Annotated in this window: 38 protein-coding genes, 1 tRNA gene and 3 pseudogenes; 21 read left to right on the top strand and 21 right to left on the bottom strand. The window is 64.5% G+C overall.

Annotated elements, in window-relative coordinates; all coding sequences use genetic code 11:
* Positions 1-194, bottom strand: a pseudogene (locus AADX97_RS24910) (hypothetical protein); the annotation flags it as partial.
* Here AADX97_RS24910 and AADX97_RS24905 point away from each other — a divergent pair.
* Positions 120-1,168 (top strand): annotated as a pseudogene (locus AADX97_RS24905) (ISNCY family transposase); the annotation flags it as partial. The pseudogenes AADX97_RS24910 and AADX97_RS24905 overlap by 75 nt on opposite strands.
* Positions 1,169-1,439: 271 nt before the next feature.
* Here the strand turns inward: AADX97_RS24905 and AADX97_RS24900 are convergent.
* From AADX97_RS24900 to hrcA, 11 genes are all read right to left on the bottom strand, one after another.
* Positions 1,440-1,516: transfer RNA gene (locus AADX97_RS24900), tRNA-Met, on the bottom strand.
* 126 nt (positions 1,517-1,642) lie between these two features.
* Entirely contained in the window at positions 1,643-2,125 is a 483-nt protein-coding gene (locus AADX97_RS24895; RefSeq protein WP_374236756.1) for a hypothetical protein, read from the bottom strand.
* Positions 2,126-2,360: 235 nt separating this feature from the next.
* The gene (locus AADX97_RS24890; RefSeq protein WP_374236757.1) at positions 2,361-3,773 is read right to left on the bottom strand and encodes a hypothetical protein; all 1,413 of its coding nucleotides are present in this window, start codon (positions 3,771-3,773) and stop codon (positions 2,361-2,363) included.
* A 294-nt stretch (positions 3,774-4,067) separates the two neighbouring features.
* On the bottom strand, positions 4,068-5,234 hold the full coding sequence (locus AADX97_RS24885) for a lipocalin-like domain-containing protein (RefSeq protein WP_374236758.1): 1,167 nt from the start codon (positions 5,232-5,234) through the stop codon (positions 4,068-4,070).
* A 7-nt stretch (positions 5,235-5,241) separates the two neighbouring features.
* Positions 5,242-6,057, bottom strand: coding sequence for a M48 family metallopeptidase (locus AADX97_RS24880; RefSeq protein ID WP_374236759.1), 816 nt, complete (start codon positions 6,055-6,057; stop codon positions 5,242-5,244).
* Between the two features lie 184 nt (positions 6,058-6,241).
* Positions 6,242-8,659: a fatty acid cis/trans isomerase gene (locus AADX97_RS24875; protein WP_374236760.1), complete on the bottom strand. Its 2,418-nt coding sequence runs from the start codon at positions 8,657-8,659 to the stop codon at positions 6,242-6,244.
* Positions 8,660-8,952: 293 nt separating this feature from the next.
* Positions 8,953-9,768, bottom strand: a complete 816-nt coding sequence (dapB, locus tag AADX97_RS24870) for a 4-hydroxy-tetrahydrodipicolinate reductase (RefSeq protein WP_374236761.1) — start codon at positions 9,766-9,768, stop codon at positions 8,953-8,955.
* A 170-nt stretch (positions 9,769-9,938) separates the two neighbouring features.
* A complete protein-coding gene (dnaJ, locus tag AADX97_RS24865) occupies positions 9,939-11,069 on the bottom strand; it encodes a molecular chaperone DnaJ (RefSeq protein ID WP_374236762.1) in 1,131 nt (376 codons plus the stop codon).
* A gap of 359 nt (positions 11,070-11,428) precedes the next feature.
* Positions 11,429-13,363, bottom strand: coding sequence for a molecular chaperone DnaK (dnaK, locus tag AADX97_RS24860; protein ID WP_374236763.1), 1,935 nt, complete (start codon positions 13,361-13,363; stop codon positions 11,429-11,431).
* A 92-nt stretch (positions 13,364-13,455) separates the two neighbouring features.
* On the bottom strand, positions 13,456-14,064 hold the full coding sequence (grpE, locus tag AADX97_RS24855) for a nucleotide exchange factor GrpE (protein ID WP_374236764.1): 609 nt from the start codon (positions 14,062-14,064) through the stop codon (positions 13,456-13,458).
* Positions 14,065-14,148: 84 nt separating this feature from the next.
* Positions 14,149-15,201, bottom strand: a complete 1,053-nt coding sequence (gene hrcA, locus AADX97_RS24850) for a heat-inducible transcriptional repressor HrcA (protein ID WP_374236765.1) — start codon at positions 15,199-15,201, stop codon at positions 14,149-14,151.
* Between the two features lie 243 nt (positions 15,202-15,444).
* On the opposite strand from hrcA, the gene AADX97_RS24845 reads away from it, so the two are divergent.
* The 5 genes and pseudogenes from AADX97_RS24845 (at position 15,445) to AADX97_RS24825 (ending at position 21,002) form a co-directional block, all read left to right on the top strand.
* Positions 15,445-16,338 carry an NAD(+) kinase gene (locus AADX97_RS24845; RefSeq protein ID WP_374236766.1) on the top strand — a complete coding sequence of 298 codons (894 nt, stop codon included), beginning with the start codon at positions 15,445-15,447 and terminating at the stop codon, positions 16,336-16,338.
* Between the two features lie 183 nt (positions 16,339-16,521).
* Positions 16,522-18,189, top strand: coding sequence for a DNA repair protein RecN (recN, locus tag AADX97_RS24840; protein WP_374236767.1), 1,668 nt, complete (start codon positions 16,522-16,524; stop codon positions 18,187-18,189).
* Between the two features lie 39 nt (positions 18,190-18,228).
* Positions 18,229-19,236 carry an NAD-dependent epimerase gene (locus tag AADX97_RS24835; protein ID WP_374236768.1) on the top strand — a complete coding sequence of 336 codons (1,008 nt, stop codon included), beginning with the start codon at positions 18,229-18,231 and terminating at the stop codon, positions 19,234-19,236.
* 93 nt (positions 19,237-19,329) lie between these two features.
* Positions 19,330-19,650: pseudogene (locus AADX97_RS24830) on the top strand (CopG family transcriptional regulator).
* A gap of 71 nt (positions 19,651-19,721) precedes the next feature.
* The gene (locus AADX97_RS24825) at positions 19,722-21,002 is read left to right on the top strand and encodes a PHB depolymerase family esterase (protein ID WP_374236769.1); all 1,281 of its coding nucleotides are present in this window, start codon (positions 19,722-19,724) and stop codon (positions 21,000-21,002) included.
* Between the two features lie 74 nt (positions 21,003-21,076).
* Here the strand turns inward: AADX97_RS24825 and AADX97_RS24820 are convergent, their stop codons facing one another.
* On the bottom strand, positions 21,077-22,075 hold the full coding sequence (locus AADX97_RS24820) for a recombination-associated protein RdgC (RefSeq protein ID WP_374236770.1): 999 nt from the start codon (positions 22,073-22,075) through the stop codon (positions 21,077-21,079).
* Between the two features lie 240 nt (positions 22,076-22,315).
* Here AADX97_RS24820 and AADX97_RS24815 point away from each other — a divergent pair, with 240 nt between their 5' ends.
* Entirely contained in the window at positions 22,316-23,596 is a 1,281-nt protein-coding gene (locus AADX97_RS24815) for an HlyC/CorC family transporter (RefSeq protein ID WP_374236771.1), read from the top strand.
* Between the two features lie 88 nt (positions 23,597-23,684).
* On the opposite strand, the gene radA is transcribed toward AADX97_RS24815, so the two are convergent.
* Complete coding sequence (gene radA, locus AADX97_RS24810) at positions 23,685-25,046, bottom strand: DNA repair protein RadA (protein WP_374236772.1); 1,362 nt, start codon at positions 25,044-25,046, stop codon at positions 23,685-23,687.
* Positions 25,047-25,183: 137 nt separating this feature from the next.
* Here radA and AADX97_RS24805 point away from each other — a divergent pair, with 137 nt between their 5' ends.
* Both AADX97_RS24805 and AADX97_RS24800 read left to right on the top strand, forming a co-directional pair.
* The gene (locus AADX97_RS24805) at positions 25,184-26,131 is read left to right on the top strand and encodes a DUF808 domain-containing protein (RefSeq protein ID WP_374236773.1); all 948 of its coding nucleotides are present in this window, start codon (positions 25,184-25,186) and stop codon (positions 26,129-26,131) included.
* Between the two features lie 177 nt (positions 26,132-26,308).
* The gene (locus tag AADX97_RS24800) at positions 26,309-26,947 is read left to right on the top strand and encodes a histidine phosphatase family protein (protein ID WP_374236774.1); all 639 of its coding nucleotides are present in this window, start codon (positions 26,309-26,311) and stop codon (positions 26,945-26,947) included.
* 217 nt (positions 26,948-27,164) lie between these two features.
* Here the strand turns inward: AADX97_RS24800 and AADX97_RS24795 are convergent, their stop codons facing one another.
* Together AADX97_RS24795 and AADX97_RS24790 are read right to left on the bottom strand one after the other, a co-directional pair.
* On the bottom strand, positions 27,165-27,815 hold the full coding sequence (locus AADX97_RS24795) for a hypothetical protein (protein ID WP_374236775.1): 651 nt from the start codon (positions 27,813-27,815) through the stop codon (positions 27,165-27,167).
* A gap of 139 nt (positions 27,816-27,954) precedes the next feature.
* Positions 27,955-28,419, bottom strand: coding sequence for an NUDIX domain-containing protein (locus tag AADX97_RS24790; RefSeq protein ID WP_374236777.1), 465 nt, complete (start codon positions 28,417-28,419; stop codon positions 27,955-27,957).
* A gap of 339 nt (positions 28,420-28,758) precedes the next feature.
* Between AADX97_RS24790 and AADX97_RS24785 the strand changes: the two genes are divergently transcribed.
* The 5 genes from AADX97_RS24785 to AADX97_RS24765 all read left to right on the top strand — a co-directional run bounded on the left by AADX97_RS24785 (position 28,759) and on the right by AADX97_RS24765 (position 34,245).
* Positions 28,759-29,631: a TauD/TfdA family dioxygenase gene (locus tag AADX97_RS24785; protein ID WP_374236778.1), complete on the top strand. Its 873-nt coding sequence runs from the start codon at positions 28,759-28,761 to the stop codon at positions 29,629-29,631.
* A 115-nt stretch (positions 29,632-29,746) separates the two neighbouring features.
* The gene (locus tag AADX97_RS24780) at positions 29,747-31,945 is read left to right on the top strand and encodes a TRAP transporter permease (protein WP_374236779.1); all 2,199 of its coding nucleotides are present in this window, start codon (positions 29,747-29,749) and stop codon (positions 31,943-31,945) included.
* A 59-nt stretch (positions 31,946-32,004) separates the two neighbouring features.
* Positions 32,005-32,442, top strand: a complete 438-nt coding sequence (locus tag AADX97_RS24775) for a universal stress protein (protein ID WP_374236780.1) — start codon at positions 32,005-32,007, stop codon at positions 32,440-32,442.
* Positions 32,443-32,642: 200 nt separating this feature from the next.
* Positions 32,643-33,647, top strand: a complete 1,005-nt coding sequence (locus tag AADX97_RS24770) for a TAXI family TRAP transporter solute-binding subunit (protein ID WP_374236781.1) — start codon at positions 32,643-32,645, stop codon at positions 33,645-33,647.
* Positions 33,648-34,053: 406 nt separating this feature from the next.
* The gene (locus AADX97_RS24765; RefSeq protein ID WP_374236782.1) at positions 34,054-34,245 is read left to right on the top strand and encodes a DUF2892 domain-containing protein; all 192 of its coding nucleotides are present in this window, start codon (positions 34,054-34,056) and stop codon (positions 34,243-34,245) included.
* A gap of 186 nt (positions 34,246-34,431) precedes the next feature.
* Here the strand turns inward: AADX97_RS24765 and AADX97_RS24760 are convergent, their stop codons facing one another.
* Positions 34,432-35,166 (bottom strand): LrgB family protein, encoded by a 735-nt coding sequence (locus AADX97_RS24760; protein WP_374236783.1) that lies wholly within the window; start codon positions 35,164-35,166, stop codon positions 34,432-34,434.
* Entirely contained in the window at positions 35,159-35,536 is a 378-nt protein-coding gene (locus AADX97_RS24755) for a CidA/LrgA family protein (RefSeq protein ID WP_374236784.1), read from the bottom strand. Before AADX97_RS24755 ends, AADX97_RS24760 begins: the two co-directional genes overlap by 8 nt.
* A gap of 152 nt (positions 35,537-35,688) precedes the next feature.
* On the opposite strand from AADX97_RS24755, the gene folE reads away from it, so the two are divergent.
* A complete protein-coding gene (gene folE / locus AADX97_RS24750; RefSeq protein WP_374236785.1) occupies positions 35,689-36,327 on the top strand; it encodes a GTP cyclohydrolase I FolE in 639 nt (212 codons plus the stop codon).
* Between the two features lie 145 nt (positions 36,328-36,472).
* On the opposite strand, the gene AADX97_RS24745 is transcribed toward folE, so the two are convergent.
* The 3 genes from AADX97_RS24745 to AADX97_RS24735 all read right to left on the bottom strand — a co-directional run bounded on the left by AADX97_RS24745 (position 36,473) and on the right by AADX97_RS24735 (position 39,140).
* Positions 36,473-37,573 (bottom strand): 3-deoxy-7-phosphoheptulonate synthase, encoded by a 1,101-nt coding sequence (locus AADX97_RS24745; protein WP_374236786.1) that lies wholly within the window; start codon positions 37,571-37,573, stop codon positions 36,473-36,475.
* A 195-nt stretch (positions 37,574-37,768) separates the two neighbouring features.
* Positions 37,769-38,200: a DUF29 domain-containing protein gene (locus AADX97_RS24740; protein ID WP_374236792.1), complete on the bottom strand. Its 432-nt coding sequence runs from the start codon at positions 38,198-38,200 to the stop codon at positions 37,769-37,771.
* 241 nt (positions 38,201-38,441) lie between these two features.
* A complete protein-coding gene (locus AADX97_RS24735; protein WP_374236787.1) occupies positions 38,442-39,140 on the bottom strand; it encodes a response regulator transcription factor in 699 nt (232 codons plus the stop codon).
* Between the two features lie 91 nt (positions 39,141-39,231).
* Between AADX97_RS24735 and AADX97_RS24730 the strand changes: the two genes are divergently transcribed.
* From AADX97_RS24730 to AADX97_RS24705, 6 genes are all read left to right on the top strand, one after another.
* On the top strand, positions 39,232-39,999 hold the full coding sequence (locus tag AADX97_RS24730) for a sensor histidine kinase (protein WP_374236788.1): 768 nt from the start codon (positions 39,232-39,234) through the stop codon (positions 39,997-39,999).
* Positions 40,000-40,735: 736 nt separating this feature from the next.
* Positions 40,736-41,098: a hypothetical protein gene (locus AADX97_RS24725; protein WP_374236789.1), complete on the top strand. Its 363-nt coding sequence runs from the start codon at positions 40,736-40,738 to the stop codon at positions 41,096-41,098.
* Positions 41,099-41,101: 3 nt separating this feature from the next.
* On the top strand, positions 41,102-41,290 hold the full coding sequence (locus AADX97_RS24720) for a diguanylate cyclase (RefSeq protein ID WP_374239057.1): 189 nt from the start codon (positions 41,102-41,104) through the stop codon (positions 41,288-41,290).
* Positions 41,291-41,718: 428 nt separating this feature from the next.
* On the top strand, positions 41,719-41,883 hold the full coding sequence (locus AADX97_RS24715; RefSeq protein WP_374236790.1) for a hypothetical protein: 165 nt from the start codon (positions 41,719-41,721) through the stop codon (positions 41,881-41,883).
* Positions 41,884-42,210: 327 nt separating this feature from the next.
* Complete coding sequence (locus tag AADX97_RS24710) at positions 42,211-42,882, top strand: cysteine hydrolase family protein (RefSeq protein WP_374236791.1); 672 nt, start codon at positions 42,211-42,213, stop codon at positions 42,880-42,882.
* An 874-nt stretch (positions 42,883-43,756) separates the two neighbouring features.
* Positions 43,757-43,879 (top strand): type II toxin-antitoxin system RelE/ParE family toxin (locus tag AADX97_RS24705; protein WP_374239332.1); only part of this gene is annotated, 123 nt, incomplete at its 3' end.

The following is a 43,879-nucleotide window of genomic DNA, read 5'->3' as shown; positions in this document are numbered from 1 at the left end:
ACCCGCAATTGGACGCCGCCCGCTTCGGTCTTGCTCAACCCCGGAAAACCCCCTCGTGAACCGGAGAAGGCCGACGCAAACATGACATGATTAATGCGACAACTACCTTGACACTTACCGGCCATGCCCTGGTCAAAACCAATCCCGACGAGCCCCTCGCGATCCGGTGTGACTCCTTCGTGGTCGAGACCCACGTGCATTACCCGACCGACATCAACCTGCTTTACGACGCCGTGCGCAAGGCCATCCAGACCAGCGCCGGGCTGTGCGAGGACGCCGGCCCGAGCGATTGGCGGCAAAGCGCCTACAACGTGCGCTGCTTGAAGAAAGCCTATCGTCGGGCGCAAACCCTCAAGCACTCCACCGCGCAGGATCCGGACCAACGGGCCGCACGGCGTGTCGAGATCGCAGCGGCCTATGCCGCCTATCTAGAGTTGGCCGGTGGCTTTGCTGATGCGGGCGCGCGAGACGCGTATCCGTCTGCGCCTGATCGCCGCGCTGCCGGACGTCCAGCTCGCGCCGCTGGATGCCTTCATCGCCCACGGCGAGCGGCAGATCGACCAGATCCGCCGCCGCGTGCTGTGCGGACAGACCATCCCGCATGCCGAGAAGGTCTTCTCGATCTTCCAGCCCCACTCCGAGTGGATCAGCAAAGGCAAGGCCGGCGTGCCGGTGGAGCTGGGCCTGCGCGTGGCGATCAGCGAAGACCAGCACGGCTTCATCCTGCACCATCGGGTCATGGAACGCATCACCGACGATCAGATCGCCGTGCCCCTGGTGGAGGAGATCGTGGCGCGCTTCCCGACGGTCGCCGGCGCGAGTATGGACAAGGGCTTTCACAGTCCCGCCAACCAACGCGGGTTGGCCGAGGTGTTCGACTTTCCGGTGCTGCCGAAGAAGGGCAAGTGCTCGGCCGCGGAGCGCGAACGCGAAGGCGATCCGCGCTTCATCCAGCTGCGCCGCAAACACTCCGCCGTGGAGTCCGCCATCAACGCAGATCCACAGGCTCGACCGCTGTCGCGATCACGGGATCGACGGCTTCAAGCGCTACGTCGCCTTGGCGGTGGTGGCGCGCAACCTCCAGCGCATCGGCGCGCTGCTGCTCGCGCAGGAGGCCGAGGAGGCGCGGCGCGAGCGGGAACGACAGCGCCGCCGACGCACGGCTTGACCCTTTCGATCGGGTCCGGTGCCGACCCCGACGGGAGTGGTACGCCTGCAGTCCGGCGGTGATGCGAGTCATTCTTATTCAGGCAGCTTGATCGCGCGAATAGGCCTCGAATGAGGCTCAATTGAATACGCCGGCCCCGGCCCGCCATTCAGGACGGGTTGCCGGGGCGGGAAAAAAACGGGGTTCTCGGTCGAGCACTACATAGTGGCTAAATGAATCCGACCCAACGAAAAAGGGCTCACGGCGATCAACCATAAGCCCTTGTTTTATTTGGTAGCGGGGGCAGGATTTGAACCTACGACCTTCGGGTTATGAGCCCGACGAGCTGCCTGACTGCTCCACCCCGCAACTGAGTCGATAAGATTATAGGGGAAAGGCCGAAAGCGCAAGCGCTTTTTGATCGTCGATTCGCTCGACCCGCATCCGGCCTCCCCTTCGTGCGCGGCAGAATCTCAATTCGAAGAAGGCTGCGGCTTACTCGGAAGCGGACGAGACCGCCGCCCTGCTCGGTTTGAAGCGCTGCATGTAGGGATTGTCGTGCCGTCGCTCGACGATCAGATAGGGACGGTTTGATTTCTCGTGACACTGATTGCAGGCACCGAGCAGCCCGTTGTAATCGGCATCGACACGCGACTCGTCGCCTGACTCGAAGGACGCCTCGAGGCTCTCGAAGGTCGGCAGTAGGATCTCTTTGACGAGCTTGCCAATGGGGACGCCGTCGGCTTCGTCGATGTCCTCGATCGCCTCGATGACCTCTTCGACCTCGTGGATGTAGTACGCGATAAGCGGCTTGTTTCCGGCGTCGACGGAGAGGCCGAGCTTGTGCGTGTAGTACTGAAGTTGCCCCATCCAGGTCACCAGCCCGAGATCATGCTTGTCGTCTCCGGCAAGGACCGGCAGCGGGCCGGTCAGGAGGGCGGCAACCAGGATCACGGGGATGCTTGTCGTTCGAATCATCTGCGTTGTCCTCTTTATCTATTATGTTGAAGGTGTTGCGATGGTCTAAACCGCGTCCAGAGCGAGATGCTCATTTTCGAGTAATCTCGACGTTTGGTGCATCCACAACTTTTAGCGGGGATGCGGTTTAAAATGATATATTTTTTAATACCTTAAACCGCGCAGACTCCAAAGGTCGTCAAGTCTGCCGGGGCCGATCCCATCCACAAACATCGCATACCGCGCTGGGCGCGGTTTAAAGCGTCTTGAGATATTCGAGCAGGGCCAAGCGTTCAGGGTCGCTGAGATCGTCGCCGAAGGTGTGGCCCTGATTGCCGTAGCCGGGAAGCCCGGTGTCGTAGATCTGGTTGCGCTCCTCCCAGCTCATGGCGCCGGCCTTGCCGTTGTCCAACGCCCGATAGGTCCAGCCGAGGCCGACCTCATCATACGCGGGCCGGCCGTCGCCTTCCCGATCCAACCGCCAGAAAGTCGGGCGCGAGCGGCTGTCAAGCAGGGTCGCAATCGTCGGTACCGAGCCGTTGTGCAGATAGGGGGCGGTCGCCCAGACCCCGTCGAGCGGTGGTGCCACATAGCCGAGCGCCGGTGCTGCCTGAGACAGCTCGCCGTAGAAGGATCTTCCGAACCACTTCAGGAAGCGGTCCGCATCGCTGAAGCCCTTGCGCGCGAGCTCGGGATCGGTCTCGACCTTGCCGAGTGCGATGACGCGATTCGGATAGGTCGGCGTCTCGCCGTAGGTCCCGTGACACTCCTTGCAGGTCTTCTCGAAGACCGCTTCGCCGCGTTCGGCGAGCGCCCGATCGACAGCGAAGGGGTACACGGGCGGCCGCAGGCTGGCCAGATAGGCACGCACGTCGACGAACCAGGCGTCGATCTCGGCGGCCTCCTCGACCGAATCGGTGCAGGTGGTGGAGGCGAGGATCATGTAGCGGACATGGTCGCCGCGTCCTTCGCCGTTGTAGAACATCGCGTGCTTTTTGCCCATGTTCCACCAAGGCGGAACACTCACCGGGAGCGGCGTCTGCGACGGCGGCTCGATCAGGGGTGTGTCGGACCAGGCCAGCGTCTCCGGGTCGCGGTGCGCCATCAAGGCCAGCGTCAGGTTGTTCGCGGAGTTCACGCCGACGGTGTCCGTCATCATATAGTCGGCGATGGCGCCGATCCGATCGGCCCAGTGCCGCCACTCCGTCGCTTCGGGGCCGTCCTTGACCAGCGCGGCTGCAGCCTCGATCCCGACCAAGGGGTCGGCGGTCAGATCGAGAAATTCGTTCCCCAGGCCCATGACCAGCTCGCCGTTGAAGGTCGATGCATGGCAGGCCATGCAGTTCGAGGTCACGATCTCGACCCCGGAGGCCGCGACATGCGAGGTCAGCATGTAGGGAAGCTCGGCGTTGCGTCCCGTGCGGCCCGGGAACTGCGGACCCGCATCCTGCGCGGCACCCCGGGTCTTGAGATAGGCACCGTAGGGTAGACCACAGGTGGCGACCGAGCGGTTGAGGAGCGCGTCGTAACCCGCGTCGGGGTCGCCCGGCCGCTGGGGCGATGCCGGGATCTCCCCGACCTCGGCCTTGTAGACGCCGTCCTTCTCGGTCGGACCTCGATCGCAACCGAGCAAGGCCAGCGTCGGCAGGACCAGAAGGACGTGAAGCAATGGATAGCCGAGAGTGGTGAGTGGTGAGTGGCGAGCGGATAGCAACGAATTCTTGAACAGTGACTCAGCGACCTGGAAGCCGAAAAACCGGCGCACATTGGGTATAAAACGGATGGGGAACACCATAATGATCCGGTTTGATTGAAAGGTTAGGCGATTTCCGCAAACTTCCATACCCGTAGGTTGTGCTGACGATAGGAAGCACAACTTGCGACGACGGTTGGTTGTACCTCGCACGGCTCGGCACAACCTACGCCCTTGGCATGAAGGTTTCCGGAGTTCGCCTTAACGCGCTCAGGTCCCGGACGGCGCAGCCACCTCGGCCGTGGCCTCGATCCGCCCGTGCCCGGCGATGACATCTCCGCCCAGACGACCCTCGGCCTGCACCGCGCCGGTCCAGAGTCGGACCGCGTCGTCGGCCTCTTGATCCCGCGCCAGCGGGGTGAGCTCCAGTTCCAGATCTAGGATCGGGATGCTCAGCCGCCAAGCCACCGGGTAGCGTGCCCCGCTGCGCGGGCTAAGCCAGCGCTCGAACGGCTCAAGCCGGATCTCGCGGCGCCGAAAACCTTGCACCTGCCCATCGGCGAGAATCAGGGCGCAGGCGGGTATGGGTGTCCCGGTGCCGTCTTCACGACGCAATTGGAGACAGACCAGCTCGCGGTTCTGGTCGAGTTGGATGGCGAACCGGTTTAACCCGACCCGGCCCCCGCTCGTCGGAAGCGTCCCCCAAGCATGATCGAGCCAGACCTGCCCCTCCACCGACCGAGGCTCGCCATCCAGGGTCAGAGTGCCGGCGGCCGCCATGCGCGGGAGCAGATACGCCTGCAGTCCCAACCCGCCGACATCGCCACTCAACAGACCCAAATCGGCAAAGGGGATGGCGGGTTTGCCCGCGACCAGATCCAAGGTGAGCGCTGGCCCCTCGCCGCCTGCGACCAGTCGCATGCGCGGCAGCTCCTGTCCGCCATCGGCAAGCGACAAAGACCAGTCTTCGATCCAAACCGACGTCGGCTGAGAGCCGGTTCCGGCAAGGCCCGAGGCGGCACGCGTCAGCCGCTCGGCCGACCGCACCCCGGGCTCGTCGGCCCGAATGAGCGTGAGTCGACCGCGGTAGACGGCGTTGGCCGCCCAGGCGGACGCGCGCGGTGGGGGATTCGCAGCGAGCGCAAGCCGTGTGATGCCGAGCTGGACGTCGTAGCGTCCGCCCTCGGTGTCGGTCAGCTGTCCGAACAGATTCCACAGCTCCCCCCGATACTCTGGATGGGCGCCATGATCCGCCGGGAAGCGCAATGGCCTGTCCTCGACAATCTCGGCAAAGCCCTCCGCGACGACATCGACATCGAGCAGAGCGTCCACCGAAGGCCCCGGCATCGATTCAGGGCCTCGAGACCCAAGGGTCCAGAGGGAGGCGAGTCCCGCGATCAGAACCAACAGGCTGATCAGGACCAACAGCGGCTTCATGACTGCATCAACGCCGCGCTGCTTCATATTCGGCGATTGCCTGCGGGAGGAAGCGCCGGATCTGGGCGATACGTGCATCGTCGAGCGGGTGTGTGCTCAGGAACTCCGGAGCTCGGGTTCCACTGCCCCGATTCTCGGCCTGAAAGCGCTCCCAGAATCCGACCGCCTCGGTCGGGTCGAAGCCGGCTCGGGCCATATAGAGCAGGCCGACTCGGTCGGCCTCGTACTCCTGGGTGCGTGAATAGGGGAGCATGACACCAACCTCTGTACCGATGCCGTACGCCTGCAGGGCCAGATCACGGGTGGCCGGCGATCGGCTGCCGAGTGCGGCGGACAACGCCGTGCCGCCGACCTGCACGAGCAGGTCCTGAGACATCCGTTCGGCCCCGTGGCGGGCGGCCACATGCGCGATCTCGTGTGCGATGACGGTCGCGAGTCCGGCCTCGGTCTGCGTAATCGGTAGGATGCCGGTGTTGATGCCGATCTTGCCGCCGGGCAGCGCGAAGGCGTTGGGTTCGTCCGACTCGAAGAGAACGAACTCCCACTGCGCATGCGGGATGTTCACGACGCTCGCGATGCGTTTGCCGACGGATTGGAGCTGAGCATTCGCCTGACGGTCTCGGGAGACAGGCGTGTCCTGCTTGATCTGCTGAAACGCCTGAAGCCCCAGTTGAGCCTCTTGCGCGCTGTCGATCAGCAGCACCTGGCGGCGGCCGGTCTCGGGCGCCGTGGCGCAACCGGCAAGCGCGAGCAGGACGCAGGAGACGGCCAACAGGCGCCGCCATTGCGACGATTCCCGCCGCGGCGGCACAACCGTACGCACGGATGCGCGGGGTCTCCGGCGAGGTCGGCCCCGGCTAGGCTTCCGTGGAGCACACCCGCCGAGGATCGAGCAGGCATGATGAGAGACGTGGATACGGCTTTGTCTTTGCATGACAGTCCAGAGTGGGGGCATGCCACTCGGCACACCAGAGGCCCAACCGTTCCAGGCGCTCGTCGGCTCCCCGTCAGGTCTCGGGCGCGTCGTAGTAGCTGAGATCGAGCCAGCCCGCGGCGTCGCCGCGGTGCTCGACATTCCAGCGGTTGATCCAATCGTAGAAGGGCCAGAAACGCGCACTGTCGCGCAGGATCCCGAAGCGCGAGGCGAACCGATTCCAGTCGGCTTTGCTCCGAACGGCGCGCAGATCCGTCAGGAAACGGCGCGCGTCGGCAAGATCCAGATCGATGAAGAGATTCGGGAAGCCGTTGACCAGCGTCGGATAAAGACTGAGCGTGTCCTCGTCCGGGAGCGCCTGACCGTTCTGAAACATCAGCGTGTACTGGGACTTGTAGACCCGGTTTGCCACCAACGAATAGACCCGGTGGCGATCCTGCGGCGGACCCTCCGCACGATTGAGCCGAAGCACCAGGACGCTCGGCATCTCGGGGACGAAGGGCTGTCCCTGAACGGCCGTCAGCATCGACACGGCCGCTTCCCAGTCGGCGAAGTCATCGATGGAGGCGTCGACGGCAAGCTCGGGCTTGACCCGCGGATTCAGCCGATCCGGCAGGCCGCTGATGCGCGGCCCGAGGCGTTGCACAATCTGCTCGACCAGGTCGAGGAGAGGATCCGGCCCGCGGACAGCGACCCGCGTCGGCTGCTCCGCGGTCTCGAACGGGATCAGGCTCAGGGCCACGGAGCCGATGCCTCGCGTCCATTGGTGACGGATCCGCTCGCGCTCCTCGCGCGGCAGCAGCCCGATGAAACCGTCCTCGAACTCCTGGCGCAGCATGTTGAAGAAGAGCAGGGTCTGGAGCTTCGGCCCGTCGCCGGCCCAGTATTCGAAGCTGGCCACGGTGTCGTAGTAGAGACGCTCCAGCCCGTTGTAGCCCATCAGCCAGAAGGTCTGCGGCATGCCTCCCCGGGCGCCCTGGAGCACCGAGACGTTGGTCTCGTGGCGCAGCACGGTCAGCCAGGCGTTGCGGTTATCCCCGTCGCCGTCCCAGATCGCGTCGAGCGACAAGCCGTCCGGGTCGAGCCGTGCCCGGGTCTTGGCGTAGGCATCCAGATACTCGGCGTTGCCCACAAGCGAGCGGTCCATGAAGAGATCCCAACCGTCGAGACCCAGGCTCGGATCCCGCACCGAGACATCGTGCGCCGGGTCCAGGAAGAAGACCCAGAACTGATCCTTCACGGCATAGGTCGCGATCTGGCCATTACAGACGGGTCCGTAGGTGATCCCGCCGATGATGACCTCGGCGTTCTCGAGCAGGAAGCGGTAGCGAGACTCGGCCGGGATCGCCGCGAAGACGCGAAAGGGATTGCCGATGTCCCAAGGTGGATTCAGATCCGCATCCGCAGCCCAGTCCGGCGCCAGAAAGAGCGCGCTCAGATGCGCGATGTCGGTCGGGGCGAGGCGCCAGACGAAGAGGCTCTTCTGCACCGGCGCCTCGGTCAGTTTCTCCAGCCTGTACCAGAACCGCTCCACGCCGGGATCGCCGTACGGCAGTGCGGTGGAGATGAGATCGATGGGCGTGGACTCGACCCGGCGACCGCCTTGACCGTCGTCCAACACCCGTGCCGGCGGGGTGCGTGAGCGCACCAAGCGGAAACGATCTCCGGGGCTGTCCTCCAGCACGATGGTGGCGAGAAAGACATGCTCGAAGATGAAGCGACTGACCAGCGCCTGGCGGGGATCCGCGCCGTTGAAGAAGGCCTCCCAAGCGGCGACGGCCGTCGGGTTGGCGGCCTGTTGCGCTTGAGCCTCCTCCGCCTCGGTCGGTCCGGGCGCGCCCTGCGCGATCCAGTCGCGCAAGATTACGAAGTCCTCCTCGGCGAGCGCCGGCAGGCCGAAGGGCATCCCCAGACCGGGGTGCTCTTGAAGCCGTGCGGCAAGCGCCTCGGCCGTCGAGGGGCAGGTCGCCGCGAAGCGTTGCAGCCGAAAGGGATCGACGGACTCCCGCGAGAAGCCGGGGCCGTTGTGCCGCATGCCGGCGTCGATCATCCGATAGAGGATGGAGTCGTCGAGATTGGTCTGCGCCGACGCGGTGCGCGCCAAGATGGGATAGAAGCCGCGCTCGCGCCACTCGGCCGTGGATCTGGCGGCGTCCATGTCGGTGCGCGGATCCGCGGTCAGACGCGTCGAGTAGGGGTTCTTACCGAAGCCGCCACGATCGACCCCACGGAATGAATCCAGCTTGACGTTGCAGGGCGAGCCCAGACAGCCGTGACAGGCGATGCAGCGGCGGTCGAAGATGGGTTGGACTTGCGTGCTGTAGCGCGGCGCCTCGGAGCCGACGGATACGGCCGAGACATCGGTGATCGACGCGCGGGCGGTGCCCTGCGGGTCCGCGGCACGCAGCGGCAAAGACAGGATGATCGCTGCGATGGCGATGACCGCCATCAATTGCCGGGGCACGGCGTCGGTTCCTGTGTAAAGGGACATCCGCGAAGCCTCCGAAGCGGAGTGTACTTAGGTGATTTCCGGGAATAGTCATCCCGACAGCGAGTGCCTGGAAGGCATCGAGTCCTTTTGTGTTTCCCAACCGGACGCAAGACTTCGACCCCACACCTGGGTACGCCGACTTCAGTCGGCCCCTGGGGAGGCGGACTTCAGTCCGCCGTGCGGGCGTGCTCGAGGGCCGACTGAAGTCGGCGTACCCGGGCGATCGCGGTCGGCGACCTGGACGCTGCCGCTGCGGCCGAAACGATGATCGAGGCCCTATCCCGGAAATCAGCTCATAATCCCCGCAACCCGAGGACATCCTGCATATCGAACAGCCCAGGGCCACGCCCGGCGATCCAGCCCGCGGCCCGAACGGCGCCACGCGCAAAGTTCATCCGACTCGATGCCTTATGGGCGATCTCGACCCGCTCGCCGTCGGCGACGAACCAAACGCTGTGCTCGCCGACGATGTCCCCGGCCCGGATGGTCTCGAATCCGATGGTACGGCGCTCGCGCGGTCCGGTCTGCCCTTCACGCCCGTAAACGGCGACTTCGTCGAGGTTCCGGCCCAAGGCCGAAGCGATCACCTCGCCCATGCGCAACGCGGTCCCGGACGGCGCATCGATCTTATGGCGGTGGTGCGCCTCGATGATCTCGATGTCGACCTCGTCGCCGAGCACCCGCGCGGCGATGTCCAGAAGCTTGAAACAGAGGTTCACACCAACGCTCATGTTCGGCGCAAAGACGATGCCGATCTCCCGACCGGCCGCGTTGATCAGGTCGCGCTGCGCCGGGTCGAGCCCGGTCGTGCCGATCACCATGCCCTTGCCGGCGGCGCGGCAGACCTCGAGATGCGCGAGCGTCGCCGCAGGCGAGGTGAAGTCGATCAGGACGTCGAAGTCGTCCAAGCACCCCGCCAAATCCGAGGCCACCGACACGTCCAGACGACCGACCCCCGCCAACTCGCCGGCATCCGCCCCGAGCAATGAACTACCCGCCCGCTCGGTCGCCGCACGCAACACAAGCCCGTCGGCCTCGCACACCGCCTGCACCAGCGTGCGGCCCATACGCCCGCCCGCCCCGGCCACGGCGATCCTGATGAGTTGCATCGTAGCTCCTGAAGTGTCGTGGTTAGTGGTTAGTGGTCGGACCCGGAAACTCTCGGGACATGGGCCCCGCAAAAATTTTCCTGAACCGCGTCGACTCGAACGCCGATCGATGCGAAAACGACCGACACGAGACTCGACTCGACCAAGGAAGCGCCGGACGCGGTTCAGCTTTAGAGCCCGATCTTGTCGATAAAGCTCTTCACACTATCGAGCCAGGAATGCGACTGCGGACTGTGTCGCGACCCGCCCTCCGTCATGCTGGTCTCGAACTCGCGCAGCAGGTCCTTTTGGCGCTCGGTGAGATTCACCGGCGTCTCGACCGTCACGCGACAGATGAGATCGCCGATCACACCGCCGCGGACCGGTTTGACGCCCTTGCCGCGCACGCGGAACATCTTGCCCGTTTGGGTGCCGGCCGGGATCTTGAGCATCACCTTGCCGTCGAGGGTCGGAACCTCAAGCTCGCCGCCGAGTGCGGCGGTCACGAAACCGATCGGCACCTCGCAGTGCAGATGACTGTCCTCGCGGGTGAAGATCGGGTGCGCCTTGACCTGGATCTGGACATAAAGATCGCCGGGCGGTCCCCCGTACTCGCCGCGCTCGCCTTCACCCGCGAGGCGAATCCGGTCGCCGGTGTCGACGCCCGCAGGCACCCGCACCGAGAGGGTCTTCTCCTCTTGGATCCGGCCCCGACCCCGACAATGGCTACAAGGCTCCTCGATCACGCTGCCCGTCCCGCGACAGGTCGGACAGGTCTGCTGGATGGAGAAGAAGCCCTGCTGCATCCGCACCTGGCCGCTTCCCCCGCAGGTCGAGCAGGTCTTGGGCTTGGTGCCCGGCTTGGCCCCGGTACCGCCGCAGAACTGACAGTCCACCTGAACCGGGATGCGGAACTTGACCTCCTTGCCGCTGACCGCGTCCTCGAGACTGAGCGACATGTCGTAGCGCAGATCCACCCCGCGCTGGGTCCGTCGAGCGCCCGAGCGCCCGCCGAAGATGTCCCCGAAGACGTCCCCGAAGATATCGGAGAAGGCCCCGCTGTCCGCGCCAGGACCACCAAATCCGCCCGCGCCGGCATCCACCCCGGCATGGCCGAACTGATCGTAGGCCGAGCGCTTCTTCGGATCGCTCAGGACATCGTACGCCAGCTTGGCCTCTTTGAACTTGGCCTCGGTATCCGCATCCCCGGTATTGCGATCCGGGTGATACTTCATCGCCAGGCGACGAAATGCCTTCTTGAGATCGGCCTCGCTCGCGTTGCGCGCGACGCCCAAGACCTCGTAATAATCGCGTTTTGCCATTGAATCCTAAACCGCGTCCAGAGTCGTAACCGAGGGCGCTGCAGCGTGACCGGATGACAGGGGCCGAGCATCTTCTCGAAACCACCGAGCACCGATCGAGATACCAACATGTCCGGGGGTGATTTCGATCCGGCCGGCCGCTTTAGATGATTTTCCGGGAAAGGAACGGCCGTCGTGTAGGGGCGAATTGATTCGCCCCTACAGCACCGGCCGGTCTTCCGGGTATGCGCCGACCGCAGCTTGTGCCTAGCCGTGCGAGGCACTACCGGCCTTCGGCGGAAGTTGTGCTTCCTATCGTCAGCGCAACCTACGGGTATGGAACTTTGCGGAAAGCGCCTTAATCCCGGAAATCACATGATTTATTTCTTGTCGTCTTTGACCTCTTCGAACTCGGCGTCGACCACGTCGTCGCGCGCCGGACCGGCCGAACCCTCCGGCTCGCCGGCACCGGTCGGACCCGCGCCGGGACCGGCACTGCTCTGCGCATAGAGCCGCTCCGCCATCTTCGCGGAGGCATCGCCGAGGCTCTTGGTCAGCGACTCGATACGGTCCTTGTCCTCGCCCTTCATGACATCCTCGAGCTCCTTGATCGCGGCCTCGATCGATGCCTTCTCGCCGGACTCCATCTTATCGCCGAGCTGCTCCATCGACTTGCGCGTCGCATGGATCATGGTGTCGGCGTGGTTGCGCGCGGCCACCAGCGCGTGGAACTGGCGGTCTTCCTCGGCATGGGCCTCGGCATCCTTGACCATCTGCGCGATCTCGGCGTCCGAAAGACCCGAGGACGCCTTGATGATGATGGACTGCTCTTTGCCGGTCGCCTTGTCTTTGGCCGAGACGTTGAGGATACCGTTGGCATCGATATCGAACTTGACCTCGATCTGCGGCACGCCGCGCGGCGCCAACGGGATATCGCTGAGGTCGAAGCGCCCGAGCGACTTGTTGTGGATCGCACGCTCGCGCTCGCCCTGCAGAACGTGCACGGTCACCGCGGTCTGGTTGTCGTCCGCGGTCGAGAAGACCTGCTGCGCCGAGGTCGGAATGGTGGTGTTCTTCTCGATCAGCTTGGTCATGACGCCGCCGAGGGTCTCGATGCCGAGCGAGAGCGGGGTGACGTCGAGCAGCAGCACGTCCTTCACCTGGCCGCCGAGCACGCCGCCCTGGATGGCCGCGCCGATAGCGACGGCCTCGTCCGGGTTAACGTCGCGGCGGGGTGTCTTGCCGAAGAACTCCTCGACCTTGGCCTGGACCTTGGGCATCCGGGTCTGACCGCCGACCAGAATCACCTCGTCGACCTCACCCGCGGTCAGGCCGGCGTCTTTCAACGCGATCCGGCAGGGCTCGATGGTCCGGTCGACCAGCTCTTCGACCAGGGATTCGAGTTTGGCGCGTGTCAGCTTGACGTTGAGGTGCTTGGGCCCGGTCTGATCCGCCGTGATGTAGGGCAGATTGATGTCGGTCTGTTGGCTCGTGGAGAGCTCGATCTTGGCCTTCTCGGCGGCCTCCTTCAAGCGCTGCAGGGCAAGCGGGTCATTGCGCAGATCCACGGCCTGGCTCTTTTTGAACTCGGCCACCAGGAAGTCGATGATGCGCATGTCGAAGTCTTCGCCGCCCAGGAAGGTGTCCCCGTTGGTCGAGAGCACCTCGAACTGATGCTCGCCCTCGATCTCGGCGATCTCGATGATGGATACGTCAAAGGTGCCGCCGCCCAGGTCGTAGACCGCGATCTTCTGGTCGCCGCGCTTCTTGTCCATCCCGTAGGCGAGCGCCGCCGCGGTCGGCTCGTTGATGATGCGCTTGACCTCGAGACCGGCGATCCGCCCCGCGTCCTTCGTCGCCTGGCGCTGCGAGTCGTTGAAGTAGGCCGGGACCGTGATGACGGCCTCGGTGACCGCGTGGCCCAGATAGTCCTCAGCGGTCTTCTTCATCTTCTGGAGGACCTTCGCCGAGATCTCCGGTGGGGCCATCTTCTTGCCGTTGACCTCGACCCAGGCGTCGCCGTTGTCCGCCTTGACGATCTTGTAGGCGACCATGTCCTTGTCTTTGCTGACGACACTGTCCTCGTAGCGACGTCCGATCAGACGCTTGATCGCAAAGAGGGTATTGGCCGGGTTGGTGACCGACTGGCGTTTGGCGGACTGTCCGACCAGCACCTCGCCGTCACCCGTGTAGGCGACGATAGACGGCGTGGTGCGATCGCCTTCGGCGTTCTCGATCACCTTCACACTGTCTCCTTCCATCACGGCGACGCAGGAGTTGGTCGTCCCGAGGTCGATACCGATGATTTTTCCCATGAGCATATTCTCCAAAAATGTGTCTTGTGTGGCCGAACGGCCTCGAAATTGCCTCGGAGGTTGGGGAAAACCCCCGATCGTTCAAGCCGATATCAGGATGCCTGTTGAGAGACCATGACCAGCGCCGGGCGCACCAAGCGTCCGTTGAGCGTGTAGCCTTTCTGCATGACCGCCACGACGGTGTTCGGCGGCAGATCCGAGCGCGACTGCATCGTCATCGCTTGATGAAACTCCGGGTCGAAGGGTTGCTCGATCGGATCCACCGGGACCACGCCGAAGCGATCCATCACGTCGCCAAGCAGCTTCAGCGTCAGCTCCGTGCCTTCGCGCAGTTTGGCGATATCGGCGCCCTCCGCCAGTGCGGCATCGTGTCCGAGCTCGAGGCTGTCGCGCACTTGCAGGAGCTCGCGGACAAAGCTGTCGAGCGCGTATTTGTGCGCCTTCTCCAGCTCGATGGTGTGGCGCCGCCGGAGGTTCTCCATCTCGGCGCGAACCCGCAGCGCTTGGTCGCGCAGCGATTCCGCCTCGGCGCGTGCGGCGGCCAGCTCCGACTGGAGCTCCTCTGGCGTCGGCACCTGCGCAGCACTCGCGCGCTCGCCTTCGGCGTCGCCCGCACGGGACGCCGAGGCATCCTCCAGAAGGGCCTCCTCCTCCGCCACCGACGCGTTCGATTCGGTCTGTTTTGCTGATTCCGTACTCATTCAATTCTCCCGTATCTCGGTCCGCCGTGCGCCGCGCATCGATGTCGGCGTCTCGGCCGTACGACCGACCCCAAAAACCAGAAACTATTGTCGGAGCGCCGCCGCCAGCAGTCGCGCGGTGACGTCCACGATCGGGATGACGCGCTCGTAGTCCATGCGCGTCGGGCCGATCACGCCCAGCACCCCGACGACCTTGTCGTCCACCCGATAGGTCTGGGTCACGACGCTGCAGTCGTCGAGCAGCGCATAACCCGACTCCTCGCCGATAAATATCTGCACCCCGTCGGCAGCGATACAACGGTCGAGGATGTGAAGAATTTCGCGCTTTTCGTTGAAGGCTTCGAACAGCTGTCTGAGCCGCTCCATGCTGGCCAGCTCGCCGAACTCCATAAGATTGGTTTGCCCTGCGATAAAGCAGTCGTCCTTGCGCTCGGCCGACTCGATCACCTCGTGGGCCAGCATGACGGCGCGCATCATGAGCTGATCCATATTCCGATGCGTGTTCTTGAGATCTTCGACAAGACGCTTGCGCACGTCCTTGATGTCTTGGCCGGTGAAGACCTCGTTCAGATAATTCGATGCCTGCTCCAACTGCGACGCCGTGAACTGTCGCTCGGTCGCGATAATGCGGTTGTGGACCTCGCCCTCGCTGGTCACGAGGATCGCCAGCACCCGTGTCCCCGACAAGGGTAGCAGCTCGATTTGGCGAAACACATTGCGCTCGTGACGCGGCAACATGACAACACCGGCGAGGTGCGTGATGCCCGACAAGAGCGTGGAGGCCGTCTCGATGAGCGATTTGGCGTCGGAGCGCACATCGAAGCGGGTGCGCAGGCTGGCGATGTCGTCCTCGGACGGCGGACGCACGGTCAGCAGCGTGTCGACGAACAACCGATAGCCCGCAACCGTCGGAACCCGTCCCGCGGAGGTGTGCGGCGAGACCACGAGCCCCAGGTCCTCGAGATCCGCCATGACGTTGCGCACCGTGGCCGGACTCAGATCCAACCCGGTGTCTTTCGCCAAGGTCCGCGAGCCGACCGGCTGGCCCTCCCGAATGTAACGCTCCACGAGCGCCTTCAGGAAGTGGAGCGCACGATCGCTGACCTGGCCCTCGGTATTACGTGTCTCGATTGACAAGGTGCGTCTGCCATGAAACCGGCGATGATATGGATTCCGACCGCAACGAGCGACCTCGTCGGAGCGCGTTCGAAGCGACCGGACGCGGTTTAGCACTCACCTCGACAGAGTGCTAACACCGCAATTTAGGGATTCGGGCCAAGCCTGTCAAGGCTGCTCGGCGCGCCTATTGGCGCCATCCCCCGCCCATGCTAGCTTTAGGCGTCGTACGCCCTTCCCGGATCCCAGCCTCTGACAGACCTCATGCCGCAATTCAACACCGTCGGCATCATCGCGAAACAAGGCGACCCGGAGAAGGTGGTCGGCACCTTGCGTCATCTCGTCACCTACCTGCGTTCGCGGCGCATCCATGTGCGACTCGATGCCGAGAGCGCCCACCTGCTCGGTGCGGAGGTCGGGGCAGCGGTCCCGACCGCAGAGCTCGGCGCAGGATGCGATCTGGTCATCGTGGTCGGCGGGGACGGGACCCTCCTGCACGCCGCGCGTATGATGGCCTCCTACGGCGTCCCTCTGGTCGGAATCAACCTCGGTCGACTCGGGTTCCTAGTCGATGTCTCGCCGCAGGATATCGAGTCCGCGCTCGACCCGATCCTCGCCGGCGAATACCAATCGGACCGCCGCGCCATGTTGTCGGTGCGCGTGATTGCCGAGGACGGTTTCGAGCGCAGCTACTCGGCCCTGAACGACATCGTCATCCACAAATGGAATACGGCCCGCATGATCGAGCTCGAAATGGACATCGACGGTGTCTTCGTCTCCGCCCAGCGCTCGGATGGCTTGATCATCGCCACCCCGACCGGATCGACGGCCTATGCGCTCTCGGGCGGCGGCCCGCTGGTCGACCCGGCCCTGGATGCGCTCTTGTTGGTGCCCATCTGCCCGCACGATCTGAGCAACCGGCCGCTGGTCGTCCCGGGCGATCGGCGGATCCAGGTCAGGGTGCGTGGACTCGATCAGGGTTATGTGCAGGTGACCTGCGACGGACAGGCGGACCTGCAGCTGCCGCCGCGCGCGTCCGTCGAGGTGGTCCGACATCCGCATTCCGCCCATCTGCTCCACCCGCGAGGCCACGATCACTACCAGATCCTGCGGGCGAAACTCGGCTGGGGCGGCCACATGCCCCCCGGCGTGGCTTAAGCAACGTCTTCGAGATAAGTTGAGCACCGAATCCAATCGTTGTCGTTGTCGTTGTCGTTGTCGTTGTCGTTGTCGATTACGATTGCGATTGCGACAACGACCACCGTTGCAAAGGCATTCTCTCGTCGAGTTGTTTTACTCATTTCTGAACCCTTCCTTAGGGGTGCCGTCGGACGTTCCCCGATGCTGACACACATCCTTGTCAAAGACCTGGCCATCGTCAGCTCGCTCGAGCTTGAGTGCACCTCGGGCATGACGGCGCTCACCGGCGAGACCGGCGCGGGCAAGTCGATCGTGATCGATGCCTTGGGCCTCGCCCTCGGCGATAAGGCGGATGCAGCCATGATCCGCGCCGGCTGCGAGCGCGCCGAGATCGTCGCCGGTTTTGACCTGGCTGCGGTCCTCGGTGCACGCGCCTGGCTCGCCGAGCAGGATCTCGACGATGACGGCGACTGTCTGGTGCGCCGCCTGATCGTGCGCGACGGACGCTCGCGCGCCTATGTCAACGGCCGTCCCGCCACCGGCACCCAACTGCGCGACCTCGGCGACCTCTTGGTCGACATCCACGGCCAGCACGCCCACCAATCGCTCCTGCGAGCCAACGCCCAGCGTGATCTTTTGGACGCCTACGGCGGGCATGCCGTCCTCGCCGGGTCGGTCGCCGCGGCCTTTCGCGACTACCGTGCGCTCGACCAACAGCTCGGGGCATTGGAGTCGGCGCGACAGGAACGGGCCGAACGACTCGATCTGCTGCGCTTTCAGGTCGAAGAGCTCTCGGGCCTGGGACTGAGCGCCGCGGAGATCGAGAGTTTCGACCGAGAACAGCGACGTCTGAGCCATCTGGGGCGCCTGCAGGAGACCGCCGCCCGCGTCCTCGACCTTCTGTCCGAGGCCGAGCCGGCGATCTCGGATCAGCTGCGCTCGGCCGGATCCGATCTGACCGATCTGGCCGCGATCGATCCAGCCTTGACCGAACCTCGCGACCTGCTTGAAACAGCCGCCATCCATGCCGGCGAGGCCGCTGCAAGTCTGCGCCATTATCTCGACGGTCTGGAGGTCGATCCGGCCGCCCTCGACGCGGTCGAGACCCGCATCGCGCAGATTCACGACCTGGCGCGGAAATTCCGCGTCCTGCCGGTCGAGCTGCCGGACGCCTTGGCCGCGCGCCAAGCCGAGTTGGAGACGCTCGAGCAGGCCGATCTGCGCCTCGGCGATCTGCGCGCCTCGCGCGACGCCTCGCTGAACGCCTTTCTCGACCAAGCGCGCGCCCTCGGCGACGCACGGGCCGGGGCCGCCGAGCGCCTGAACCGCACGGTGACGGAGGCCATGCAGCAGCTCGGCATGGCGGGCGGGCGCTTCGCCGTGGAGATCGAGACGCTGTCGTCCGAGCGCGCGGGCACGGGCGGGCTGGAGCGCATCGCCTTCCTGGTCAGCGCCAACCCGGGCCAGCCGCTACAGCCGCTCGCCAAGGTCGCCTCGGGCGGCGAGCTCTCGCGCATCAGTCTCGGCATTCAGGTCGCGACCGCCGAGTGCGGAAGCGTCCCGACCCTAGTGTTTGACGAGGTCGATGTCGGCATCGGCGGCGGGATCGCGGAGATCGTCGGGCGTCTGCTGCGCCGACTCGGCGACTCGCGCCAGGTGCTCTGCGTGACCCATCTCCCCCAGGTCGCCGCCCAGGCCCACCAACAGCTTCGGGTCCGCAAAGAGACCCTCGACGGCCAGACCTACACCCGCATCGAGACACTCGACCCGGATGCGCGGGTCGAGGAGATCGCCCGCATGCTCGGCGGCACCAAGATCACCGCACGCACCCGCGACCACGCCTGCGAGATGCTCGGCTGGGCCGGATGACGCTCAACACGCCGACGGTCAACACGAAGGAGTAAACGCATGAAAGTCATGGTGACCGGCAGCGCCGGTTTTATCGGCTCGGCCCTGTCCTTACGCCTCCTCGCCCGCGGCGACGAGGTGATCGGGATCGACAATCTCAACGACTATTACGATGTCGCCCTCAAGGAGGCGCGACTCGCCCGCACCATCCCCTTCGAGGGCTTCCGCGACGAGCGCGTCGACATCGAGGACGGTGCGCGCATGCGCGAGCTCTTCGCCCTGCACCGCCCGGATCGGGTCGTACACCTCGCAGCCCAAGCCGGGGTGCGCTACTCCATCGAAAACCCGATGGCCTACGTCAACACCAACCTGGTCGGCTTCGCGCACATCCTGGAAGGCTGTCGGGATATCGGAGTGGAGCACCTGGTCTACGCCTCGAGCAGCTCGGTCTACGGCGCCAATACCGCCATGCCATTCTCGATCCATCACAATGTCGATCACCCCTTGAGCCTCTATGCCGCCAGCAAAAAGGCCAACGAGCTGATGGCCCACACCTACAGCCATCTGTATCGGATCCCGACCACCGGTCTGCGCTTCTTCACCGTCTACGGTCCCTGGGGGCGGCCCGACATGGCGCTCTTCAAGTTCACCCGCGCCATCCTCGCCGGCAAGCCGATCGACGTCTTCAACTACGGCAAACACCGTCGCGACTTCACCTTTGTCGACGACATCGTGGAAGGCGTCATCCGTGTCCTGGACCGCGTCCCGACCGGAGATCCGACCTGGTCCGGCGCACAACCCGATCCCGCGACCAGTCAGGGACCCTATCGCATCTACAACATCGGCAACAACAAACCGGTCGAGCTCATGGAATACATCGGCTTCCTGGAAGAGGCCCTGGGTCGCAAAGCGCAAATGAACCTGCTCCCCCTGCAGCCCGGCGATGTCCCGGACACCTATGCGGACGTCACCGACTTGGTGCGCGACACCGGCTACTGCCCGGATACCCCGGTCGGCGAGGGGGTGGCGCGGTTCGTGGAGTGGTATCGGGGTTTCTACCGCGTCTAAACCGCGTCCTGAGCCACATGTATTGTTCGAGCGGGTGCTCGGGCTTACGACGACCCGCGAGCTCGGGAGTCGACGCGGTTTAGGTGTCTGCTGGTGCAGGAGGGCTTCTACTCCAACCGCACCGACTTCATCCGGACCGCGATCCGCAGCTAGCTCGATCATCACGGCGAGGCGGTGCGTCAATCGGTCGCCAGACACCGTCTCGACCTGGGCCTGCGCCGGTACGACCGGCACAAGCTGGAACGGGTGCAGGCGGCGGGCGAGACCCTCCACATCCAGGTGCTCTGTCTCGTCGTCATCGCCGATGACGTGCCTGCCGATCTCGCACGAGAGACCATCGCCTCGGTCCATGTGCTCGGCGCCCTCCAGGCCGGTCCCGCGGTGAAGGCCGCATTGCGCGACCGCATCCGATGAGGGCACAGCCACCGCGCGGCACGGCCGCAAGGCGCGCCCGCGCCGCATCTCTCGACTCGAGGACCCGACCCATGATTCATTTGGGCAAGATCGACATGGCCGAAGTGACCCGCCTGACCCGCGAAGGCCGGCTCCAGGACGCCATGGCCATGCTGCGCGGCGCTCAGGTCGATGCGCCTGCGGCGCCCGGCGCGGTGCGCGATGCAGAGCCGACGCCGTCGGGAGGCACCTCGCGCGTGCACGACATGCAGCCGCCCGACCCGCACACCGGAGGCGCCTGGACTGCGCCTGAATCCGACGGCGATCCGGCGCCCGCGGAGCCTACCTCGGGGCATCGCAGCGGCGTTGCAGCACCTAAGATCCCCGAAGCCTTGCGCGGCGTGCTCGGTCGGATGAAACAACGGCTCGCGGGACGCATGCCCGGTCTAAGGACCGGATTCCCGATCGACCGCGCGCCGGTCGTGCTCCCGGACGGGGCGCAGTTCGAGGAACATCGCCACACCGCTTCCGCGGGCACCCTCGCCTACAAACTCTACATCCCGAGCGGCTACCGCGGGCAACCGCTGCCCCTGGTGCTGATGCTGCACGGATGCACCCAGTCGCCCGACGACTTTGCGGCCGGCACCCGCATGAACAGCCTGGCCGAGCAGGAGCTGTTCCTGGTCGCCTACCCGGAGCAATCCCTGTCGAGCAGCGCCATGAAATGCTGGAGCTGGTTCAGCCCCGAGGACCAGCAGCGCGGGCACGGCGAGCCTGCGCTGATCGCCGGCATCACCCGCGAGATCATCCGCGATTACGCGGTCGATCCCGATCGCGTCTACATCGCCGGACTCTCCGCCGGCGGTGCCGCCGCCGCGATCATGGGGGCCACCTACCCGGACCTCTACGCCGCGATCGGCGTGCACTCCGGGCTAGCTTACGGGGCCGCCGACGACATGCCGTCGGCACTCGCGGCGATGCTTCAGGGCGGATTGTCTCAGGACTCATCGGGCCATCGGCACCGCGGGCCGGACGGCAAGGCACCCTTGGTCCCGACCATCGTCTTCCACGGTGATCTCGATACCACCGTCAACCCGGTCAACGCCGATCAGGTCATCACCGGGACGCCGGGTGTCGCGCGTTTACGCAAAACGCTCGTTCAGGGCGAATCGGCCGGGGGAATCCGCTACACCCGCAGCCTCTACGCCGATCAGAACGGACGGGCGCAGCTGGAGCAGTGGATCCTGCACGGCACCGGCCACGCCTGGTCCGGCGGCAGCTCCGACGGCTCCTACACCGAGCCGCACGGACCCGACGCCAGCCGCGAGATGCTGCGGTTCTTCATGGAGCACCCCCGCACTGCCGCGCCTTGAGGGCCGTTTGCGCCGCGGTCATGGCGCAGAGGGCGGATCTCCGAATGCGCGGTAGGGGCGACTTAAGTCGCCCCTTACACCCACGGCGGCGGCTCCGCCGGCGAAGGCGTGACCTTCGTGGGCGCGGGTGCGGGTTCGGTTTGCGGCAATGGCGCCGGCGTGCCGGCCGCATCCTCGTCGCCGACGAGGCCGAAGATCGCATCCAACCGGGCGATCAGCTCGCGCAGTTGCAATGCGAGGATCGCAAGCTCGGCGTCCATGCGCGCTGCGGGCTCGAGGTCGCCGTCGTCGAGCTCGTTGAGCAGGGCATCTCCGACGCGCAGGCGTTTGAGCGACATGTCCTCGGCCAGGACGAAGTCGAGTCGCTCCTCCCAGTTCAGGGCCAGCTTCAAGACCTGCTTGCCGACACGCAGATGGGCGAGGATCTCCTCGCTGCCGAGATCCTGTCCGCGACAGCGGATCAGGCTCGCGGTGTCGCTGACATCGCGCAGCTCGCAGGCATCGCCGATCTGGAAATCGCTCGGCGCATCGCCGTTCAACAGCCAGCCGGTCATGACCTTGGGCGGCTCCATACGCGGTGCGGGGGGCCGGGCAGGAAGGGTCTCGATGGTCTCGCGCAACAGCGAGATCACGTCCTCGGCCTGCCGATCGCTCCCCGAGTCTACGACCAGCCAACCGGCCTCCGTGTCGACGTAGAGCAGCGTGCGACGCGACCGGGTGAAGGCCCGCGGGAGCATCTCGGCCATGATCTGCTCGCGCAGCCGGCGCCGCTCGGCGCGGCCCACGTCGCGAGACTCCGCCGTCTCCAGATCGTTGACGCGCTCATCCAACGCCTCGGCGACCGCTGCCGAGGGGAGCAGGCGTTCCTGCTTGCGCGAGCAGATCAGGAAGCATCCCGAGACCGCATGCACGAGCGCGGTCGAGCCATCGCCGAGCGGCGCCGCCCAGCCCATCGTCGCGGTTTCCAGCGGACCACAGGGCCGAAAGCGGCGCTCCTCGAGACGGGCCTCGAGCGTGTCGGCGTCCAGACCGAACGGGCGCGCCAATCGATACAGTCGTACATTCTTGAACATCTTCGACCCCGGTCAAAAAGGCCGGGATTATGACCGAGCCTCGCCGAACTGCAAGCGCCGGGTCGAGGTGTCGATGCGCCGGGACGCCGATCCGCGGGTCCAGTCGGGGCGATCGGCGCGAGAGAGCCTGAGGCGGGACGCGGTCGGACTCGGCTTGGATACCGACACGGAAACACGGATTCGCAACGCGCCCGGTATACTGTAGCGACGCTCGTCCCATCGCCAAGCTCGGAATCCAAGGTGGATGAACTCTCGCTACCCGGCCTCTTTCTCGCGCTCGTCCTGTTGCTCATGCTCTCGGCCTTCTTCTCCGGATCGGAGACGGCCCTGCTCACTATCAACCGCTACAAGCTCAAACACCTTGCGGACGGCGGCCACCGAGGCGCCCGCTTGGCCCGTGCACTGCTGGAACGACCCGACCGCCTGATCGGGCTCATCCTGCTCGGGAACAACTTCGTCAACATCATGGCCTCGTCTTTGGCGACCATCATCGCCTTGCGCCTCGGCGGGGAGGCGGCGATCGGCATCGCCGCGGGCCTTTTGACCTTGGTGATCTTGATCTTCGCGGAGGTGACGCCCAAGACCTACGCCACGCTGCATCCCGAGCGCCTGGCCTTTCCGGCGGCCTATATCTACAAGCCGTTGCTCAAGCTGCTCTATCCGATCGTCTGGTTCGTCAATCTCTTCACCAACGGGATACTGCGCCTGATGGGAATCACGCCGGAGGGCGCTCAGGGTACGGCGCTGAGCCGCGAGGAGCTGCGCACCGTGGTCAGCGAGGCGGGCGCCATGATCCCGGAGCGCAGCCGTTCCATGCTGCTCGGCATCCTGGATCTGGAGCGCGCCACGGTCGAAGACATCATGATTCCGCGCAACGAGGTGGAAGGGATCGACATCCAGGACAGCGAGGACGAGATCCTGCATGCGATCCGCAACTCCAGCTATACGCGCATGCCGCTGTTCGACGGCAGCATCGACAACGTCATCGGTGTCTTCCACGCAAAGCACGCCCTGCATGCGATGCTGGAGCAGGGCCTAGACAAGGAGCATCTGCGCGCCATCGCCCGCGAGCCCTACTACGTCCCCGAAGGCACGCCGCTCTATCAACAACTGCTCAATTTCCAGCGCGGTAAGCGGCGCGTCGCTCTGGTGGTCGATGAATACGGCGACTTTCTCGGACTCCTCACCCTGACCGATCTGCTCGAAGAGATCGTCGGTGAGTTTACAACCGACCCGGCCGACAGCATCCCGGAGATTCATCGCGGCGAAGACGGCAGCCTCTTGATCGACGGCAGCATCGGCGTGCGTGATCTGAACCGGGCGTTGCGCTGGACGCTTCCCACCGATGGACCCCGGACACTGAACGGACTGATCCTGGAATACCTCGAGACCATTCCGGAGCCCGGCACCAGTCTCAAGCTCCACGATCATGCGATCGAGATCCTGCAAACGGCCGACAACGGGGTGAAGACCGTCAAGGTCGTGACCCGCCCGGCCCGCAAGGGGCGGGCGCTCGTTTAAACCGCGCCGGCTCCAACGCTCGTCAAGGCTGCCGGGGCCGAGCCCATTCAAAAACATCGCATACCTCGCCAAGCGCGGTTTAATCGCCTCAGACCCCGTCGAGGGCCTCCGCGAGGGTCTTCACCGCCGTGATCTCCAGTCCCTCGACACCCTCCTTCGGGACATTTCCGACCGGCACGATGGCCCGACGGATACCGTGCTTGGCTGCCTCGCGCAGCCGATCCGGACCGTTGGGGACCGGGCGAACCTCGCCCGAGAGGCCGACCTCGCCGAAGACCGCGAGATCCAGCGGAAGCGGTCGGTCCCGGTAGCTCGACAGCACCGCCATAACGAGCGGAAGATCGACGGCGGTCTCCGTGATCCGCACCCCGCCGACCACGTTGACGAAGACATCCTGGTTGAACATGGCCACGCCGCCGTGACGATGCAACACCGCCAACAGCATCGACAGGCGGTTGCCGTCGAGTCCCAAGGCCACCCGGCGAGGATTGGCGAGCGGGCTTTCGTCCACGAGCGCCTGCACCTCGACCAAGAGGGGCCGGGTCCCTTCGCGGGTCACCATGATCAGACTGCCGGGGACCGCTTCGTCGTGGCGCGAGAGAAAGATCGCCGAGGGGTTCTTCACCTCGCGCAGCCCGCGGTCGCCCATCGCGAAAACGCCCAGCTCGTGCACCGCACCGAAGCGATTCTTCACCGAGCGCACCAAGCGGAAGGCACCGCCCGGCTCGCCCTCGAAATAGAGCACGGTGTCGACCATGTGCTCCAACACGCGCGGACCGGCGAGCGTGCCGTCCTTGGTCACATGGCCGACGAGAAAGACGACCGTGTCCTGCTGCTTGGCGAAACGGACCAATTGCGCCGCCGCCTCGCGCACTTGGGAGACCGAGCCGGGGGCCGATTGCAGCGTGTCTGTGTAGAGGGTCTGGATGGAGTCGACGACCATCACGCGCGGCCGCTCCTGCGACGCCGCCGCGAGGATCGCCTCGACATTCGTCTCGGCGAGCAGATGGATGCCCTCGCCCGCCAGCCCGAGCCGATGGGCGCGCAGCCCGATCTGCTGAGGCGACTCCTCGCCGCTGACGTAGAGCACCGGCATGTGGCGCGCCAGCGAGGCGCTCGCCTGCAGCAGGAGGGTCGACTTACCGATTCCCGGATCCCCGCCGATCAAGACCACCGAGCCCGTCACCAGACCGCCGCCCAGCACGCGATCCAGCTCGCCGATTCCGCTCTGGATGCGCACCCGATCTTCGGGACTGACCTCGGCCAAGCTCTCCACGCGCGGGGACTCGGCCGCACCTGCGTAACCGCCGCGCACGACGGGGCGCGCGATCTGCGCGGTCTCCACCATGCTGTTCCAGGCCCCGCAGTCCGGGCACTGACCCGCCCACTTCGGCTGACGCGCACCACAGGCGCTGCAGACATAACTGCTGCGGGTCTTAGGGTTGCTCATAAGGCAGGTCCGCTCCGTCCAATGAATGGGCCCCATTGTAGGCCGATTCGGCCGTCGAATCGGTTTGAGCCCGTTCGTCATCGCCACGCACGCTCGGTATAGAATCCGCGCAACCTCAACCCACTCGAGAACATCCCATGGCCGGGGCCAGCCTGCTCACCCTGCTCGACGATATCGCAACCGTCCTCGACGACATCTCGGTCATGACCAAGGTCGCCGCGCGCAAGACCGCCGGCGTGCTCGGAGACGACCTGGCGCTGAACGCCCAGCAGGTCCTCGGGATACGCGCCGAGCGCGAGCTGCCGGTGGTGTGGGCGGTGGCGCTCGGCTCGTTCAAGAACAAGCTGATCCTGATTCCGGCGGCGCTGCTCATCAGCGCCATTGCACCCTGGGCCATCACGCCGCTCCTGATGCTCGGCGGGGCCTTTCTCTGCTACGAGGGTTTCGAGAAGCTGGCCCACGCCTTTCTGCATGACGAGGAAAAGGACGAACGTCATGCGGAGCTGACCCGCACCCTGCTCGACCCACATGTCGACATGGCGACCTTCGAGAAAGACCGGATCCGGGGTGCGATCCGCACGGACTTCGTCCTCTCGGCGGAGATCATCGTCATCACCCTCGGGATCGTCGCCGGCGCCTCCTTCGGCGTGCAGGTCGCAGTCTTGGCGGGTGTAGGCATCTTGATGACAGTTGGCGTTTATGGACTGGTCGCGGGCATCGTCAAGATGGACGATGCCGGTTTCTACCTGCAGCAACGTACGGGCGAGGACCTCGGCACCCGATTCGCGCGACGCCTCGGCGCCCTGCTCCTCGCCGCCGCACCGCGCCTGATGCGCATCCTCGCGGTCGTCGGAACAGCCGCCATGTTCCTAGTCGGGGGCGGGATCCTGGTCCACGGGATCCCGGGAACACACGACATCCTGCATCTCCTGAGCCATGGCGCCGCCGCAGTTCCGACGATTGGACCGATCCTGGAGGCCCTGACCACGCCGTTTTTAAACGCGCTGGTCGGCGTACTCGCAGGCGCCCTCATCCTCGGTGTCGTCACCGCGGGCTCACGCGTCGCCGGCGTTTTCCGAGCCTAATGCGCCTTCCAGAGATGGTGATACCCGTAGGTTGGGCAAAGCGCAGCGTGCCCAACACACCGCCGGCATCGCGGACCGGCGTGCCGCATGGCATCACTGTTCCCGAATTCACCGAGGTGGACCCGGTCGACCGTCGACCGAAAACAAAGGCCCGACGAACACAGAGAGCAACGATCGATGCGTCCGAAACCCCCGATACGATCATGGTTCGTCGGATGCTGCAGTCTCTGCCTCCGCTGTACGATTCTCTGGGCGGTCATCTGGGCGATCCTCGGCACGGAGGCGATCGCGGCACAGGATGTCGAGGATGCGGATCTCGCCACACGGATGCAGAACGGCGGTGCGGTTCTGCTGCTGCGCCACGCCTACGCCCCGGGAACGGGCGATCCGCAGGGGTTTCGCATAGACGACTGCTCGACCCAGCGCAACCTGAATGATGCCGGGCGCGAGCAGGCGAGATTTATCGGGGCTTGGCTGCGGGCGCGCGGGATCGAGCATGCGCGGGTCTATTCGAGCGAATGGTGCCGCTGCTTGGAGACCGCCGAGCTGCTGGGGCTCGGACCGGTCACGCCGCTGCCGGCCCTCAACTCCTTCTACGAGCGCCGAGGGAATCGCGGGCCGAATCTGGCCGCACTCGAAGCGTTTCTGGAGGATCAACCTCTGAACGGCGAGCCCATCGTGCTGGTGACGCATCAGGTGACGGTCACAGCGCTCACCGGCATCTATCCCGCCTCGGGAGAAGCGGTGTTGATGCGACTTTCGGATCAGGACAGGGGCACGCTCGAGCCGGTCTGGCGGATGGACTTCGGTCCCTAAGGCGATTTCCGCAAACTTCCATACCCGTAGGTTGTGCTGACGATAGGAAGCACAACTTGCGCCGACGGTTGGTTGTGCCTCGCACGGCTCGGCACAACCTACGCCCTTGGAAGGAAGGTTTCCGGAGTTCGCCTAAACAAGACCGAACCGGGCACAGCAGAACGCAACGCCCCGTGAGCAATTCAAAAACAAACGAAACACGTCCGCGCCACGGGCGTCAGGCCGCAGCAGCCAGCCCGTCCGGCCCCAACCGTGCCTTCAGCTCCTTGATCCGTCTCGGGACGGACTCGGGGTGACTCTGCGCGCCCTTGAGCTGCTCGGCGAAGAGCTCGGTCTCGGCCCGACCGACCTGCGTGAGCAGACGACCGAAGATCACGTTGACCTCGCCGGCCTCCAGCTCGTTTGTCACCTTGAATGCCTCTTCCAAGCTCATCTCTGGGACGCGGTGCTCGACCTCGCGCAGTGCATTCAGCGATTCGCGCATCTCTTGGTCGCGCACGCTGGGCACGAAGTCCACCTCGCGGTTGACGGCGACCTGGTAGAGACAGGCGAGCATGAGCCGTCCGTGCTCCATCTCCTCGTCGCGCAGATCAAGGAAGAAACGGTGCACCTCGGGATTGGACTTGAAACGCTCGGCCATGGCCGCGTAGATGTGCGCTACGCGAAACTCGAATAGGGCCGAAAGCTTGTAGGCGTTGCCGATGGCTCCAGGCATGGGCACGCGCTGCGCCTGATACTTCTCGGCGATGCGCTGCAGCAGGGTCTTGTCCTTGCTCAGCAGCATCCCAACGAAGACGTCGAGCCCGAACAGTTGAACGATCTTGACGGGGTTCTTGAGGCAGAAGCCTCGGTCGATCACGGCTTGCATCTGGGATCTCCGGTCTCGGTTCCGATTCGCCCGCTCGGCGAGGTCTGTCCGGGTGTATCGACCCGCAGACAGCCGTCCGTATCGGACTGCGTTTTCCTCGAATCAGGATAGCCGATTCGCGTGCGGCGCATAGGCCGAATCAATCGCTGCCGTCGGCCCGGTCGCCATCGAGCCGCAGCGGTGCAGGCAGGCCATCCACCCGATAACGTCGATAATCCGTCAACACCAGCGCATGGTCGAACGCCAGCACCGCCGGAAGCGCATCCGGGCAGAACACCTGCAAGTCCCGCGCATCGTCCATCGCCCGCGGCTCGCCGCGCGCCTCGGCCACATAGACCGCGGTGACCGTATGGCCGCGCGGATCGCGGGCCGGATCCGAATAGATCCCGAGCAGGGCGCGCAGGGTCACCGCGAGCCCGGTCTCCTCGGCGGCCTCGCGGATCGCCGCGGTCTCCATGCGCTCGCCGACATCCACGAAGCCGCCGGGGATGGCCCATCCGTGCGGCGGATTAAGACGCTCGATCAGCACGAAAGGGCGGCCGGGTCGGTCGACCAGCTCGATGATGGCATCGGCGGCAAGCAACGGGGTGACTGGGACAGACATCGGGGTTTTTCCTTGGGTTCGGGGTTCGGGGTTCGGACACTGTAACGCGCGCCGGGAGATCAACCAACGACGGGGCCTGTCGGGGCAGGCCCGGGCGCCCCTCAATCGAATGGCCAACGCATCCACACCGGTCAAGATTCGACCATGGCCGAGATCGGCTACACCCGCCCGCGGCTTAGCCGATGTCCGCACAGCTTATCCACACGCGCAGACACAGGTCCCGGGGACAAGCGATGAAGAGGCCCGATCTCCCTGTTCGTCAACCCGACTGACGCGGATCAATGTCGGAAGACCACGCAGCCGCTAGGGTCCGATCCCCGACACTTCACGGAGATCCCGGTGAGCAACCCCTTCGACCTCGACGACGACAACACCTATCAACGCTGGAAGGAGCGCAAGCTCGCCGCGGCCCCGACCGCACTGACGGACCTCGTCGTCGAGATCGGCGATCCGCGCACCTTGAGCGATGCCGAGCATGCAGCCATCCTCGAGCGCTGCCGCCGGGCCAACATGGCTATCTATATCGGCACGAGCGGCGACGACCCGGACAAGGCGATCCCGATCACACTCGGCGCACGCTTCGGCCTGCACCGGCTCGATCACAACCGCGGGGCCGACGAGGATGCCGTGACCTCGCTCACCGTGCAGACCGACGCCGCGCACCGCCATTACATCCCCTACTCCAATCGTCCCATCGCCTGGCACACCGACGGCTACTACAACACGCCGGAGCAGCAGATTTATGGTCTGCTCCTGCACTGCGTACAGCCCGCCGAGACGGGCGGCGAGAACGCACTGCTCGATCACGAGATCGTCTACATCCTCGTGCGCGATTGCGATCCGGAGCATATCCGTACCCTGATGCATCCGGGCTGCATGATGATCCCCGCCAATGTCGTCGACGGCATCGAGCTCCGCCCGGAGCGGACGGGCCCCGTCTTCTCGATCCGACCGGACGGACGCCTGCACATGCGCTATACAGACCGCAACCGCAACATCCTCTGGCGCGACGATCCCTCGACCGACAGCGCCGTGACCTGCCTCAAGGCAATCCTGCGCACGCCATCGCCTTGGCACTTCACAGGCCACCTCGACTCCGGCTGGGGTCTGATCTCGAACAACGTGCTCCACACTCGCACCGGTTTTACCGACGGTCAGAAGCCACGCTTGCTGTATCGCGCACGCTATTACGACCGTCTCGCCGAAAGCTGATCGGCGCTAACGCGCTAAAGTCACTCCCGTTGACGCTTAGGCTGCGATGCTGCACGCTCCCTTATCCCCGATAAGACGCCGTAACGGGGCCATAAAAAACCTTGGGGTAACGACGATGGCGCAAACGGATCGGTCGCTCGGTGGCCTAAGCAGCGAGGAGCGCAAGAAGGTCCAGGAGTTGATGCAGAAGGACGCGAAAGCGGAGCGACGGGTCCGCGGCCCTTGGCTCTGGCTGACATCGCTGCTGGGTGCGACGATGGTCCTCATTTACTTCTATGGCGCCGGGGTTCAGGCGCTCGACACCCAATATCACCTGGGCATCTACGTCCTCATCACCTTTGTCCTGGTATTCCTGCTCTATCCGGCGGGCGGGCATTTCGCCGTCGGGGCCATGTCGGTCTGGACCGCCGCGATGCTCGCGGTCTTGGTCAGTTGTTTCTGGGTGTTCGAGTCCCCGACCGCGTTCTACAACCAGATCACGCTGTTTCGCGAGACCTGGGAATACGACGGCTTCGCCAAGGCATGGGCCGATGACTTCGGCGCCCTACGCACGACCCTGATCTTAGTCCTGCCCTTCGCCATCGTGCTCTTGCCGCTCGATCAATGGCTGTCACGACGCTTCCACCAAAGCCCCACCGCGAGCGATGTGCTGATGGCGGCGATCGTCGCCGGCACCGTGATCTACTGGATCAGCCAGTTCGAGGCGTTGAACTACCGCGCGGGCGCCGAGAATCAGGTCGACATGCTGGTGAGCATCATCGGCCTGCTCTTGTCGCTGGAGGTCTGCCGACGGGTCCTCGGCTGGTCGATCACGCTCATCGGGATCGGCATGATCGCCTTTGGATTGCTCGGACCTTATCTCCCTGAGCTGTTCGCGCATCGCGGCTTCCGCTTCGAGCGCCTGGCGACCTCGCTCTTTCTCACCACGAACGGCGTCTTCGGGGTGATGGCGAGCGTGCTCGCCACCTACGTCATCCTCTTCATCTTCTTCGGCGCCTTCCTGCAGAAGTCCGGTGCCGGCAAGTTCTTCATCGATCTGCCCTTGGCGCTGACCGGACGCTCGACCGGCGGACCCGCCAAGGTCGCGGTCGTCTCCTCGGCCCTGTTCGGCTCAGTCTCGGGCAGCGCGATCGCCAATACCGTGTCGTCCGGCGCCTTCACCATCCCGATGATGAAGCGCGCGGGCTTCAAGCCGCATGTCGCCGGGGCGATCGAGCCGGCAGCCTCCATCGGCGGTATGTTCCTGCCGCCAATCATGGGTGCGGGCGGCTTCCTGATGGCGGAGCTGACCGGGATACCCTACTCGCAGATCATGCTTCTGTCGGTCGGCCCGGCCCTGCTCTACTTCCTGTCGGTATTCTTTATGGTCCATTTCGAGGCCAAGAAGCATGGCCTGGTCGGCATCCCGGGCGAGACGATTCCGGACTGGAGACCCGTGCTCAAGAGCGGCTGGTTCTATGCGCTGCCCTTGGTGATCATCACGGCCTTGATGCTGATGGGACGCTCGCCCGGCAATGCCGCCTTCTGGGCGACCCTCTCGTGCATCCTGGTGAGCTGGGCACACCCGAGCACGCGGATGGGACCGCGCGCGATCTGGGAGGCGATCCAACTGGGTGCGCGCAATACCCTGATCATCGGCGCCACGCTGGGCGTGATCGGCATTATCGTCGGCGTCATCTCCCTGACCGGCATGGGGCTGAAGTTCTCCGATCTCGTCATCTCGATGGCCGGCGACAGCCTGTTCCTGGCGTTGGTTCTGATCGCGATCGCCTCCTTGGTGCTCGGCATGGGCGTGCCCGTGACCGCGGCCTATCTGATCGTCGCGGTGCTGGCCGTTCCGGCGCTCGGGCACTTTGGTGTGGCGGCCATCGCGGCGCACATGATCGTCTACTGGCTGTCGCAGGACTCGAACATCACCCCGCCCGTGTGCGTCGCGGCCTATGCGGGGGCGGCCATTGCGGGGTCGGACCCCTGGAAAACCGGGTGGACCGCGTTCCGATTCGCGAAGATGCTGTATGTGATGCCTCTCCTGTTCGCCTACGTGCCGGCGATCCTCCTGGACGGGACCACCTGGGAGATCTTCAGCGCCTTCGTCTCGGCGACCTTGGGAACGATCGCGTTCGGGGCATTCGCCATGGGTTTCCTGCGCCGCAAGACGACACTCGTCGAATGGGTGTTGTTGGGGGTCGCGACCTTCCTGCTGTATTGGCCGGGATTTGTCACGGACGCCGCCGGGCTGACCGTCGTTGCGCTGGTCTGGTGGCTGCAGCGCGACGCCGCAGCGACACCTTTGAGCCCCGCAGCAAGGATCTAGTGCAGCAGGGCAGATGTGTCGCGACCCGATCCGTTTTCTCCAACTGCAGGTGAGTCCCTATGGCCGAGATCAAGACCCTCCTCTTCGCAACCGATTTCTCGAAAGGCTCCGCGCGTGCATGCGATCTCGCACGCTCCTTGTCGAACACCTGCGGGGCTTCCCTGACACTCCTGCACGTCATCAACGAGTTTTCCGATCGCAATGCGCGCAAGCTGTCCGCAGAGGTCTACGAGAAGCTCGCGGCGGAGATCGAGAAACATGCCGTCGAGGACATGCAGGCGTTTCGTGACCGCTATTTCAAGGACATGCCGGTCACCACCGAGATCGCGGTCGGCAAGAGTCACGAGGAGATCATCCGACAGGCCAAGAAGATCGGTGCCGATCTCATCCTGATGGGCACCCAGGGGCGAGCAGGTCTCGAAAAGATGCTGATGGGATCGACAGCCGAGAAGGTGGTCCGCAGCTCGCCCATTCCCGTACTCACCGTCAGGGAGTAGGGAGTAAGGTTCCCACGGCCGCCACGGCACGCCGAAGCCGCACGCACCGATGCCCGGCAACCGGATGTGCGACGCATCCGGATCGGGTGTCGTGGCTTCTGCCCAAAGCCGAGACTTGGCCACCATCGGAGAAACATGGCGGAAATCGTCTCCGCCGATGCCCAAGCGACAGCCCGTCGCATCACCATGAGGAAATCAGAATGATCAAGAAGCAGAGGTTCAAGCTGACCCGCGTGGCCGGTCTCGCCGCCGCCGCGATGACGGCGGTCGTCCTTGCCGGCGCGCCGATCGCGAATGCCCAGGTGCAACGGCTGGCCTTTTCGGGCGGACCGGACGGCGGCACCTTCCAGTTCTTCTCCAACGGGATCGCGACCCTGTTGTCGCGCAACCTGGAAGGCGTGGATGTCTCGAACATGGCCTCGGCCGGATCGGTCGAGAACCTGCGTCGCGTCAACTCGCGCGATGCCGATTTCGGGATCGTTTACGCCGGTGACCTCTATCTCGGCATGCAGGGTCAATTGACCAACGACACCGCCCAATACCGCAACACGCGCGCGGCCTCCTTCCTCTACGGCGCACCGGCTCATCTCCTCGTCCTCGAGGGCTCGGGGATCACCGATGTCGCGCAGCTGGAAGGCAAGCAGGTCGCGGTCGGACCGGCCGGCTCCGGCGCCGCGGCATCCGCGCAACGCTTCTTCGAAAGCCTGGGCCTTTGGGACAAGATTCGCCCGCAGTTCATCGGCTACACCCAAGGCGCATCCGCCTTGGGCGACCGTCAGATCGACGCACTTTGGGTCTTCGCCGGCTTCCCGAATGCCTCCGTCATCCAAGCGGCGACCAGCAACAAGATCCGCCTGCTCCAGGTCTGGGAGGCTGCTCAAAAAGGCAGCCTGTCGCAGGACCATCCCTACTACGTCAAGGTCACCATACCGGCCGGGACCTATTCGGGCGTGGACTACGACGTCGTCACCATCTCAGACGGCGCCATCTGGGTCGCCGGCCGCCACATCTCCGATGATCTGATGTACCAGGCCATCAGCGAGATCTATTCCGAGGAGGGGCTGGCCTTTATGCACAGTGTCTCGCAGGCGGCGACGGCCATGACACTGGAAAGCGGGCTGGAAGGTGTCGTCACGCCGGTCCATGCGGGCGCCCAAAAGTTCTGGATCGAGCAGGGCAAGACCCTAACCGAAGCACAGAAATAGACTGGCGTCGCGGATTGCACCCGGGCGGCTCCGCGGAGCCGCCCCGAGGTGCAGCCACCCTGGGTCACGTGTCGGAGATAAGGTGAGCGGCGAACCTAATCGATGTCGTCGTCGATTACGGTTACGACAACGACAACGACAACGACAACGACAACGACAACGACAACGACAACGACAACGACAACAATGACACGGAAAGTGTGGCAAGGGTGTACTTTCGTCGAGGTGTTTTTACCTATTTTTGAACCCTTCCTAGGGGTTCCCTATAAACCATAGCAAGTGTATGGTTACGCGGCCTGAAGATGTCACGGCGCTCTCAAGTCGACTCGACCCGCACGCGGTCACACGCTAGGAGGTCGGATCGGCATCAAATCCTCGAAGACCATCACTGAAAGAGGTGCATCGCATGGAACTGACCAAGAACATCGGTGAGACAGACCGCAAGATTCGCTTCGGGGCCGGCGCCCTGATCATCCTCTGGGGTCTGTTCAACAGCAATTGGCTCGGCCTCGTCGGACTCGTCCTGATCGCCACCGCCTACGTACGCTCTTGCCCGGCCTACAGCCTCATGACGATGAGCACCGTCGAGAAAAAATAGGGGCTCCCCTCTTGCGCGCCGCGTTCCCGCGGCGCCGCGGCCCTCCCTCACTGATCCACCCACCAACCCAAGCCGATCAAGGCGGCAGGTTGTGCCGAGCCGTGCGAGGCACAACCAAACGTCGGCGGAGGTTATGCTTCCTATCGTCAGCACGACCTACGGGTATGGAATGCTCCGGAAATCGCCTTATCCGCCCACCAACCCGACCCAATCCAAGACCGAGGGCAGCAGCGCGGCGGTCAGAAAGGCCGACAGCGCCATCGCGAGACCCGAGAAGGCACCCATCGTCGGGCTGACCTGGAACGCACGCGCAGTGCCGATGCCGTGCGAGGTCACGCCCATGGCGACCCCTTTGACCGCATCGTCGCGAATCCGCAGCAGTCTCAGAACGCCCGTGCCGAAGACCGCGCCAACGATGCCGGTGCTCACCACCAGAACCGCCGTGAGCGACGGGATCCCGCCCAGCTTCTCCGAGACGCCCATCGCCACCGGCGCCGTGACCGACTTCGGGGCCAAAGACACCTGAGTTGCAATATCGGCGCCGAGCCAGGCCGCAAGCCCAATCGCACTCAAGCTCGCCGTCAACACCCCGACCAGCAGGGCCGCACCGATCGGCACGGCCAAGGCGCCGAGACGCTCGCGCTGTCGATACAGCGGGATGGCCAGCGCGACCGTCGCCGGCCCGAGCAGGAAATGGACGAACTGCGCCCCGTCGAAATAGACCGCGTAGGGCGTCCCGGTGAGCGTGAGGATCCCGATCAAGAGCGCGACCGCCACCGCGACCGGATTCAGGAGCGGGCTCCCGCGCCCGAGCCGGTAGAGCCGATCGGCCGCCAGATAGCACACCAATGTCGCCGACAGCCACAGCAGCGGCGAGGCCGAGAGATAGACCCAAATCTCGGTGAAGGGGGTGTCAGTCACCGGCGGCACCCCCTCGACGCCGGCGTACCGTCGCGAGGAGCCGCTGCACGCCGGCCATCGTCAATGCGGTGACCGCCAGCGTGACGAGTGTCCCGAGCAGCAATGCCGCGGCGATCGCCGGCCACTGACCCTGAAGACGCTCCCAGTGCAGCATGACGCCGACCCCGGCCGGGACGAACAGGAGCGAGAAATGCGCGAGCAGCGCATCGGCCGTGCGCCCGAGCGCCTCCGAGATCCCGCCGCGCAGAAATAGCCACCCCAGCAGGAGCAACATCCCGAGCACGGGCCCGGGGACCGGCAGCCCGGTCAGCAGGACAACGGTCTCGCCGGCGAGTTGGCACAGCAGGATCAAGGTCAGAGCGTGCAACATCGCCACAGCCTACATGAAAATCGCCGAACGAACGCGGCGAGTCGCCAGGTTCCATTTGTCCGGTACGGCCCCCACCATCTTGTCAAATGTTCGTTCAAGTCGACGTCCGTCAGCACGCCGTGTCACAGCACGGGGACCATTTAGGCAACATCATGGTAGAGAAACCCAAGCTCACTCAGGTCTTCACCAACAGCCATTACGCGACCAGCTTCGAGGCGGATTCCGACGACGAGGTCTACGACGCCCGTAAGGAATCGCTCGTCAAGAGCATGCTCGGCGAGATCGGCGAAGACCCTAATCGCGAGGGCCTGCGCCGCACCCCTTTGAGGGTCGCCAAGGCCATAGACTTCCTCACTAGCGGCTATTCGATGTCCGCCGAGGAGATCATCAAGAAGGCGCTCTTCGAGGAAGATGTCAAAGAGATGGTGGTCGTACGCGATATCGAGTTCTACTCAATGTGCGAGCACCACATGCTGCCCTTTTTCGGTCATGCGCATGTCGGCTATTTGCCCAACGGCAAGGTCGTCGGCCTGAGCAAGATCGCCCGCGTGGTCGACGTCTTCGCACGCCGCCTGCAGGTCCAGGAACGCCTGACCAGTCAGGTCGCCGACTCCCTTATGGAGCACCTCGGCGCGCACGGCGTCGCCGTCGTGATGGAAGCCAGTCACACCTGCATGATGATGCGCGGCGTGCAGAAGCAACGCAGCTCGACCGTCTCCAGCGCCATGCGCGGCACCTTCGAGACCGATCCGCGCACGCGCTCCGAGTTTATGTCCTTTATCAAGGGATGATGGCCAGACGCGGTCCAAGGCGACAACAGGCGCTTCACCCTATGGGTTCGTTGTCGGGGAACCGATCAGGCGATTTCCGGAAGATTCCAGACCCGTAGGTTGTGCTGACGATAGGAAGCACAACGGCCGCCGACGGCTGCTCGGATCAATCGGATGGATCGCGGAGCGACCCGAGCATACGCCGCGAAAGCACGGTGTCGGGCAGAGCGGCGTGCGCGTCGCGGATCATGCGCTCGGTGGTCGGCCAGTCGACACAGGCATCCGTCACCGAGCAGCCGTAGCGCAATTGTTCGAGGTCCGCGGGGATCGATTGCTGTCCGGCCTCGATGAAGCTCTCCACCATCAGGCCAACGATCGATCGGCTTCCGCCGGAGATCTGATTCACGCAATCGTGCATCACCAGCGGCTGAAGCTCCGGTCGCTTGAAGCTGTTGGCATGCGAGCAGTCGATGACGATGTTCGCGGGGAGTCCAGCCTTGATTAGCGCCTCCTCGGCCATCGCGACGCTGACGGTGTCGTAGTTCGGACGATTTCCTCCGCCGCGCAGCACCAGATGCGCGTAGCGGTTTCCGCGGGTTCGGACGACACTGGTCAAGCCTTGGGCGTTGATGCCCAAAAAGCTGTGCGGCTGGGCCGCCGAGAGGATCGCATTGATCGCGGTGTCGACCGAGCCGTCCGTGCCGTTCTTGAAGCCGACCGGAGTCGACAGCCCGGAAGACATCTCCCGATGGGTCTGCGATTCCGAAGTCCGCGCGCCGATGGCCGTCCAACAGATCAGATCCCACAGGTATTGAGGGGCGATGGAATCGAGCGCTTCGGTCGCGGTGGGTAAACCCAGCTCGGTGACCTCGAGCAGGAATCGTCGCGCCTTCTCCATACCCTCGGCGATGCTGAAGGTGTCGTCCAGGTTCGGATCGTTGATGTAGCCCTTCCATCCGGTGGTGGTGCGCGGCTTCTGGAAATAGACCCGCATCACCAACACCAATCGATCCGAGACCGCATCGGCCAAGACCTTGAGCAGCCGGGCGTAATCCAAGCCGGCGACCGGGTCATGGATCGAGCAAGGCCCGACGACAACAAAGATCCGAGGATCACGCCGATCCAAGATCGCCTGCAGGGTCTCGCGACCTGCGAGCACGGTCGCCGATGCCGCATTGGAGATCGGCACGGCTTGATGGATCGCCAGCGGCGAGGGCATCGGATCGAAGCCGCTGACGTTGAGGTTTTCCGTTTTCTGCACGCTCACCGATCTCCTTCAAGGTGTCGCCGCCGCTGGCATAGGGAGCCGCAATCGCCTCGTTCCGGTCCGTTCAAAGCGCGGCTTATTTCGCTACCGGCTTGGCCGACGGCTGGCACTAAGGGCGGGGTCGCGAGGTCGCAATGTCGCGCACTCAGCTCACATGATGCAAATGGCAAGACCCGGTTGCCCGAGATCCAGCCGTCACCCCGGATAAAAGTCCGATGAAAGAATCTGCTCGATCGTCCATGGGTAGTCCTCTGGAAACAAATCGAGGCCAGTCTCGTCGATCGCCTTCGCGGTTGCATCCGCCCAGACCCCCTCTTGCCAATTTGGATCGGCGAGCGCGGTCTTAAGGCTTGGCGTCTCTCGCAAGTGCGCGGCGATACTCCGGCGTTGCTCCTTGATCGTCCGCTGCCAACTGGAGCCGCGGCGGCCGGGTTGGAACTGCCACTTGAGCAAGTGAACCAAGAGAACCACCACCCGGCTTGCCAGTTCTCGCCGCTCGCTTTTGCCCACGTCCTCGATCTCCTCGGCGATTCGCGCGATATCAAGGTCGGAAAATCTGCCGGCCCTCAGTAGCGCCGCCTGCTCGTTGGCCCAGGCAATGATATCGGTTTCATAAGGCGTACCCACGGCATCACGCTCCACGATGATTTCCTACTGTCGGTCGGTGCGCCGGGGCCGGTGACAGCTGGGCCCCGGCTCCGGACACTGGAGTGACGTCGGTTGGAGTCCGCAATCGCGCGGACAGCCGACGCTCCCCCTACGTACGAGTGACATCTACTGCCCCTGGGACTCAACCATCAACACAGCCAATCCAGCTTCCACCGATAAACATCCAGGCAAGACCTTGTATCTAACGCCCGCGGTCGGCTCATGACAAACGATAGCCTACGCCGCGCACGCTACGTAGCGGCAGTTGCCGCCCGGTGAGTTGGAGCACCCGGCGACGCAACCGGCTGATGATGACCTCGATGCGGTGTTTGTGCAGGTCGTCCGGCAACATGCCCAAGGCGGCGGCCAGCCCGACGGTTGGGCAGGTATCGTCCGGGTGTTCGAGCAAGGCTTCCAACAAGCGCTCATCATCTCGCGACAGCGGAACCCGGATCTCCTCCGGCCCCATCAGAACGCCGGCTTTCGGGTCGATCAGCCAGTGGCTGCCGATGTCCTGCTCCGGTGTGCGATTCGTTTCCGTGCCGTACAGACGATGTCCCAGGTTGTTGAGGATCGCGGAGAGCTCCAGGGGATCGATGGGTTTGACCAGATAGGCGTCGGCACCTGCTTCGAGCCCGGCGATGCGTTCATGGTGCAGTCTGCGGGCGGTGAAGAAGACAATACCGACGGCCATCTCGTGCGCGCGCAGATCCCGGCAGGCCGAGAGTCCATCCTCTCCCTCCAGACCGATGTCGAGCACCAACAGGGTTCTTGGGCCCACGGCCAGGTACCGGTAGCATGCCTCCACGCTGTCGAACGCCTGGATGTCGAACCCGAGGTGTTCGAGTTGGAATGCGAGCTCCTGACGGAGAACCGGTTCGTCCTCGACGATGGCAACGGTGTAGGAGGACTTGGGCATGGTGGAACGCGCTTGAACGACAATCTGATCTGGAGCATCGGTCTGGTCGATGTTCACACTCTAGCCTTGGGGGGCCGGTCTGGGCAAACTGGTGTTCCTGTCCCTGGCCTTGATCTATGGCCGTTCGGTGGCGAGCACTGATCGAACACTGCGCGTCTGGCAAGGATTGCGCGAGGCCCTGGAAGACGTCTCCCTGGCGGAAGCGGAACAGCGTCAGCTCCTGTCGCTGGACTCGCACGAATTTCGCACCCCGGCGGCGATCATACAGAGCTCGCTCGATTCGCTAAAGTTCCTTGCTGCCGAGATCACTCCCGCTGTCGCGGCGCGGCACGACAACATGTACCGGGCAACTCAGCGGTTGATCCCTCTGGCCAACGCGCTCATTACGCAGGATCGGCTGCGCGACCTCAGCTTCGAGCTGATGCGACGGGAGGTCGACCTTGTGGCGGTGACCGGCGAAATCGTCGGACGCTACACGCAGCCGCTGCGCTGGGACCCGCCGCCCGCGCCTGTTCCGGCCAGCGTTGACCCGGAGCTGATCGCCATCGCGCTCTATAACCTGGTCGATAACGCGCTGCACCATAGCCCCGCCGGACAGCCACCGGAGATTCGCTTACGCCAGACATCCGACGGCGTGGAATGGCAGGTTGCCAACCAGGGCCCCGGCGTGCCGGACGCGGACAAGCAAGCCCTGTTCGAACGCTCCTACCGCAGGGATACCGGACTCGGCAGCGGTCTGGGGCTCTCCATCATGCCCCGGATTGCCCGCCTGCATGGTGGAGAGGCCAGTATTCAAGACCACTCGCCGCACGGCGCCTGCTTTGTCATCCACCTGCCCGGAACCGGGCAGTCCGCCTAAACCGCGCCCGGTGCGATAGGCGTCATGTGTTGAGTGGCTTGGATGCGCCAGCTCCGACGATTATCGGAGCTGGCGCGGTTTAAGGAGATTTCCGAGAATAAGCCAACCAACTGCGCATGCCCGGAAGACCTATAGGTCTTCCGGGCATACAAGGGGCAAATGAATTCGCCCCACGCTGGGAGATCCTTTCCAGGAAATCACCAAGAAGATTTCCGCAAACTTCCATACCCGTAGGTTGTGCTGACGATAGGAAGCACAACTTGCGCAGACGGTTGGTTGTGCCTCGCACGGCTCGGCAAAACCTACGCCCTTGGCATGAAGGTTTCCGGAATTCGCCTAAGCCCACCAACCATCCGGGTTCAACCTCGCTTGACCATTGCTCTCAAAGTGAGAGTTTTTGAGAGCCACGACGGCCTCGTTTAGGACTAGCCTGAGACCTGCTTTCGGCGCGACCACGATTTTTTAGAACGGCGGCCATCTGCTCTTCTACGAGGAGCCTGAGAAATTCAATCGGTTCGTCAAGGACTTTGCGTTGAGCATCACCTGAATGGCGCACTCACTGCGCGGGACGGCATGATTGCTCATGAGCAGGATGTATCGTTGGCGGCTCGCATGATTCGCGGGCAGGTGTCGGTTGCGTCTTGAGCCGCTCAGGCGTGTTCTGTTCGTACGGCAGGGCCATCATAAAGGTCCCGGCGGTGGTCGAGGCTGAGAGACAGCCGTGTCAGTGCGAGGCATGACCAAAACGACACCAGGGCAACCGATGCGGCGCACGCTCGTATCAGCGACCCTGCTGCTGCTCGCCTCCATCGTGCTCATCGCCGGCATCGAGCACTATGACGCCCTGCATCGGGAACGCCAGTTGGCCAGGGACTTGAGCCAGCAGCTTGAGCCTTTTCAGCGGGCGTTGCAGGCCGGGATTGATGCCCTGATCGCCGAAAATCGCCGGCTGGCCGAGCAGATCGCAGCGGACCCCAACCTGGCCGAGCCCGCGCTTGAGGCCATCGCCGGGGAGATCCTGGCGGCGCGCTATGGTGGCGAGGAGTTTGCCCTGATTGCCGCCGACACCCTGCCCGCCGCGGCGCTGCGGATGGCCTAAAGCATTCGCGCCGGGATCGAGGCGCTGGGCCTGTCGCACCCAGGTGCGGCAGGCGGACTGGTCACCGTCAGCATCGGTGTTGCCCTGACCAGCGAGCATGCCCCGGCCAATCCCAACGCCCTGGTCGGTCTGGCGGACGCCGCCCTCTACCGCGCCAAAGCCGCCGGCCGCAACCGGGTCGAGATGGCCTAGGGCGAGATGGCCGTGTCGGCAATCGCGTGAGCCGGATCGACAACGGGATGATTTTGACCGGATACTGCGACCCACGGGCCTTGTACCCACAGGCCGCGTCCGCGACGGCAACGCCATCGAACGCATGAGCCTAGGTGTCGAGAGGGTGCGTTGGACAAAGCCCAGCGGGCCGAGAGCAGAGGAGAACGAGAGCATGACAGCGGCGCAGCGCAACCGCCGGCCCGACACCCGGACCGCCTCGTCCGGATCGGCTATACCGCAAAGCCGTGCCGGGTCAGTCGGCGGGAGTCCGACTCGATCCCGAGTGTCCGAAGGCAGTGTCGGGCCATCGCGCGCTCGGCCTGCACCGCCTTCGAGCGACCCGCGACCGGCTAAGGGGCTGCCCCGAATCCCGCCCGCGTCGTAACCATTGCCAACCCGAGGTCGTCATGCGTCTCTCCCACCGTCTGATTCTGGCCCTGCTGATCGTCCTGGTGGACACCGCCGCCTTCGCAGTCCCGCTTGCCGCAATGCTGCTCGCATACATTCTCCTCGCGCGACCCGCCTGGTTCCGGGACTGGGTGGATCGGCTGTATCGCGGGGTTCCTCGGTAGCGGGTCCAGAACGAGGCAGGCCGGATGGCGCCACCCGGTCGGCTGGTGTTCCAGAGCGATTCGCCCCCTGCCGATGGCCAGACTTGGACGAAACCGGACGCCTCGCGGTCCTGGGTCGGATCGTCACCCCCGGCCGAGCAATCGCCCACGAGACGCCCCGCTGGCCGCGGGAGCATCGCGAGTAGTCAGCCAGGTCGTCCGTCCCGCGCCCTCGATCGCGATCTCGACAGGGGCAACGCTCGCCGGGGTCATCGGCCCTGGGAGGCTCGCCCGTGCCCGGTTCGTTCGCGCGATCCATCCGCCCGTATCTTCACCCGGAGGCCCCCGATGAGCTGGAAGACCGCCTACCGCTCCTTCTACTACGAGCACGCACCCGAACCGCCGGATCTGCTTCTGAATCCGGCGGAGACGGCGATGCTGAGCATTGACGTACAGAACATCTATCTGGAGGTCGCGGAGGATCCGGCGGAAGCTGCGCGCTGGTTCCCTTTCCAGCGGCGCATGCGCGAGATCGTCATCCCGACCACCCAGGCGTTGCAGGATGCCTTCCGCGCGAACGGCATGGACGTGATCCATGCGCGTATCGCCTGTTTGCTGGAGGACGGGCGGGATCGCTCGCTCAGCCAGAAGAAGCCGGGCTGGAACGCGCTGCTCCTGCCGAAGGACAATGCGGCGAGCCAACTGGTCCCCGAGCTGGCGCCGCACCCCGGCGAGATCGTGGTGACCAAGACCACCGACAGCGCCTTGACCGGCACCAATCTGCGCCTGATCCTCGCCAACCTGGGTATCCGCAATCTGGTGTTGACCGGGATCTTTACCGATCAATGCGTCTCCTCCACGGTGCGCAGCCTGGCCGATGAGAGCTTCAACGTGGTCGTGGTCGAGGATTGCTGCGCCGCAGGCACCGACGCGCTGCACCGACGCGAGCTGGAGATCATCAATATGATCTACTGCCAGGTACTCACCAGCGTGGAGCTGCGGGAAATCATGGGGCTTTGAGGGGGACCATCATGAACCCGGCACGAACCCTGTTGAAAAGGCCGCGGCTCAATCCTGACCCGGCATACGAGCGGACCCGGCAGCCTTACGGCGGATCCCCGGCGCAGCGTTCCATCCGCAACCGAGGAACACCGACTGCCTCTATCGCAACGCGCACGGTGATCGATCCGACGGCGTCGCGTACACGTTCGTGATGGCGGCGGTGACTTCGCATTGGATTCCCCGGTTCCGGAGATCGCAAGGCGATCGAGCGCACCCCAAAACCCCGGGGCCCCACATCACCGACGGCCAGGCGCGAACCCGTGTTGTCGGTCACTTTATTCCACGGGAATTCCTCAGAGTAATCCGCGCTGACCCTACCGGATTCGTCCACCGCTTTTGCGGCTGCCGGTGGTCCATCTGGTCTTGGTTCGGTTCAGGCGACCCTAACGGCAGCAATCGGCCCTGACCGGTCACCCAGCGCCCGAAAGGCGGTGACTCTTCGATCCCGATACCGGTCACCCGCCGTCCGGCGACCGACGGACCAGTCACGACCCATTACGGCCACCGAGCGCCGACTGCTTCGACGTCTGGAACGGACCGCAAACCGGACGCTGGGTGCTCTCGGCAAAGACAGCTTTGGCCGGGGCAGCGATCCGCTCGCGCCTAGCTTTAGCGATGCGCAAACTTCCGACGTCTGACCTGCAAGTATTGTCGGATCCGGCCCGCAGGCCCTGACGACATCGGACCTTACTGACCCACATTCGTCCGACAACAGACCATAGTCACCGCCGATCATGCTGGCCTTGTGCTGACAAACGCCTGGATCGTGGCGTAGGTCATTCCCTATGACTTTGTGATATAACACTAAGTATGACATCGAACCGGAGCACAAGTGCACGTGAGGATCTTCAAGAACGCTTGGTTCGAGCGCTTCGCGCGCAAGCAGAAGATCCGGGACGGGATGTTGCGCGAAGCCGTCCTTCGAGCGGAGCAGGGTCTCATTGATGCCGATCTC

This window comes from Thiocapsa sp. C2-2m (assembly GCF_041903745.1).
GTDB classification, from domain to species: domain Bacteria; phylum Pseudomonadota; class Gammaproteobacteria; order Chromatiales; family Chromatiaceae; genus Thiocapsa; species Thiocapsa roseilacustris.
This window is presented reverse-complemented; position numbering and strand designations above follow the sequence as displayed.

What these genes read in the sequence shown, in the direction of transcription:
- AADX97_RS24895 (WP_374236756.1), bottom strand. Translation starts at nt 2,125, where the DNA reads ATGATTCGAACGACAAGCATCCCCGTGATCCTGGTTGCCGCCCTCCTG.
- AADX97_RS24885 (WP_374236758.1), bottom strand. Translation starts at nt 5,234, where the DNA reads ATGAAGCCGCTGTTGGTCCTGATCAGCCTGTTGGTTCTGATCGCGGGA.
- AADX97_RS24875 (WP_374236760.1), bottom strand. Translation starts at nt 8,659, where the DNA reads ATGTCCCTTTACACAGGAACCGACGCCGTGCCCCGGCAATTGATGGCG.
- dapB (WP_374236761.1), bottom strand. Translation starts at nt 9,768, where the DNA reads ATGCAACTCATCAGGATCGCCGTGGCCGGGGCGGGCGGGCGTATGGGC.
- dnaJ (WP_374236762.1), bottom strand. Translation starts at nt 11,069, where the DNA reads ATGGCAAAACGCGATTATTACGAGGTCTTGGGCGTCGCGCGCAACGCG.
- dnaK (WP_374236763.1), bottom strand. Translation starts at nt 13,363, where the DNA reads ATGGGAAAAATCATCGGTATCGACCTCGGGACGACCAACTCCTGCGTC.
- grpE (WP_374236764.1), bottom strand. Translation starts at nt 14,064, where the DNA reads ATGAGTACGGAATCAGCAAAACAGACCGAATCGAACGCGTCGGTGGCG.
- AADX97_RS24845 (WP_374236766.1), top strand. Translation starts at nt 15,445, where the DNA reads ATGCCGCAATTCAACACCGTCGGCATCATCGCGAAACAAGGCGACCCG.
- recN (WP_374236767.1), top strand. Translation starts at nt 16,522, where the DNA reads ATGCTGACACACATCCTTGTCAAAGACCTGGCCATCGTCAGCTCGCTC.
- AADX97_RS24835 (WP_374236768.1), top strand. Translation starts at nt 18,229, where the DNA reads ATGAAAGTCATGGTGACCGGCAGCGCCGGTTTTATCGGCTCGGCCCTG.
- AADX97_RS24825 (WP_374236769.1), top strand. Translation starts at nt 19,722, where the DNA reads ATGATTCATTTGGGCAAGATCGACATGGCCGAAGTGACCCGCCTGACC.
- AADX97_RS24820 (WP_374236770.1), bottom strand. Translation starts at nt 22,075, where the DNA reads ATGTTCAAGAATGTACGACTGTATCGATTGGCGCGCCCGTTCGGTCTG.
- radA (WP_374236772.1), bottom strand. Translation starts at nt 25,046, where the DNA reads ATGAGCAACCCTAAGACCCGCAGCAGTTATGTCTGCAGCGCCTGTGGT.
- AADX97_RS24805 (WP_374236773.1), top strand. Translation starts at nt 25,184, where the DNA reads ATGGCCGGGGCCAGCCTGCTCACCCTGCTCGACGATATCGCAACCGTC.
- AADX97_RS24800 (WP_374236774.1), top strand. Translation starts at nt 26,309, where the DNA reads ATGCGTCCGAAACCCCCGATACGATCATGGTTCGTCGGATGCTGCAGT.
- AADX97_RS24795 (WP_374236775.1), bottom strand. Translation starts at nt 27,815, where the DNA reads ATGCAAGCCGTGATCGACCGAGGCTTCTGCCTCAAGAACCCCGTCAAG.
- AADX97_RS24790 (WP_374236777.1), bottom strand. Translation starts at nt 28,419, where the DNA reads ATGTCTGTCCCAGTCACCCCGTTGCTTGCCGCCGATGCCATCATCGAG.
- AADX97_RS24780 (WP_374236779.1), top strand. Translation starts at nt 29,747, where the DNA reads ATGGCGCAAACGGATCGGTCGCTCGGTGGCCTAAGCAGCGAGGAGCGC.
- AADX97_RS24775 (WP_374236780.1), top strand. Translation starts at nt 32,005, where the DNA reads ATGGCCGAGATCAAGACCCTCCTCTTCGCAACCGATTTCTCGAAAGGC.
- AADX97_RS24770 (WP_374236781.1), top strand. Translation starts at nt 32,643, where the DNA reads ATGATCAAGAAGCAGAGGTTCAAGCTGACCCGCGTGGCCGGTCTCGCC.
- AADX97_RS24765 (WP_374236782.1), top strand. Translation starts at nt 34,054, where the DNA reads ATGGAACTGACCAAGAACATCGGTGAGACAGACCGCAAGATTCGCTTC.
- AADX97_RS24755 (WP_374236784.1), bottom strand. Translation starts at nt 35,536, where the DNA reads ATGTTGCACGCTCTGACCTTGATCCTGCTGTGCCAACTCGCCGGCGAG.
- folE (WP_374236785.1), top strand. Translation starts at nt 35,689, where the DNA reads ATGGTAGAGAAACCCAAGCTCACTCAGGTCTTCACCAACAGCCATTAC.
- AADX97_RS24735 (WP_374236787.1), bottom strand. Translation starts at nt 39,140, where the DNA reads ATGCCCAAGTCCTCCTACACCGTTGCCATCGTCGAGGACGAACCGGTT.
- AADX97_RS24725 (WP_374236789.1), top strand. Translation starts at nt 40,736, where the DNA reads ATGACCAAAACGACACCAGGGCAACCGATGCGGCGCACGCTCGTATCA.
- AADX97_RS24715 (WP_374236790.1), top strand. Translation starts at nt 41,719, where the DNA reads ATGCGTCTCTCCCACCGTCTGATTCTGGCCCTGCTGATCGTCCTGGTG.
- AADX97_RS24710 (WP_374236791.1), top strand. Translation starts at nt 42,211, where the DNA reads ATGAGCTGGAAGACCGCCTACCGCTCCTTCTACTACGAGCACGCACCC.